The sequence below is a fragment of the Pedobacter cryoconitis genome (assembly GCF_003259615.1).
Classification (GTDB): Bacteria; Bacteroidota; Bacteroidia; order Sphingobacteriales; family Sphingobacteriaceae; genus Pedobacter; species Pedobacter cryoconitis.
Window position 1 is genome coordinate 61,593 of record NZ_QLLR01000001.1, and the last position, 57,671, is coordinate 119,263.

A 57,671-nucleotide genomic window follows, 5' to 3' on the forward strand; every position below is an offset into this window, starting at 1 on the left:
GTTCAAAAAGAGGTAGCCATAAGTTTGACCACCAGACTCAAAAACCTGGTAAGTATATACCGGATCTTCCGAATTGATTAACCGGGAGACTTTGATTGTTCCGTCTTTACCGGCCAGTTCGAGTTCGGCGCTTTGCTGTAAAATGCTGGTGCTGGTCAGCGCAGCAATATTAGCTGCGGATGGTACTGCTCCATTAATCTTTTTAATAATATCTCCGCGAACCAGACCTTTCTCTGCACCTCTGGAACCGGGAACAACCAGGCTGATTACCGTTTGCACCTGCCCGTTACCAGTTTGCAATGTAATCCAGTCAAACCCCAAAGTATGGGCTAAGGACGGCGGGTAGCTTTCCGGAAGATCCGGATTTACGAGCGCAGAGAAACGGTCAGCACCATTTCGAAGACCCTTAAAAAAAGCCGAAGGATCAGTATTCAGGTCAGGTTTCCCTGGTAAACTATTATTCCAGTAATAGTATACTTTCATACTATCCAGCACCCAGGAATTGATGTTTTCCTGACTGCCGGCAGGATAGTCTGGCCGGTCTTCGGTTTTGCGGCAACCAGTAATGGAGAAAAAAAACAAGTATAACAGCAGCGTTTTGATCAACAGAGAGCATGTCTTCATAAAAACGTTTTATATCGGTATGCGGTAAAATTAGCCGCTGCGTATAAAGTTTATATTAAGATAAAAACATATAATACTGCGAAACTCCTATACAATTCTTAGTTAGTAAAACTATCATTATATTAGTCACACTTATTATAGATTATGATCAGAAAAACCAGTATTACAGCCCTTTTCCTTTTATTTTTAAGCACACAGCTTTTTGCACAAAAACTAATTATCGGAACTTATAACCTGCGGAATGACAATAAAGGTGACATCGGCAATTTATGGGCACAAAGAGCCCCGATTGTCGCAAACCTTCTTCGTTTCCACCAATTCGATGTTTTCGGGATTCAGGAAGGGTTTAAAAACCAACTGGACGACATCAACAACGCTTTGCCGGAATATGCACATTACGGACGCGGACGTGATGATGGAAAAGATGGTGGCGAACATTCTTCGGTCTTTTACAGAAAAGATAAATTTAAGCTTCTGAAAAAGGGAGACTTCTGGTTGTCAGAAACCCCTGATCAGCCGGGTTTAGGCTGGGATGCCACTTGTTGTAACCGGATTTGCTCCTGGGTTGAATTACAGGATATAAAAACTGGCAGTAAATTCTATTATTTTAACGCACATTTTGACCACGAAGGAAAAATTGCAAGAGTAGAAAGCAGTAAATTGATCATTCGTAAAATGAAAGAAATCGCAGGAAATGTACCTGCTGTATTTACAGGTGATTTAAATGGCGGACAAGACAGTGAATGGTATTTAACGTTAGCCAAATCCGGCTACCTGAAAGACACTTATAGCCAGGTTAAATATCCTTATGTCAACAATCCTTCTTTCAATGAATTCGGCAAACACCTGGATGGCTTTGAAATTATAGACCATGTACTGGTAACCAAAGACTTTAAAGCAGACAGATGGGGTGTTTTAACTGATTCTTATCAAGGCAAGTATCCCTCAGACCATTTTCCTATCTTAGTAGAGGTAAACTTAAATAATAAACAATGAACAAACCAAACAGAAGAAAATTTATCGGGACAGCTGCTGTTCTTGTTGCAGGAACAGCAGCAGCAACAGCAATGCCTGTGCTAACTGCAAATAACGAAATGAAAAACAAAGAAGAATTACCGGTGGTACATCATGTTTTCTTCTGGTTGAAAAACCCTGCTTCAACAGCAGATCGTGATCAGCTGGTTGCCGGTGTAAAAACACTTTCAGCTATAGAAACAGTCAATAAACTCAAAGTAGGTATTGTAGCCAGTACAGAAAAACGTGAGGTGGTAGATAACAGCTGGGCAGTATCCGAGCTGATTTTCTTTAAAGACCTGGCCGCACAAGCGGTTTACCAGACGCATCCGATACACCTGGAATTCATTAAAAATTGCAGCCACTTATGGGAGAAGGTTATTGTTTATGATGCAGTAGATGCCTGAGCAAGCTCAGGTTATTTAAGCGCAATCCGGTAAGAACATCTCCGATCTCCGGAAACGATATGATCTAACCGGTTAATATTTACCTGTTCTCCCAGAACGAACCTGAATACATTCAATTCTCCAGCACAAAATCCCTGGCAGGAAGTCGCGGCAGCACAAATAGGGCAATGATTTTCGACGAATAAATAGCCTTGCTCGTCTTTACTATATTCAGCCATATAGCCTTCTCTGCTCCTGATCTCTGTAAGTTTAGCAACTCGTCCTTCCAGGTCATCAATAGGATTTAATTCCTGCATATATTTATCCCGGCCAGTTTGTTCGGCTGCATCCATTACACTTTGTAAGGCATTATCGCCTAAAGTATTTTTAATCATATGAATCAGCTTTACCGTAAGTTCAGCATGGGTGTCCGGAAATTTAGCATGCCCTGCGGCTGTTAAACTAAAAAATTGCTTAGGCCTGCCCACTCCGCTGGATTCATTTTCAGCCTGAATTAACCCTTCGTCCGTATACTTTAATAATTGTAACCTTGCGCCTTCTTTTGTCATGCCAAGTTCTTGCGCAATTGCGGAAGCAGTTAAAGCACCACGGGTTTTAAGCAGCATCAGGAATCTGTTTGTCATCATAAATTAATAAAACAAGTGTTTGGTTGTTTTATTCACAAAAGTACTAACTTTGCTGAACTTATTCATATTTTAAATCATAGTTATGTCTTTAAAATTACGCACAATTATAGCCACGCCTTCCTTGAAAAAACAGCCAGTATTTCTTGTTCCGTATTGGAATGTGCTGATGCGAAAGGCTTCCTGATCATTTGCTGTTCTGCAATTGATTTTTCTTAAAAACCTCAATTAAGCAATAAAAGGCCTTCATCGGCCTGTTTATTCTTTCACCCTTAAAAGCAATTTTAAGCGTGCAGGAACTCTTATGCCCAAAATAAAATGAATCTGCCAACACCACAACAACAATAGAAATGGAAGAAATTATTAATAAAGTAGAGCTGAGTGGCATTCACACTCTTGATCTGATTAATTACAAACCCCTCAAACAAGAATACATAGCCTTTGACCTTGTTCCTTATTTATTCCAGGGATACCTGTTAAAGGAAAAGGTATTCAGAGTAGATATGATCCAGATCAACTGGGGTCAGTTTGCCGGGAAAGAAGTGATCCTTTACTGTTCAAATGATGCAATTGTCCCGTATTGGGCTTATGTATATATTACCTCACTGCTCAAACCCTTTAAAGCACAGGTTTACTTTGCTAATCAACAAGACCATACAGAGCTGATCTGGATGGAAAGGGTAAAAAAAATAGACTATAGCGTATTCCATGGTCAAAAAGTGGTGCTCAAAGCGAATACCATAGTCCCCCCCGAAGTTTATGTATGCGCAACAGGCTACCTGATGGATCAGGTACAAAGCCTGATGTGGGGAGAAGCCGGCTCTCCAGTCATGATTTATAAAAAGAAAAAAAACTTATAGAAACCCCCATAATGAAAACAACACTAATTTACTCCTGCCTTTCAGCTTGCCTGATTTTATCTTCCTGCGGAAATTCTAAAAATCCGCAGCAGCGGGAGCACATACAAGAATTCCCTGTGTTATCGATTAAAGCGCAAAAGGCTGATCTTTTTGCAGAATATCCAACCACTTTACAAGGAGAACAAACTGTAGAAATCCGTTCCAAAGTAGATGGTTATATCGAACAGGTTTATGTTGCAGAAGGTACAATTGTAAGTAAAGGACAACCTTTATTTAAAATAGATGCCAACAGCTTCCAGCAGGAAATGAATAATAAAAATGCAGCCGTTCTTGCTGCTGTAGCGAACCTGGAAACTGCCAGCATTCAAACAGAAAGAACAAAAGTACTGGTAGAAAAGAAAATTGTCAATTCCTTTGAGCTCACTTCTGCCAAAAATGTGGAACAGGTGAAAAAGGCGGAACTCAACCAGGCAAAAGCAGATCTGTCGGCAGCGAAGTCCAAGCTTGCCTATACCAACATTGTAAGTCCGATTAATGGAGTGGTAGGAAGCTTACCTTATAAAATAGGCAGTTTAGTGAGCAGTACTTCTGAAACTGCTCTGACTACTATTGCCAATACCAAACAAATCTACGCTTACTTTTCTCTGAGTCAGCAGCAGCTTGGCGCATTCTTAAACCAGTACGACGGTCAGCAGATCAATGAAAAATTCAAGCATATGCCGCAGGTATCTCTGTTGATGCAGGATGGAGAATTGTACAATACAAAAGGTAAAATTGAAACACTGAGCGGCGTATTGAATGCCTCAACGGGGGCTGCAAATTTCAAAGCAGTATTTCCAAATCCGGAAGCTAAATTATGGAGTGGTGCCAGTGCAACCATCAGAATCCCAACTCAGCTGAACGATGCGATTATGGTGCCTAAGTCCACAACTTTTGAGCTGCAGGGCAAGTACTTTGTCTTTAAAGTTGACCAGAAGAACATTGTTCACCATACTGCAATTGACATTATGGAAGCTGTTACCGATAAAAACTATGTAGTAACCAAAGGACTGGCTGCAGGCGACCAGATAGTTACCGAGGGCCTGGGTAATTTAAAAGACGGTATGAAAATCAAACCCAATCCTTCAACCCCGAAATAAGCATAGACATGTTAAAGAAATTTATTGAAAACCCGGTACTGTCTACGGTCATATCGATCATTATAGTCATCCTGGGAATATTAGGATTAGTTTCCTTACCGATTTCCCAATATCCTGATATTGCCCCGCCTACAGTTTCTGTAACCGCTGCTTATCAGGGTGCCAATGCCAATGTGGTGATGAAAAGCGTAATTGTTCCATTAGAGGAGCAGATTAACGGGGTAGAGAACATGACTTACATGACCTCTACTGCAAGTAATAACGGAAGTGCCACGATCACGATCTTCTTTAAACAAGGTACAGATCCTGATCAGGCGGCCATCAACGTACAAAACAGGGTAACCAAGGCGACCAGTCTGTTGCCAGAAGAGGTGATTAAAGCCGGGATTACGACCAGTAAAGAGCTGAGCAGTCAGGCTTATAGTTTTTTACTTTACAGCAGCAATCCCGCCTATGACCAGAAATTCCTTGACAATTACCTGAGGATAAACATCATGCCTCAGATGAAACGGGTAAATGGTGTAGGAAGTACGCAGATTTACGGCATGCAGGAATATTCGATGAGAATCTGGTTAAAACCAGATGCCATGGCTAATCAGGGTTTGATTCCTGATGATATTGTAGCTGCATTGAAGGAACAGAATATTGAAGCTGCGCCCGGTAAACTGGGAGAAAACAGCAATCAATCCGTTCAGTACACTTTGAAATATACGGGACGATTGGCGGAAGTCAAACAATTTGAAGACATTATCCTTCGCAGCGCTAAACAAGGTGGTTTATTACGCCTTAAGGATGTGGCACAAGTAGAATTTGGTGCACAAGATTATACAACTTCTTTGATTACACAGGGAAAAGTTTCTTCTGGGGGCGCGATCAGTCAAACTTCTGGTGCCAATGCCAGGGAGTTGATTATTGCCTGCGAAGACATCTTAAAAGAAGCTTCAAAAGACTTCCCTCCCGGTGTAACTTACCATACCTTCCTGAATGCCAATGACTTCCTGGATGCTTCGATTGAAAAAGTAATCTCTACGTTAGTGGAAGCATTTATCCTGGTTTTTATCGTTGTCTTTATTTTCCTCCAGGATTTAAGGTCAACTTTAATCCCTGCAATTGCAGTACCGGTAGCGATTATCGGAACGTTCTTTTTCCTGAAGCTTTTCGGTTTCACCATCAACCTGCTCACCTTATTCGCTTTAGTACTGGCCATTGGAATTGTGGTCGATGATGCGATTGTAGTCGTCGAAGCGGTACATGCGAAACTGGATCAGGGGGCAAAATCAGCAAAGAAGGCTACTATACATGCCATGAGTGAAATTAGTGGTGCAATTATATCCATCACGCTGATCATGTCGGCAGTTTTCCTGCCTGTGACTTTCATTACAGGTTCTGCAGGAGTATTTTACAAACAATTTGGATTAACCCTTGCAGTAGCGATTGTAATCTCCGCAGTAAATGCTTTGACACTGAGCCCTGCTTTATGTGCTATATTTTTAAAACCACACGGGCCGCAGGATCATACCCGCCCAAAAGGGTTCTTACCTAAATTCTATGCTGGCTTTAATACAGCATTTGAGGCAGTAACTAATAAATATATTGGAGGAGTCCGCTTTTTAATCCGTAGGAAATGGATTTCTATAGCCGGAATTGCGGTGTTTGCAGGGATTTTTTATTTCCTGATCAAGACCACCCCTACCGGATTTGTACCCAATGAAGATAGTGGAGCCATTTTCGGAGACGTAATCCTGCCTCCCGCTTCTACTTTACAACGAACAGAAGAGATCACAAATATGGTGGATAGTATAGCGAGGTCTATACCTGAAGTGGAACTTTCTTCCAGATTGGCAGGAATGGACTTAATCAACGGATTTGGCGGCTCTTATGGTGCCCTGTTTATCCGCTTGAAACCATGGAAAGAACGAAAAGGTAAAAACCAGGATGTAACTAGTATTGTCAACCAGCTGTTTGCAAAAACAGGCCATATTAAAGGTGCTACGGTTATTTTCTTTGCTTCACCGACCTTACAGGGTTTTGGAAACAACAACGGGTTCGAAGTTCAGCTTCAGGATAAAACAGGTGGCAGTTATGCAAATTTCTCAGAAAACATAGGGAAATTTATGACTGCTCTGAATCAGCGTCCGGAAATTATGTATGCAGCAACGCCGTTTAATATTGGCTTCCCTGAATTGGAAGTGAATGTGAATGTGGCTAAATGTAAAGATGCCGGTGTGAATGTGAAAACTGTTCTGAACACGCTTCAAGGTTATTATGGTGGATTGTATGCTTCAGATTTCAACAAGTTCGGTAAGCAATACCGGGTAATGATGCAGTCTCATCCCGATTACAGGGGTAAAGAAGCAGATATTAATAAGGTATTCGTGAGAACTGACAAAGGATTAATGGCTCCGATCACGGAATTCGTAACCCTTAAAAAGACTTATGGCCCTGAGTTTATCAACCGCTTTAACTTGTTTACTTCTACTACAGTAACCGGAACGCCCAATAAAGGTTTCAGTTCCGGAGACGCAATTAAGGCAATTAACGAGGTTGCTGCACAGACTTTAGGCCGTGGTTATTCTCATGAATTCTCCGGACTGACTAAGGAAGAGCTTTCCAGCGGCAGCCAGACCACTTTAATCTTTGCACTTTGTTTGATCTTTATCTACTTCCTGCTCAGTGCACAGTATAAAAGTTATATCCTTCCGCTGGCTGTGTTATTATCTTTACCAATAGGATTGGCAGGTGCATTTATTTTTGCTAAAATTTTCGGAGTAGATAACAATATCTTCCTGCAGATCAGTTTGATTATGCTGATCGGGTTACTGGCTAAGAATGCAATTCTGATCGTTGAATTTGCCCTGATGCACAGATTAAGTGGCAGAAGCATTACCCAATCCGCTATTTATGGTGCAAAAGCAAGGCTAAGACCTATTTTAATGACCTCTTTTGCTTTCATTTTCGGACTGATCCCCTTAATGCTGGCTACAGGTGCGGGCGCGCTGAGCAATAAATCAATCGGAACTGCTGCTGTTGGCGGAATGCTGATCGGCACCGTGTTTGGCGTATTTGTAATCCCTGTATTGTTTATTCTTTTCCAGGCTTTACACGAGAAAATATCAGGGGTTCATCCTCCTAAGCATGCCCCATCACCTCTTCCAGAGATCATTTAACATTATATAAACAGATTAAGATGAAACCAATATATCACTCTTTCCTGATTCCTTTAGTAATCGTTTCAGGCTTATGGAGTTCTTGTAAGGTCACACTACCTTATCAAAAACCTGCCATTTCCAATGCACCAAATTATCGGGATGCAGGTCTTTCGGATACGACAAACATAGCCGGACTGAAATGGTCTGCCATGTTCACCGATACCGTACTCCATCATTTGATTCTACAAGGTTTACAAGCGAATTTTGACTTGAAGATCGCTATTGAGCGCATCAACGAGGCAAAAGCAAACTTAAGAATGAGCAAAGCGGCCTTTTTGCCTGAAGTGAAAACCAATCTTTCAGTGAAGCAGTCTAAACTGGCCTACCCTCAAAGCTTTGGTATCTTTGATAATTCTACACAGTACGATTTCGGTATGACCACAGCGTGGGAAATTGATGTCTGGGGTAAGTTAAGCAGTGCGAAAAAAGCTTCCTTAGCAGACCTTCTAGCCTCTGACGCTACTAAAAGAGCGGTACAAACACAGTTGATTGCCAATATTGCCAATTACTATTATGATTTACTGACGCTGGATGAACAGCTGGCGGTGACACAAAAAACAGCCCTGAACAGAAAGGCTGATGCAGAAGCGATTCAGCTGCTTTTTGAAAGCTCTGTCCTGAACGGGGTCGCAGTGGTACAAAGTGAGGCTAATTATTATGAAGCCGATCTGGCTATTCCTGACATTGAACAGAAGATCAAAGAGACAGAACATGCGTTAAGCGTTTTGCTGGCCAGAGCACCCGGAAAAATCGAAAGGACATCCTTGCATCAGCAAAAGCTGGATTATGATTTAAAGCCTGGTATTCCTGCCCAGTTACTGGCTAACAGGCCAGATGTGCAACAGGCGGAGTATGCTTTCAGAGCGGCATTTGAGCGGACTAATATTGCAAAAACCAATTTCTATCCTGCACTGACCATCACTGCAGCGGGAGGTTTTTCTAGTCTCACGCTTAAAGAATGGATAAACAGCGCCGGCTTATTTGCCAATATTGCGGGTGGTATTACCCAGCCGCTTTTCAACAGGGGCATCAATAAAGCAAAGCTGACAACTGCACAATCGCAGCAAAAACAAGCATTATACAACTTTGAACTGTCTCTTTTAAAAGCCAGTCAGGAAGTCTCTGACGCGTTATCGGTTTATCAGGCTGCCACACAAAAAGCTGGCAAAAGGCAAAAACAGTTAACGGCCCTGACAAAAGCAGTATCCTTTAACAAAGAGTTGCTGAATTATAGTAAGAATACAAATTATACGGATGTATTAACTGCCGAACAGAATCTGCTGACTGCAGAGCTTAAAGGCATTAATGATCAGAGCCAGAAATTACATGCAGTGGTTAATTTATACCGTGCATTAGGTGGTGGGTGGAATTAGGTTGTTCAGACAGCTGCAAAGATTACCTCCGGGTAGTTTTTGCAGTCTGTTTTTTTTAATTGTATTGCTTATCTTTATCCTATGAACACGAATCCGACAAACAACCCTTATTATTCCAGAACGAATGACACCAAACTGGAAGTTTCCAATACGGAATGGAAAAAGATATTGCCTGCTGATCTATACCATGTAGCAAGAGAACAGGGTACTGAACGTGCATTTGCCGGGAAGTATTGGGATAGTGAAGAAATCGGTACTTATTACTGTGCGGTTTGCGGAAATGTCTTGTTTAAATCTGATGCCAAATTTGCCAGCAGCTGCGGATGGCCGAGTTTCTTTGAGACGATTAAACCCAGCAGCGTTATTTATAAAGAAGATATTAGCTATGGCATGCGCAGAGTTGAAGTTATCTGTGGCCGTTGCGATTCACATTTAGGACATATCTTCAACGACGGCCCTGCGCCAACACATCAGAGATTTTGTATGAACTCCGTTTCTCTTGAATTTGAGCCTGATCAGCAATAAGTAAACCTGAGCAGCAATAAAAACCCTGGTCCATAATCAGCTTCATACAGGACACAATCTTGTTACCATTCAAAGGATAAAACCTTTTATGGCTACCTTTAATTTAGATTTATTTTTTATACCAACCCTAAATTAATGAAAGCTATTCAAAAACACTCTTATTTAAAGCATAGCACAAAAGCCTTTGTTATTTCCCTGCTGCTCACGGGAAATATCGGCTATGCACAAACCAAAAACCAGGTTATTGACAACATTGTAAAAGAAGCTACTGAAAACTCACAGTTAGAGAATCTTGCACATGAATTGATGGATGTAGTCGGCCCCCGTTTAGTGGGTTCACCGCAAATGAAACAAGCCAATGACTGGGCAGTAACGAAATATGCAGGCTGGGGAATTACCGCAAAAAATGAGAAATGGGGCGAATGGCGCGGATGGGAAAGAGGAATCTCTCATATTGACATGGTTTATCCCCGTGTAAAATCTTTAGAAGGAATGCAGCTGGCCTGGAGTCCGGGTACTAAAGGAAAATCTGTAGTTGCAGAAACGGTAATCCTTCCGATGCTTGCTGATTCAGTTGCCTTTAAGAACTGGCTGCCAACAGTGAAAGGAAAGTTCGTTTTGCTTTCTATGAACCAGCCTACCGGAAGACCTGATTATAACTGGGCAGAATTTGCTACGCCTGAATCCTTTGAGAAAATGAAGGCCAGCAGAGCTGCACAAACTACTGCATGGCTTGCCAATGTAAAAAAAACAGGCTTAACTTTAAAAACCTTACCTGCCGCATTTGAAAAAGCAGGTGCGCTTGGTGTAGTAACCAGTAACTGGTCAAATGGCTTTGGCGCAAATAAGATATTCGGGGCCAATACCAAAATTATTCCCACTGTAGACATTTCTTTAGAAGATTACGGACAATTGTACAGGCTGACTGAATCTGGAAACAAACCTAAAATCAGTGTTCATGTAGAATCTAAAGAACAAGGTCTTGTTCCGGCTTTCAATACAATTGCTGAAATTAAAGGCACAGAAAAACCTGATGAATATGTGATTTTATCTGCGCATTTCGATTCATGGGATGGTGGAACTGGTGCAACGGATAACGGTACCGGAACAATTACGATGATGGAAGCCGCAAGGATTTTGAAAAAGATGTACCCTAACCCTAAAAGAACCATTTTAATTGGACATTGGGGAAGTGAAGAGCAAGGTTTAAACGGCTCGAGAGCTTTTGTAGAAGATCATCCGGAAATCGTTAAAAATATACAGGTCGTATTTAACCAGGATAATGGTACCGGAAGAGTCGTTAACCTTGCAGGACAAGGCTTCCTGAACTCCTACGATTACCTGGGCCGCTGGTTAACAAACGTACCGGAAAGTATCAAAAAACATATCACCACTAATTTCCCTGGTGCTCCGGGTGGTGGCGGTTCTGATTTTGCATCTTTCGTTGCTGCGGGTGCTCCTGCATTCTCTTTAAGTTCTAACAGCTGGTCTTATGGAACTTATACATGGCATACCAACAGGGATACTTATGATAAGATAGTATTTGATGATGTACGCAATAACGCTACACTGACTGCAATCCTGGCTTATATGGCGAGTGAAGATCCGGTAAAAACATCGAGAGAAAAGGTTGTACTGCCCGTTAATTCCAGAACTGGCGAACCAGGCACCTGGCCTCCGGTTGTAAAACCTACACGAAAAGGTGGAGTAAACTAATTTATAAATACGCTTAAAAAAGAAGCCGGCTCTTGAAAAATCAAGAGCCGGCTTCTTTTTTAATATTATCCTTATGGAATTACCTGCATCAGCGCATCCTACCTGTATATTAAATAATAGCGTTTATGAAAAACCCAATACTAGTTTGCATAGCTCTGGCCTCCACTGTGCTCTACAGTTGCAGTCAGGATAATGGTATAGACAAAAACCCGGAGCAGCCAAAGGCTACTACCTGCTATATGGCTGTAGACGGCAGAGATACAGCAAAGATGGAGCTTAAATCGTTCACCAAAGGAAAAGTAAGCGGAAATCTGGTGATCAATTATTATAAAAAAGATGATAATCACGGAGAGTTTGAGGGCGCATTTAAAGGCGATACCCTATTCGTTATTTATACCTTTAAAATTGGTAAAAACGCTGTCGGCTATAAAAATCCGCTTGCCTTTTTGAAAAAAGACAATAAGCTTATCATGGGTATTGGAAAAATGGAAGGGGTACTGGGCAGAATATATTTCAGGAAAGACATTCCTATAGATTTTGCACAGGGGAGATTTACATATGCTCCTGTAACTTGCAAAAAGGAGCTTAAATAGCTCCTTTTCTTTTATATCTTAACTGGTTTCTGATACCTCAGGGTGAAGAAAATACTTCCGTAAAGGAACAAAACTATCATCCATTTCATAAACCAGCGGAATACCGGTCGGCACTTCATAATTGACAATATCTTCATCAGAAAGCTGATCCAGATATTTGACCAGTCCGCGGAGCGTGTTACCATGGGCAGCAATCAAAATATGTTTTCCGCTTTTAAGGGCTGGTGAGATCTCATTCTGATAATAAGGGATAACCCTTTTCATCATCGTTTCCAGGCTTTCAGTTAAAGGTAAAAGTGATGGATCTATACCTGCATAGCGTAAATCCTGAAAGGGTGAGCGGATATCTTCTGCAGTTAATGCTGGTGGAGGAACTGTAAAACTCCTTCTCCAGGTCAAGACCTGTTCCGCGCTATATTTCGCTATAGTATCTGCTTTGTTAAGTCCCTGAAGCGCACCATAATACCGTTCATTCAATTGCCAAGCTTTGACTTCAGGAATCCAGAGTGAATTCATTTCTTCCAATACAAGATGTAAGGTTTTGATTGCCCTTTTCAGTACAGAGGTATAAGCGATGTCAAAGGTAAAACCTGCTTTGGCGAGTAATTGGCCGGCCTGCAAAGCTTCAGCTCTGCCTTGTTCACTTAAATCGACATCTTCCCAGCCCGTAAACCTGTTTTCAAGGTTCCATTCACTCTGCCCATGCCGGATTAAAACTAGTTTATTCATGAAATTTTATTTATGCTCCTTATAGAACATAAAAAACAAAGCTTTTGTTTAATTCGCCCTGTTTGAATAAATCTCTGAGATTTCCAGGTTCATTTTTTTTATTTCCTGAATCAGCTCGTGCAAAACAGCTACATCAGGATTAGCAGTATCCATAAACTCCAGTTCCTGAAAACCTTTCCCATACAACCCATCTTCCATCAAAAAATCATGGTCAATTTCTTGCTCAATAATCAGCTTGCACAAAAAGAAAAAAGAATTGGCAGTTAAAAAAGGTAATTCTGTAATCGCTACTTCAATACCCTCTTCGATAATCCCTTCTGCATAATTACATAAATCATAATAAAGCGAACAAGCCAGTTCATGAATACGCTCATCTGAATAAAGTTCATCCAGATCTATCCCATGTAACAGACAGAAAGTATCTACCGAAGCATCAATATAGGCTATAGAATCCCGGATAGCTTTAGAAATTTCATCATCCGAAGCCTCCAGAAGCTCAAAATACATGACTGGTGTAACATCACTTTCATCCAGCCCTTTTAAGGCTTTAACTTCATTTTCTACAATAGAAAGATAACCGTATTCCGCAAATTTCATCGTAGAAAAACTCAATATGTGAATCACTATAGGTAAAATATCTTCCTGATTATATTTAGTAACTGCCATATCTAATAATTTAAAGGGAAATCAGCTCAATCTTTTCCCGTGCATTAATCTGTCTACGGCTTCCTTAAACGAGCCTGCCCTGGTTACTTCTCCCGAATTAATGAAGAAGATCTCATCTGCGTTTTCAATCGTATTTAACCGGTGTGCAATCACGACTAAAGTAGTTTCTTTTGGCAAGTTAGCTAAAATCTGCCCAAGTAACTGTTCTGTTATCGTATCAATATTAGCTGTAGCCTCATCCAGAATCAATAGCTCTGGTCTGCGTAAAACTGCCCGCATAAAAGCAATCAGCTGTTTTTGTCCGATACTCAGACTATTTCCACCAGATAAAATTGCCGTATCCAGTCCGTCATCAAAGGTAGCCAGTAATCCTTCTAATTTTGCCTCCTTCAATACATTCAGGAATTGTTCATTGCTGAATTTATGATAACGCGGGTTACTATAAAGAATATTCTCTCGTACTGTTCCTGTAAACAAGAAAGGTTCCTGCAGGATAAAACCTATTTTCTCTGCACGTTCTTCTGCATTGTAAGTACGAATATCTTTACCACTTAACAAGATAGTACCTTCCAGCGGATCATACAAACGCGCCATCAATGACGCAGTAGTAGTTTTACCACCACCTGTTGGCCCTACCAGCGCATAAGTTTTACCGCGCTGCATTGCAAAACTGATATTGTGCAGGATCTCATAACCGCCAGGATAACCAAAATGTACGTTTCTGAATTCCAGGACCGCATCAGTCGGGTTATCTGTATCATCGTAAGAAATAGTCACCAGGTTACTGTTCAGCGATAAAATCTGGCTGATCCTATCCCACCCTGCCAGGGCCAGCTGAAAACTTGTCCATAAAGCTGCAAGCTGACGCAGCGGATTGTAAAAGTTGGTCGCATAAGACAGGTAACTCACCAATAAACCGATCGTGAAATTCCCCTGTGTAATCAGGTAAATACCAAAAGATAATACAGTCAATTGTGCAATCGAACTAAAAAGCCCGAATACGGGTAAAAAGATATTATTGGCCAGACCTGCACCAATTGCAGTTTTATAATTCTTTTGATTAGCCTGATCAAACCGCTTTCTGAAATAATCACGCCTGTTAAAAGCAATGATTACCTTAAAATTATTCAGGCTCTCCTGAATTTCGGCACTCATTGCACCGGTGCTCTTCAGGTTTAACGCATTTTTCTTCTTGATCCAGGGAGAGACTAATTTGGTGAAAATCAGAATAAAAACAGCAGGAACTAAAGCGGCCAGTCCCAGTTCGATATTGATAATCAGCAGGAAAATCCCTGCGCCAATCATAATCACTATATTACTGATAAACTGCATCAGTGCCTGTGAAAAGAACTGGCTAAGCTTATCCGTATCGTTATTGACCCTGGAAATCAGATCTCCCGCTTTATTTTCATTAAAAAAAGCAAGCGGAAGCTGTTGAATCTTATTAAAAATCGTATTCCGCAGCTCGAAAATAATACGCTGTCCCAATCCTCCCATTAACTTCGTCTGAAAATAACTGCTTACAAAAGCAGTCACATACATCGCTAACAGGATACCTGAAAATACCAGTACGCCATGATACTGTTTAGTCAGGATATATTTATCAATCGTGTGCCCGATTAAAAAAGGGCCTAATAAATTCAAAAATGCGTTCAGCAGCACTGCACACAGTGCAATGATCAATGTTTTTCTTTCCTGTTCTACCAGCTTTAACAAGCTCTTTACACCCGACCAGGTAGAACTTTTCGCTTCCCCATCGGGCAAACTGTTCAGGTTATAATTCATAATTGCTTGTACTTTGTTGAGAGTTAAGAATTTGTATATATTCCGGGCTTTTTCGCATCAGTTCTTCATGCGTCCCTTCAGCCAGCAACTCACCCTGCATCAGCAGGATAATCTTTTCATAATGCTGTACCGCCGCAATTTTCTGGGTAACGGAAATTAAAGTAAGCCCGGGATAATTTGCAGTAATATTAGCCAGTATTTTTTGTTCGGTTTGCGGGTCAACCCTTGCCGTAAAATCGTCCAGTAATAATATTTTCGGGTTTAAAGCCAAAGCACGCGCCAGCATAATCCGCTGTTTCTGACCACCTGAAAGGCTCAATCCGCGCTCTGAAACCTTGGTATTTAATCCTTCAGGCATCGCGTCTATAAAGTCTTTCAGCTCTGCAGTCGCAATAGATTTCTCCAGCGACTCATCAGTAACCAGATCACTAAAAGCAATATTTTCACGGATACTCATGTTAAACATAATACTATCCTGAAATACGAACCCTACCTGGGCATGAAAAGCCTCGGATTGATACTCTTCAATGGGTTTACCATCGTATAATACCTTTCCTGAACTCGCATGAATAAGTCCGGTCAGCAGGTAAAGCAACTGAGATTTTCCCGCAGCAGTAGGCCCGATAATTGCAATTTTAGCACCCGGCTCCACTTGGAAAGAAATGTCCTTCAGTGAAGATTTCTCCCCATAAGTGACACTTATTGCTTCTACCTTGATTGCTCCGGTGAGGCCTGTTGTCAGACTCCCGGTTTCCGCAGGATCTTCTGCATTCAGCACCTGGCCGATCCTTCCAAAAGATGCCGTAGCCTGTGCAATCACGTTACTCATAAAACCAATCACCAGGATCGGAAAAATTAATAGGGCAAGATAACTGTTGAAAGCAGCAAAGTCCCCGATGGTCATGCTCCCTTTAATCACATAATGTCCACCTAAAGCAAGAATCGTTAATCCGGCCATATTTGCTGTAAAAACAATGATCGGAATTAACCATGCAAATAACCGGAGAATAGAAATACCAATATTTTTTGCCTGTGTACTCGCATTAAAAAACTTCTCATATTCCAGTTGCTGAGAATTGATAACGCGGATCAGCGCAGCCCCAAGAATACTTTCGTTGATCACTTTGTTTAACCAGTCAATAACTTCTCTGCTCTTTTTAAACAGCACTTTTACTTTACCCAATACAATATAGTAAGCACCACCAATAATTGGAATAATACAAATTGTAGTTAAACCGAGCCTCCAGTTAATACTCAGCAGCAGAACGGTAGCGCCGATAATAATAAAAATAGAGGAAACGATAGAAACAATAGCCTGAGAAATAAACATCTTCACTGAATCTACATCTGAGGTCAGGTTAGTCAGTAATTTCGAAGGATTGGTTTTCTCAATAAAGACAAAACTCTGCTCTGAGATCTTCCTGGTGATCCTGGTCCTCAGATCGCGCGCTACACGTTCGGAAGCATAAGTCTGTACAATTCCCTGTAAATAACTGAATACAAAAATAACCAGGGCAACGGCAGTAAATTCTATAATAATATTCTTATAAGAGAAGTCTCCCGAATTATAGGCATCAATTCCATGACCAACCATCCGGGGAAGCCACAAGTTCAATCCATTGCTGAATAAAGCAAATAGAATGAGCAGGATGACCATCGCTCTATAGGGTTTTAACAGGCTGAATATTCCCGGAGGGCTCTTTTGATCAGTACTGATTTGTTCTTTCATTTTAAAAAATTATTCCTTAAACCTCAATCAATAGTCATTGGTTTATTGAGCTGATGAAGTTATAAATTTTTTACAGGAATAATTTACCGGCAATCGTGTTTTAATCATATTTTAACGGTGAATGAACTGTCCCGACCGGTGAATTAATTAAAACCCCTTGTTATTCTGTATAGGTGTATCAATTTAGTTTGGGCTGTTCTTTTAATCATAAAAAACATTATCTTTAGTTAAATCAACTAATGCTCTCCAGCTCATTTTTTGATTCTGATAAAAAAAGAGTCGCGATGAAAAGAGTGATTGTACAGGATACGGACCTTGACCTGCTTACGATACTGACCTTTCTTTTAGAGGAGGCCAGTTTTGAAGTACTCCCTGTTTCTCACTGTAAAGATGTGGCTTCAAAAATAAACAGCTTTGATCCTCAGCTTATTGTACTTGACTTCAGGCTTTCGGGCGAAGAATGCACCTGTTTATGTGCAGCTATCAAAAAAGACTTTCCCTGTATTCCAATTGTGGCACTGAGTTGTAACCATAACATTCAGAAACAGTATGCGATTTGCGGTTTTGATGACTATGTGGCTAAACCTTTTGACATTGAACACCTGTTATCGGTGATGCGCAAATATTGAGATTAATGCCGGCCTGCCTGCAGTAACCAGATTATTACCAGTTTCTGAACGCTCATCTTATAGTATTTTATGTAAATTCGGCTAAACCATTTATCATAGAAAATGAATAAAATATTCATCATGCCACTTTTGGCTATCATTGCAGTAACCGCATCCTGCGGAAATAACAAGGAGAAATCCGGCGATGAGCAAACAGGTTCCTCTGCAAATCCTTTTACCGAGGCAAGTAAACTTGCTTATCAGACACCAGCATTTGATCAGATTAAAGATGACGATTTTCAGCCTGCCTTAGAACAGGGAATGAAAATTCAGTTAGAAGAAATGCAGAAAATTGCAGATAATCCGGATGCCCCAACTTTTGAAAACACTTTGGTGGCGATGGAAAAAAGCGGGCAGATGTTAACCAGGACAAACAATGTATTCAGTGCTTTAACCAGTGGAAATACGAATCCTAAACTACAAAAAGTACAGGAAGAGATTGCGCCGAAACAAGCAGCTCATCAGGATGCCATTTATCTGAACTCCAAATTATTCAAACGCGTACAGGCAATTTACGATAAACGTGAACAATTGAAACTCGATCCGGAGTCTAAACGCCTGGTTGAGTTCTACGAACAGCAATTTGAACTCGCAGGCGCGAAATTATCTGATGCTGATAAAACCAAACTTAAAAAGCTGAACGAAGAAGAAGCTTCCTTAAGTACGAAATTCTCTAACCTGTTACTGGCAGCCAATAAAGCAGGAGGGATTTTATTTTCAGACAAAGCAGAACTGGCGGGACTTTCATCAGGAGAGCTTGATGCGGCAGCACAAGATGCTAAAGCAAACAAACAGGAAGGCAAATGGTTAATTTCCCTGCAAAACACAACGCAACAGCCTGTTTTAAGATCTTTAACCAACCGTGCAACACGCGAAAAGATATTTAAGGCTTCCTGGAACCGTACAGAAAAACAAGATGCCAATGATACACGCAGCACGATTGTACGTATTGCTAAAATCAGAGCTGACAAAGCTAAACTGCTGGGTTTCCCTGATTATGCAAGCTGGAAATTACAAGACCAGATGGCTAAAACGCCAGCAGCCGTGGATGCCTTTTTTGCCCAGTTAGTTCCTGCTGCAACTGCTAAAGCCAAAGCTGAGGCGGCAGACATTCAAGCGCAGGCAGATCTGGAAAAAGGAGGTTTTAAAATCCAGCCATGGGATTGGGATTATTACGCGGAGAAAGTCAGAAAGCAAAAATATGATCTGGATGAAAACCAGGTTAAACCATACTTTGAATTGAACAAGGTATTAGAGAAAGGTGTTTTCTACGCTGCAAATTTATTGTATGGCATCACTTTCACAGAACGTCATGACCTTCCGGTTTATCAGAAAGATGTCAGAGTATTTGAAGTATTTGACAAAGATAAAACTACAATCGGCCTGTTCTATTGTGATTATTTCAAACGTGATAATAAATCAGGAGGTGCATGGATGTCTAATTTTGTTGGACAGTCTAAATTATTGGGTACTAAACCAGTAATTTATAATGTATGTAATTTCACCAAACCCGCTGAAGGACAACCTGCTTTAATCAGCTTCAGCGATGTAACGACGATGTTCCACGAATTTGGACACGGTTTACATGGTTTATTTGCCAATCAGCAATATCCAGCTATATCAGGTACTAATGTAGCCCGTGATTTTGTAGAGTTCCCTTCTCAATTCAATGAGCATTGGGCATTAAATCCACAAGTCTTTAAAAACTATGCTGTTCATTATAAAACAGGTGAATTAATGCCACAGGTTTTAGTGGATAAAATTAAAAAAGCAGCCACTTTTAACCAGGGATATAACCTGACCGAAATCCTTGCTGCAGCTTCTTTAGACCTGGCATGGCACAAAATACCGGCCAGTGCACCGCTGCAAAACACGGATGAATTTGAAAAGGCTTCTTTACATCAATTGAAACTGGATCTTACTGAAGTTCCACCACGTTACCGGACCAGCTATTTCTCTCATATCTGGGGCGGAGGTTATGGTGCAGGTTATTACGCTTATTTATGGACTGAAATGCTGGATGACGATGCTTATTCATGGTTTGAAGAAAACGGAGGTTTAAACAGAGTAAATGGTCAGCGTTTCCGCGATATGATCTTATCCAAAGGAAATACAGAAGATTATGGAAAGCTGTTCCGCGAATTCAGAGGACATGATCCAAAAATCGGCCCTATGGAGAAAAACCGTGGTCTGACTACGAAATAGAAAGAAATTTCAACTGAACGGGATTAAGTATTAAGCTTAATCCCGTTTTTTTATGAGGTGTTATCAATATTGTTATTATTTTAGCGAGACACACAAATAAAATCAGATGATCCGTATTTACATTTTCTTGCTGACAGCCCTGTGCTTTTTGGGCACCACTGTCATTGCCCAGACCAATTCTCAGAATAGTGGCTGGTTATTCTTGCTTAATAATACTAAAATCAATGAAAAATGGGGAACTCACCTGGATGTTCAGGTCAGATCTGCAGACGATTGGAAAAACGTAAAGAACTTCCTGTTCAGACCGGGGATAACTTATTTTATCAATCCTCAAAATGATGTGACACTGGGTTACTTGTTAAGTGAAACCCACAATCAGGTCGATGATCTTGGCGAACACAAACTCGTTGAGCACCGCATCTGGCAGCAGTACATTCACAAACACAAGATCAGTACAGTGAACGTGAGCCACAGGTTCAGATTAGAACAGCGGTTTGTAGAGAAAGTACGTGATCAGGATGTATTTGCGCAGCGTTTAAGATACTTTGTCCGTTTCCTTATTCCGCTAAAAAAAGAAGCACAGCAGTTTGAAGAAGGGCTCTTTGCAGCGTTGCAAAATGAACTTTTCTTCAATGTTCAGCATAAGAATAAATTGAGTGGTCATTTCTTTGATCAGAACCGGGCTTATGCAGCGCTGGGCTACCGTTTCAGTAAGAAATTCGATCTGGAAGCAGGTTATTTAAATCAGGCTGTAAAAGGGGTAAGTACCAATTCCGTGAACAATGTCATTCAACTGGCAGTATACACCCGGTTTTAATTAAAAAAGCCTGTTTAGATTAAGTTTCATCTAAACAGGCTTTTATCAATGCTGCAGGCAGCAATTAATTTATACAAACTGGCTCAGCAGCAATACCCCGGCCAGTCCGAGTACAGAAACCAGGCTTTCCATCACTGTCCAGGTTTTAAAAGTCTCTTTCAAACTCAGGTTAAAATACTCTTTGAACATCCAGAAACCGGTGTCATTCACATGAGAAAGCATTAAACTTCCCGCCCCTACCGCAAGTACCATTAATTCTGGTGAGGCTCCCGCAGTGATAAAAGGGATAACCATGCCAGAAGCCGTTAACGCAGCCACAGTAGCTGAACCTAAAGTAACCCGCAATAATGCAGCAATCAGCCAGCCCAGAATTAACGGAGAAACATTCAGGTCACCAGTTAATGTTTTCACCTGTTCACCGATTCCGCTGTCTACCAGGATCTGCTTGAAAGCACCGCCCGCAGCTATAATCAGGATAATCATCGCAATACTCTTCACGCCTTCTACACAAGAATCCATGGCTTTTTCCATCGGCATTCGCTGAATAGTAATCGTAATCAAAACGGCCATTGTTAACGCAACTGTTGGATTTGCAATAAAAGTAAGCACATGCTGAATAGCAGGGTTTTGGGTGAGCAGAACGCCAACAGTTCCCACCACAATAAAGAATATCGGGGAAAGTGCAATGATAAAACTTTTCAGTGCAGATGGTAAGTTTTCTTCTCCTTGTAAATCCAGTTTTTGATGTGCCCGATCTCCTTTAGGTAATTTAATAATGGCTCTTGGAAAAAAGATACCAGCGATGATAGCCACAGGAATACTGATGATCAAACCATAAATTAAGATACGGCCAATGTCAGCATGAAAAATACTCGCCAAAGCAACCGGGCCTGGGTGGGGCGGGAGAAAACCATGCGTTATAGAAAGCGCAGCAGCCATCGGTATCCCTACATATAGTTTAGGGAGTTTAGCGGCCGAAGCAATCGTAAACACCAATGGAATCAAAACCACAAAACCAGCATTATAAAATAAGGGGATACCAACCAGGATTCCTGTCAGCAGTACAGCCCATTGTATATTTTGAATACCAAAGATCCGGACCAGCACAAAGACGATTTTCTTTGCTGCACCACTATCCTCAGCCAGTTTACCAACCATCGCCCCCAAAGCAAGTACCATGACCATATCGCCCATTGTACTGCCAATACCTTTGCTCACAGAGTTCATGACCGTTTCTACAGGCAAACCTAACATCAGTCCTGTAGCGACCGCTACAATCAGCAGTGCAAGCATAGGGCTTACTTTCTTAAGGATCAGGATCAGCAGGATAATTATGCCAAAGAGTACGAGTAATAAGTCCATAGTAATTCGGTTAGTCTTGTTCGGTAATAGTTAAAATGAAAGAAGCCGTTTAATTTGATTTTAAACGGCTTCTTAAGATAGTATTTTAGGATTAAACTGTAGGCTTCAATTGAATATAATCTGCCATTACTCTTAAAGTTTCATCTTCTAAGAAATCAAAATTTTCACTCTTTTTGATTTTATCACCCTTTTTAACTGGTGGCAATCCTCTTGTAGCTCTCAATTTATTGGTTTTTTCTAAAGCTTTAACCTCCAGCACTTCCCTTTCTGACTTCAGTTTATTCTCATTCAAAGTAACTGAAGTTTCCAGATTACGTTTTTTCATGTCTGCAATATCCTGAACCAGAATCTTGTAATCCAGCGATTTATCCATCCTTGTTTCATGCAGTTTAGCCAGTTCTGTTCTCAGTGCAGCCAGGTTAGCCACCGGTACAAAATCCGATTTCTGGATCTCATCCCAAGGTAAAGCAGAAGCTTCTGTATCCTCACCTACTTTATCCATTGGATAAAAAGAAGGTAAAGTAATATCCGGCATCACCCCTTTATGCTGTGTACTGCTACCATTTACACGATAAAACTTAGCGATAGTTAAATTGATTTGCCCTAATTGAGGAACTTCAGCTGTTTGAACAGGTTTACCTGTACTATCCAATTTGACTAAGCTAGCTAAACGCTCCAAAATCGAAGGATTAACCAGTTTATTTAAATCAATCGGCTGCTGTACAGTCCCTTTACCATAAGTCTGTGTTCCGATAATCACCCCTCTTCCATAATCTTGTATTGCACCTGCAAAGATCTCAGAAGCAGAAGCAGTTGTACGGTCTACGAGCACTCCAAAAGGCCCACTCCACGCTACACCAGGATTTTCATCACTATCTACTTCAACCTCTCCTTTTTGATCTTTCACCTGAACAACAGGCCCCTGATCAATAAACAAACCAGTAAGGTCAATGGCTTCCAGCAAAGACCCTCCGCCATTACCGCGAAGATCCATCACAATCGCATCCACTTTATCTTTATTTTTCAGGGTATCAATTAATAGTTTAACATCACGTGTTGTGCTTTTATAGTTAGCCTCTTTAGCTATTGCAGCTTTAGAATCTATATAAAACGCAGGCACACTAATGATTCCTACTTTATAAGGTTTGCCATTAGAATGGATGGTTTTCACTTCTTTTTTAGCTGATTGATCTTCCATTACAATCTTCTCCCTGGTGATCTCTATAATCACAGGTTTTGAAGACATATCATGGCCTACAGGGATAATTTTCAACCGGACTACAGTCCCTTTAGGGCCTTTGATTTTTGCAACAGCATTGTCCAGTCTCCAGCCAATAATATCTTCAAATTCACCATCCGCTTGTGCAACTCCAATAATCCGGTCTCCTGCATGCAGTTGTTTACTTTTATAAGCCGGCCCGCCTGGTGTCACTTCTGCAATTTTCAACACATCATTTTCAGATTGCAGATAAGCACCAATCCCTTCTATCGAACGGGACATCTGCTCATTAAACTGACTGGCATTAGATGGATTAAAATAGTTGGTATGCGGGTCTATAGCTCCTGTAAAGGCATCCATCAATACCTGAAACACATCCTGATTATTCAACTTAGAAGATTGTAACTTCAGGTTTTTGTATCTTTTGGTCAATGTTTCCGCATTTTTAGCATCCGAGGTTCCCGCCAGCTTTAAATTAACCAGTTCATATTTAACTTTCTTTTTCCAAATATCATTCAGCGTAGCAATTGAAGTTACCCAGGGCATTTTCTCCCGGTTAAAAACATAGGTATCCTGCTGATTGAAATCATATTTATCTTTAATATGCGCCATCGCATAATCCAGCGTTTCATTATATCTTTTGGAATAAATATTAAAGATATAAAATGGGGCACTCAGATCACCGTCTCTGAAAGAATCGTCCAGTGTTGTCCTGAACTGCTCAAAATCTTTAATATCTGAAGCCAGGAAATAATTACGGTAAGGATCCAGTGCTTTGATATACTTATCCAGTACAATCGAAGAGATAGAATCATTTACTACTATCTTTTTATAATTGTAATTTTCTATCAGTGCAACGACCTGTCTTGCAACCAGGCTTTGCTTTTGATCAGGCATAATATTTGGAATACCCTCAACCACCTGTTGTGGCTTTGGAGTAGCCTGGCAGGCCAGAACGGCTGCAGTAAAAGTTGCCACTAATATTCTTTTTAACATCTCTTTAAATAATTTAAAATCCATCCTTGTAACAATAGCTAAATATAATGCCAGTTTATCACTATCTAACTATAAAATCCTTTTCTATCAAAAAAGGGACAAACGTTTTGGTTTATCCCTTGCTGTTTATCATTAAATGTCATTTATTTTTATTCAACTATAGCTCTGAACATCAGTGCACCTACCGTTAAATTGGTACGTCCGTCAATTAAAATCGCCGAACCATTGGCCTTATTTTCAGTGTATAAATCAAAAGCCAGTTCATCAGCCGTTTTAATAACCACACGTCCTATATCATTTAATTTGAACTCATGAGTTTCCTCTTTTTCTAAAGTATTGATATTTACTTTATGCAGGATTTCTCTGATCTTACACTTGGTCAGCTTACTGTTATGCTGTAAGAAATAAGTAATAGAATCATCCATCGGCTTATTATCCATCCAGCACAGGTCAGCCTCTATCAATTGAGAACGCTGTGGCAGATAACTTGAATTGACCAGTACGTCCCCCCTGCTAATATCAATATTATCTTTCAGGTGTAAAGTAACAGATTGCCCGGCGGTCGCTTCCTGTGGAGTCTGCTCAAAGATTTCAATCCGGTCAATGACAGAACTATTGCCCGAAGGCAGCACAGTTACTTTATCATTCACCTTAAAAGCACCACTCAAAATCCGGCCTGCATAACCTCTGTAATCATGCAGCGCTTCAGTTTGCGGACGAATAACCCATTGCACAGGCATCCTTGCATAATGCAGATCCTGATTTACTGTCACTTCCACCGTTTCCAGAAAATCCAGCAAACTGGTTCCTTTATACCACGGCATATTTTCAGAAGTATGGACAATATTATCCCCTTTTAAAGCACTTACCGGGATAAAAGTAATATCCTGTAAATTCAGCTTCGCGGCCATCTTTTTATAGTTTTCAGTGATCGTATTAAATACTTCTTCACTGTAACCTTCCATATCCATTTTATTGATACAGATCACTACGTGGCTTACCCCAAGTAAGGAAACCAGGTAAGAATGCCTGATGGTCTGCTCTACCACACCATTTCTTGCATCTACCAGGATGATAGCCAGATTAGCTGTCGATGCACCGGTAACCATATTACGGGTATACTGAATATGACCAGGTGTATCTGCAATAATAAACTTCCTTTTCTCAGTCTGAAAGTACTTATAAGCCACATCAATAGTGATCCCCTGTTCTCTTTCTGCCCGCAGCCCATCGGTTAAAATAGCCAGATCAATTGTACCGTCATCGTTTTTGCGGTTCGACTGCTGTAAAGCTTCCAGCTGATCTGCCAGAATAGAACCCGTATCATATAATAATCTGCCGATCAGGGTGCTTTTCCCGTCATCAACACTTCCTGCTGTAAAAAACTTAAGTATATTCATTAAAAGTATCCTCCTTTTTTGCGGTCTTCCATCGCTGCTTCAGACACTTTATCGTCCAGGCGGGCTCCACGTTCACTTATTTTTGATGCGCTGATTTCCTCTATAATATCATCAATCTGATCAGCATCAGACTCAACTGCTGCAGTACAGCTCATATCCCCTACGGTACGGAACCTCACTTTGCGGTGGGTTACAACATCTGCCTCATCCATATTCAGAAAAGGAGATGCAGCCATCAGTTGTCCATTTCTGGTGATACAATCCCTGTTATGCGCAAAATAGATAGACGGTAAACTCATTTTTTCCCTGCGGATATAGTTCCACACGTCCAGCTCCGTCCAGTTACTGATCGGGAATACCCTTACATTTTCTCCTTTATGGATTCTGCCATTATAAATATTCCACAGCTCCGGGCGCTGACGCTTTGGGTCCCACTGACCAAATTCATCCCTTACCGAAAAAATACGTTCTTTAGCTCTCGCTTTTTCCTCATCCCTTCTCGCACCACCAATACAGGCATCAAAACCGTGCTGCGCGATGGTATCCAGTAAAGTCACAGTCTGCAAAGCATTTCTGCTTGCATTTTTACCTTTCTGCTCAATTACTTTACCGTTATCAATTGATTCCTGCACATAACCTACGATGAGCTTTTCGCCTAAACGTTCTACCATTTCATCCCGGTAGTCAATCGTTTCCTGGAAATTATGCCCGGTGTCAATATGTACCAGTGGAAAAGGGAATTTACCTGGACGGAAAGCTTTTTCAGCAAGCCTGACCAGGGTAATAGAATCTTTTCCGCCTGAAAAAAGTAATGCCGGCTTCTCGAACTGCCCCGCTACCTCCCGCAGAATATGAATGGCTTCTGCTTCTAATTCGTCTAAATAATCTAAATTATATTTACTCATGTGTTTCTCGTTATTTTGTGGCGTGCAAACCACATTCCTTCTTTGACTGATCTTCCCACCACCATCTTCCAGCTCTGAAATCCTCACCTTCCTGAACTGCCCTGGTACAGGGAGCGCAACCAATGCTCGGAAATCCTTTGTCATGAAGGGTATTGTATACAATATTATTTTGCTTAATGTAAGCTTTGACTTCTTCCAGGCTCCAATAAAAGATTGGATGAAATTTAATCAGTTGATTTTCTTCGTCCCATTCCAGGTTTGACATGTCTGTACGGTTTAAAGATTGTTCTGCCCTGATCCCGGTTACCCAGCATTGATTCCCTTTGAGTGCCCTTTTTAAAGGCACGATCTTGCGGATCGCACAACACTCTTTTCTATTCTCAACTGATTCATAAAAACTATTTGGCCCCTTTTTAGAAACCATAGCTTCCAGTGCTGCTTCATCCGGATGATAGGCATAAATAGGCTTTTGATAGTTTTCCAGCGTTCTGTTCCATACATAGTATGTTTCAGGGAATAAACGGCCGGTTTCCAGTGTAAACACTTTTATTGGCAGATCATTGGCAAATATCAAATCCGTAATGACCTGATCTTCCCAGCCAAAACTCGTAGAAAAGGTAATCTGTCCCGCAAATTTCTGCGAAAGGAAAGTCAGGGCTTCCACCGGGCCCATGTCTTTAATCTGCACAGCTATTTCTTCCAGGTACGCTTTCATTTTATATAACTTTTATAATAAACATAATAATACTTCTTAAACTCACTGCGATTACGATAATCCCTACTGCAACCATAATGCTCTTAACCGAGATACGGTTAGAAACTTTTGCAGCTATCGGTGCTGCTAATGCACTGCCGATAACCAATCCTGCTACCGCTTCCCAATGTGCAGACTTCAGCATCGTAATAAACGTCAAGGAGCTCATCAGCGCAATAAAGAAACGGGTTAATTTTACTGTTCCCAGGGAGAACCTGGCATTTCTGCCGCCGGCAATCAGACTGGATAAAACAATAGAACCCCATCCGCCGCCGCCTACAGCATCAATAAAACCACCAAAAAGACCTAATAAAGTGATTTTCTTAATCTTTCCGCCAACTCTCTTTCTGGAAATATTGAAGGCCTTGGAAAGAATCACCCCACCAAGTATCAAAGTATATAAGGAGATAAATGGTTTGATATAAGCTCCATAATGCTCCAGAGAAGACAATAAATAAGCTCCTGCCACTGCGCCCAGAATACCCGGAATAATCAGTAATTTAAACAGTTTCCAGTTGATATTACCCATCCGGTAGTGCATCCAGCCAGCAATACCATTACTCAGTACTTCAGATAAATGGACACCCATACTAGCCGAAGCTGGCGGAATCCCCATAGAAAGTGAAAAAGCAGTAGAAGTAACCCCGTAAGACATGCCTATAGCACCATCTACCATTGCAAAAATAAAACCTCCCGCTAAAAACCAGTAAAACATAGGGTTAATCTCCGCTACATAAGCCTGAAACTCCGGTTCCCTTTGCCAGAAAACAGCAATCAGGACAGCAATTGACAATACAATTGTTAACCAGATGAACCATTTAAACTTAGGGTACGAACTTTTCTGAACAGCGGGCTCTGCAGCGTGCTGAACAGCAGGTTCTACAAGTACCGCGCTCACTTCATTCAGCTTCTTTACTTTCGAACTGAAATCTCCCTGTAAAGTATTTCGTAATGAACTCATTTGCTGCAAAGTAATATCCAGTTCGCCCGGTAGGTTATCATTAAACAATTCTTTTAATCTTTTAGCAATGGTTGGTGATTTGCCATTGGTAGAGATTGCAATTTTCAAATCTCCTTTTTTCACGATAGAACCCAGGTAGAAATCACATAAATCAGGCTTATCAGCCACATTAACCAGTAATTTCAATGCGTGGGCATCACGTATTATTTCTTCATTCAGTGCGTTATTATTCGTGGCAGCAATCACAATATCTGCCTGATGCAGGTCGGTCGCTGTATAACTTTTCTTCAAAAGTTTAACTCGCGGCAAGCGTTTAGCCAGTTCATAAGCCTCTTCATTTATCTCTTGCGCAATCACTGTAATTTCTGCCTGTTCACTCTGACCAAGCACGGCATTCAGCTTTTCAAGACCTACAGGCCCTGCTCCGATGATGACCGTATGCAGCTGATTGAGCTTTAAAAAAACAGGAAATAGTTGATTGCCTTTTAGTTCTTCCACAGGTTATAACTCTTCTTTAATGGCTGCAAAAAAATCTTTGATAGGCTGAAATTGAGGATGCAGGGAAACTACTTCACCAAATACTAAAATGGCAGGTGCCCCGATTCCTTTTTCCAGCACAACTTCTTCAATCGTATCGACAATACCAATCGCCAGTTTTTCTTCTTCAGTAGAACCGCTTTGAATTACAGCAACTGGTAAATTTGCTTTCCCCTCTTGCTTGTAAAGCTTGACAATGTCTTTCAATTTGTTCAGCCCCATCAAAACCACGACTGTTGCCTTGGTACGGACAGCTTCATAAAGGTCATTGGATATTGCACCAGAAGCAGTAGATCCTGTCACCACCCAGAAGCTTTCACTTAACCCGCGGTGTGTAACCGGGATCTGCTGTAAACCAGGTACGGAAATGGAACTTGACAATCCCGGAATCATCTGCGCCGGGATACTATAACCTGCTGCAAAATTCAGCTCTTCATAACCACGGCCAAATACAAATGGATCACCACCTTTCAAACGCACTACATGTCCATAATTAATCGCATAGTCCACCATCAGTTTATTGATCGCTTCTTGTGAATAAGAATGTTCACCAGAACGTTTTCCTACATATACTTTGATAGCATCCGCAGCAGCGTATTCCAATACTTTTTCATTCACCAACGCATCATATAAAACCACATCCGCATCTTTTAATGCGTTTGCGCCCTTCATCGTAATCAGTTCCGGATCTCCCGGCCCAGCGCCAACAAGCGTAATTCTTGGCGCTCTGATTTCTCTTTTTGTTCCTGAATTAATTAACATTTACCTGCGCCTCCCTCTTCGCTCTCATTGCTGAATAAAATTGTGTTGCCTGCTCCAGATAAGCTGTAGCAAACTCTTCTGTCGGTTCATTTTTATTAATTTGCAGGACGAGTTCACTAAAAGTTGAAGGTAAAACTACCTCACCCGTCTCTACAAAGTTGGTATCAAACTCTCTGATTACCCCTGTTTGGGTACTGCTGCTGATACTTTTATCCAGTAACAGTGCTTTTGCGGTATTCACAAATACACTATAGGAATGATAAATTGCATCAGACCAGGCTTTGCCTTCAAAAGCCGAACCTGCCCATAACAGCTTCTCTTCTCCTTCGAGTAAAAGTGTAGCCACCAAATCAATCACTACCCCTGCACATTCGCCTACGCCAATTGCAGTGACAAAGGTTTCTTCATGCCCCCAGTCTACAAACTCTTCATCTTTCAAAGCAGTAAGGTCTGCCAGTGGTTTTAATAACTGGTAAAAGTGATCCTTACCTTTAGCATCATAATACTGGTGGAAACTTTCATCTGCGCCAGAATTCGCATCATAGTCATCCAAAACTGTACGCAGGATGGCAGGTGCCCGTTTAGTTGGCGCTTTGATTACACGTTCGGCTACCCGGCCTACGCCATCGCCTACTGTTCCTCCACCTATCATGACCTGCACCGCAGGCACAACTTTTCCGTTTGCTTTGACTGAACTTCCATGAAATCCAATGTGTGCCAGACCATGCTGACCGCATGAATTCATACAGCCGCTTATTTTTATCTTAATATCTTTATCGTAAATCAGATCAGGATATTCTTCCTGAATTACGGCTTCCAGTACCGCTGCAAGAGACATACTGTTCGCAATTCCTAAATTACAAGTATCTGTTCCCGGGCAGGTCGTAATATCACCCACACTATCAAATCCCGGAACTGCAAAATCCAGTTCATTCAGTGCTTTATATAGAGGAATCAGTGCTTCTGCGCTGACAAATTTCAATAACAAGCCCTGATTCTGTGTAATCCTGATTTCATCTGCCACATAAGGACGTATCGCCGCTACAAATAACCTTGTTTTATCAGTTTTGATGTCCCCTACAGGTACTTTGATATATACTCCATAAAAACCATTTTGTTTTTGCGGAAATACGTTGGTATCCAGCCATCTTTTATAATGCGTTTCATCTGCCGGGCGCTCATTTGACAGCGCTGCAGTTTCTGGCAATACAGGCATTGGTACTGTACCCAGGTCAACCTTAAAAGTTTTTGATTTATTAGCAATAACTTCTTCAGCAATTAAGCGCGTTACTTCTTCTAATCCAAGTTTTTGAACCAGATACTTCATTCTTGCTTTATTTCTGTTGGTTCTTTCTCCGTGACGGTCAAAAACCCTTAAAACAGACTCTGCATAAGGAATCAATTGATCTTCAGGAAGAAAATCATGCACTATACTCGCCAGAAAAGGTTGCGCACCTAAACCGCCTGCAAACATGACTTTAAACCCACGCTCGCCTTTTTCATTCAGCTTCGGTATGAAGCCTAAATCATGAATATAACTGAAAGCGGTATCTTTCTCTGTTGCTGAAAAAGAGATCTTGATCTTTCTGCCCATTTCCTGGCAGATAGGGTTCCTTAAAAAATATTTAAATACGGCCTGCGCATAAGGAGAAACATCAAAAAGTTCCTGAGGATTGATCCCTGCATCAGGCGAAGAAGTTACATTTCTAACGGTATTACCACAAGCTTCACGTAAAGTAATATCATCACGCTCCAGTTCTGCCCACAATTCAGGGGTACGATCCAAACTCACATAATGAATTTGAATGTCCTGCCTGGTGGTTAAATGCAGATTTCCACTACCATATTCATCAGAAACATCGGCAATACGCAATAACTGTTTAAAAGTGACTTTTCCGAACGGCAATTTGATACGCACCATTTGTACGCCCGGCTGCCGCTGACCATAAACACCACGCGCAAGCCGAAGACTGCGAAACTTTTCGTCGTGTATTTTTCCTTCACGGAAGGCACGGATCTTTTGTTCAAGATCTATAATATCTTTTTCTACTACCGGGTTCTCCAGCTCCGTTCTAAAACTTTGCATGTCAATAAATCTTGGTTAAGGATTGTTTTGTTTAAAAGACGTTTTCAGGGTCCATTATTTCAAAGATATATATTATACATAGAATTAGTAGTATTTAATGTAAAAAAAGACTAACTATACTCATTCAAAGCACATTAAATGGTTATTTTGATTTTCAAAGGATAAAATAGTTTGGAAGAAAAGAAAAAGCTGCTGTCTTTGTTCAAGAAGACAGCAGCTTAATTTCAAAATGCTCAGGCCAGATTTATTTAATCATTTGCACGACTCTTCCGTTCAGCGAGACAGTTGCACTATCAGATAACAGATAGTTTGTTTTTACAATTTTCGGATCCAGCATAGTTAGTTTACTGTTTCCAGGGACGTTCAAAATAGCACTGTTGATTTTGGTATCCGAAGAGAGTGTAAGTTCTGCGCCTTCACTTGTTTTAGTTCCAACAATTGCATTTAACGTTTGTACTTCCATACGATGCAGATAAACACTCACATAGGATTCAATCTTCAAATCGAGCTGCCCCAGGTGATACCCTTTCAAACTAATCTCGCTTGAACCATACGGATAGCGTTCGCCTTTTTTAGGTTTAAAATTTGAGATTGTTGCAATCGCATTCAAATTTTTGGTAATAATGATAATACGGCCATTGATCCAGGATGATTTCTTTTGCTTACTCGCATCAGATTCGCCTAAGTGAAGTGTATGCTGGCTGGCTTCGAATTTCACATTATCTTTAATGTCCCGCTCAACCCATATACCTTCCTGAACCCCATACTCAACTTGAACATTCGATAATCTTTCAGTTTGTATATTGAGTTTTTCTATTCCATTAAAAGGGGTAAAATCCATTCCATCAAAACGACTTTTATATTCTCCGGTCAAATAAACTGCTTTAAGGGTATAGTTAAAAGCTACTAAAGATCCCAGTACGATCAGGATAGCTGTGATAATTAACATTGTACTTGTCTTCATGGTTGTTCAGGTTTATTATTGGTTTGGATAAAGGTTTCATAGCGTTGTTTAATTTCTTCTATACTGATTTCCAGCAGAGAGATATTTCTAAAAAACTCAGGGAGTTCCTGTCCCAGGAATTTTTCTTTTCTATAGCTTTTCAGTTTTTCTTTTGCTTCAGGAGCCACAAAGAGGCCAATTCCCCGTTTATTGACAATCACTTCTTTGACTTGAAGGAACTCATACGCTCGCATTACTGTGTTCGGGTTTACCTGAAGATCTACTGCCAGTTCCCTTACAGACGGAATCTTTTCAATCCATTTCTCTATCAGTATATTATCTCCGACAAATGCTGCTATTTGCAGATATATGGCTTCGTTTTCTCTAAATTCCATTCTATACTTGTTTTTCTTTCAGTTTAAAAAATGCTGCCGCCCACAATACAATGGATACTGCAAGGAACATCGTAATCAATACTGCAAAAGACTGATCTGTGGGACTTATAAAATAATAGTCGTTTCTTTCCTGGAGGGATACACCAGCAAATATTGGCTGCATACGTGCATTTGTTTTAAAGAAAAAGCTAATTAATGGCACATTAATCAATTGAAGGGCACCCAGCATAATAAAAATGACAAAAGCTGTTTTGATAAAATGCAACTTTTCAAAAAATACCGCTCCAAGGAAAGCTATGGCATGTAGTAAGCCGTAGATCAGAAATGCTATCATAAATTTATTTTTGCCTTCAACCACGCTAAACAATTCATTTTTCACATTCGGGTTCACATTGCCCAAATAGATCACCAGTGAGTCTACAATAAGATAACAGGTAACGAAAATCACTTGAAATATTAAATAAGAATAAACCCATCCAACAAAAAAACGTTCAAAATTAGATACCGGAAGTGTCAATGCCGGGATAGATCTCTTTTTATCGCTGAGGTCAGCAAATACCATACTGGTAAAAATTGTACCTGATAAAAACATAAAAATAAAGAAGTAGGCAAATTGCGCTTTTACGTCTAACGATCCACCACCCAGGTAAGCTGTAAAACCCAGCATTAAAGATAAAATACCAATCAATACTGCAGTTGAGATCAGATAGGCCTTATAATGTTCTCTTGTATGTTTGTTAAGCAACTTAAAAAAGCGCTGAAAACTAAATATATTGTCCATGTGATTTATTTTAAACTGTCGATAATTGATTGGTTACCAGAAATAATGGCATTAAAAAGCATTTCCATATCAACCCTGCCAAATTTTTGTGCGTTATTAATACTAATTGTATTTACGCCGATTGCATTTTCCTCTACATATAATATCCCGGAAGTATTTGCCTGGGCCGCTGTAGTAAACAGCAACTTTTCTGCAATGTTATCCAGCGAATTGTTCAGTACAATTTCTTTTTCATGCAGTACAACTAAGGTATCGATCAGGCTATCCAGATCTCTGACCTGATGGGTAGAAATGATTACACACCTTTCTTCAGTCAGTGCAGAAGCAATTATTTTTCTGAACTGTATTTTAGAAGGAATATCCAATCCATTGGTAGGCTCATCCATAATCAATAAAGCAGTATTAGTTGCCAGACCAAAGCAGATCATTACTTTTTTCTGCTGTCCAAACGATAACTTGTGCAGTTGCTTGTTATCAGGTACATCAAACTGCTTAAGCATTTTATAGAATTGCTCCGTATTAAAATCCGGATAAAAATGTGCTGTACTTTCCATGAACTGTACGGCAGTGAGTGCCGGCATGAAAAGCTCTTCGGGTATAAAAAACAGCTCTTGTAAAAAAGCTGGTAAACGATCAGCAGCATTGTAGTGGTTCAAAGTACAATGACCGGCTAAAGGATAAACGAGTCCGGCTAAGTTTTTCAGTAATGTTGATTTCCCAGCTCCATTTTTTCCGAGCAGTCCATAAATATGGCCAGCTTCCAGTTTCAGGTTGAGGTTCTTGAACAATAATGAGTTTTTACTGTAGCCAAAGGTTAAGTTAGAAATCTCTATCATGGTTGTAGCGTCTAGGTGTATTAGTTATCTAATACACTACAAATTTATTAAAGTATTTAACTTTTGCAACTTTTATTTATAAATATTTATTACCAGGGGACAGGGCAAAAAAAATACCCGGACATCCACCCGGGTATTTCTTTTATCAACTAAACCTTAACTAGAAAATACTAACCAAATATTTTACTGGCACAAACATACCAGCCTTATATAAAGTCAATGTTAAAATTGGATAACCTGTTCGTAATGCTCTTATTTTTATTTAAATTTCGCATCTTTTCATACTATCATAACCATAAATGCTGATTTTAGCTTATATTATTCTTGCCCTGGTAGCACTTTACCTTCTTGTTTATCTTTATAAAAAGAACTTTGCTGTTCAAACACAACGGGAGGAACTCAAGCGGGATTGGGGAAGTGCCAAGAACAGCAGATATATTGATATTGATTTAATAGAAAACTACTTCTTAAATACAATTACTGAATCTTCAGAAAAACTACAGCTGATTTCTGATAAAATAGCAGATGATTTATATATCAATGATGTCTTCAAACTGATCGACAGAACTATATCCAGAGTAGGCCAGCAATTTCTATATGCAAGGCTTAGAACAATTGATAAAGACCAAACAGACCTGATTTTTCTGGATAAATTTTCAGATCTGATTACCGAAGATGAAAAACTGAGACTCGATATACAGGCCACTTTACAAATACTCGAGAAAAACGATTCCTATTACTTCCAGGATCTGATTTATGCAAAGAAAATAGAGGCACCTGCATTTATGCCTATCGTCTATATTCTTTCTGTTCTGAATGTACTTTCCCTGATTGCTGCGATATTCCATCCGGGCTTCCTGCTTGTCTTTTTTGGAATATTTATTATCAATTCCGGAATTCATTACTGGAATAAAAACAAAGTCAGTGTACACACCTCTTCCCTTGGTGAGTTTCTAAAAGCGTTTGATACCGCTAAAAAACTAGATGCTGATGCAAAGATCAATGCACAATTCCCGGAAATAACGAATCTCATTAAAGAACTGACTCCGCTGAAAAGAAAAATGTTTGGCGTAAAGCTGGATAACATGGCTGAAGCGGATACAGTGATGATTGGCTACATGCTGTTCGAGCTGTTAAAGATTGCCTTCAATGTAGAAATTATCCTTTTTTACTCTATTATTGATTCCCTGAGATCTCAAAAAGACCTGCTAAAAAGACTTTTTAAATTCATAGGAACTGTTGATACTGCTATTTCTATTGCTTCGCTAAGACATTCATGGGATGGAGAATATTGCAAGCCGGTATTCAACCAGGAAAATTGCATCCATATCTCAGGTGTTAAACATCCGTTAGTTATAAATTGTGTTCCGAACGATCTTGATCTACAACATAAAAACCTATTGCTAACGGGTTCCAATATGTCTGGTAAAACAACTTTTATCAGATCTGTAGGTGTAAACCTGATTCTTGGTCAAACCTTATTTACCTGCATGGCTAAAGAATTCAGTATGCCTTATTCAAAAATATTCTCTTCTATTACCATTTCAGACAGTTTACTGGAAGAAAAGAGTTATTATTTTGAAGAAATGAGGATTATCAAAAACTTCATTGAAGAATCAGTGAGCGAAGAACCTTGTTTCTTCATCCTGGATGAGATTTTCAAAGGAACCAATACGATAGAGCGGGTTTCGGCTGGAAAAGCGATCCTCTCCTACCTGGCCAAAGGCAATAATATGGTTTTCGTTTCCACCCATGATACCGAGCTTAATGAGTTGCTGAAAACACAATACGAACATTATCATTTCTCTGAAACTATTGCAGAAGAAGAACTGGTCTTTGACCATACCATTAAAAAAGGCCCTTTAAAAACAAGGAATGCAATCAGAATTCTGGAAATTAATAATTATCCGGCAGCTGTGATTGCTGATGCGAATGCTACGGTTGATTTACTGATGAAGGATTAGTTAAATCCTGGATAATTGATTTGAAAGTCTTAATATGAAGACTGTCTCTTGCATTTTCCGGATTCTCTATATAATCTTTGAGCGCTTGTACATATGCTTTACGGAAAGACTCATTCTTAGTATTGGAATTGTACTCGCCCTGTGCTTTATATAATGGCTGTAAATTTTCGGCAATTTTCCTTTTAATCCCATAAGGTGATTCATCCCTCATGATCACAATATTCTTTTCAAAACCAGGGATATATTTAACGACGAAACGCTCTCCGCGGGGCGGAATAATAATTTCATTGCGAATCGGATAGATCGAAGCGGTAGTAGTAGAGAAATCCGTTATGACATCTTTTCCATCCGCAGTTTGAATGACTGCATCATAATCCCAGATCGGGGAATCATTTAAAGTGGAACTGGTTTCCTGCTCCAGTGTAACTACAGCAGATCCCCTCACACCATAATGTGCCAGGAAAGCTGCATTGACGAACTGACCAGTAAAAACATTGGCAAGCGCTAAAATAAAGCTCAGAACTACGTAAAAAATACTTCTGCGCCAAAAAGAAATAGCAATGCCAGTAATCAGTAACACAAAGAATGACCAGGCCCCATGATGCGCAAACAAGTAGAAAAGCATTGATAATATCTTCATAATTAATCTTTTATTCTATATAAAAATAGATTAATATTTCAATATTATCAATGCTGAATTTATTACAAAGCAGGCGCTAAAGGCCAGTCTACAGGAATATCAGTTAAAGCATGCAGGTAATTCGTAATCACTTTGTCACCTATAACCATTACAATATCAACCAGGTTTCCTTCCGTATAACCTGCTGCATAGAATTCTAGTAAAAGCTGTGCATCTGCATGTCCTTTGTTCTCTGTGATACTTTTAACCAAATTCGCCAAAGCTGAAAGTTTTGTATCAAAAGTAATCGCAGCTTTACGGATTTCTAAAATCTGAGCATCAGTAAAGCCATTCATTTTTGCGAAGGCAGTATGGGCGCTCAAACAATATAGACAATCATTGACCTGGCTAACTACTAAATTTATAACCTCACGCTCTTTAGCTCTGATAGAGGTTTTTGCGTTTTGCAGCGTCAGGTAATTTCCTAAAGCATTTTCAGAATGTGCAAATGCAGCATATAGATTTGGAACAAAACCTACCATTTTGTTTAAATTATCAAAAATAGCCTGGTTAGCCGGAGTTACTTCTTCTCTGGTTGGAACTGTGAATGTTTTCATGCGTTTATTTATTAATGTTCTTTTCTTATTGAATACTACAAATATCTGCCTATAAGTGAGCCTGAGCCATAGAGAGACTTCCCGATGATTTGTAATTAATGCCTGAAACATGAATACCTGAAACCAGCAGAATCCAGCCAGTTAAGAAACTAATTTAGCTGCTCTGAAATCTGAAGGAGAAAAGGAAGCATGCTTCTTAAAGAAATTACTGAAATAAGCCGCATCATCAAAACCCAGCTCATAAGCGATTTCTTTCGCAGACTTATCTGTATAAATTAAGAGTCGTTTAGCCTCTAAAACCACCCTTTCCTGAATCACAGCCAAAGGCGATTTATGATTATAAATTGCAAACAGGTTAGCTAATGTCTTTGGCGAGCGACTTAGCAGCTCTGCATAAAATTGCACCTGATGCTGTAAACGAAAATGCTGTTCAACCAGCAGATTATAACGCCTGATTATATCAAGTTTATCATCTGTCAGGTTTTTATCCGTTACATATTGACTTTTGGCGAGCCTGGTAATGATAATGATCAATCTTTTCAGCAACATCTGCAACATCTCCCGCTGGATATTATCTACCGTATTAAATTCTTCAATAAAGATTTCAAAAAGCAAGGTGATCTTTTTCTGCTCCTGTTCATTTAGTCTGACAAACAGATTACCTGTAGATCCGTAAAATAAGAACCCAACACAGCTCACCTCTTTATCGTGGTCAACAATGCAATAGAAATTCCTGTTATACTGCCACGCTACTATTTGTTCAGGCTTTTCAAACTGGAAAGACTGGTTCACCATTAAAGGTAAAATACTCTGCTCAGGAAAGTCATATTTAACCCCATCAATTGTAATCACCTGCTGCGCTCCTTTGTTCCAGGCAATCGTTAGAAATTTATCCGTCCGGTCACGCTGAAAAAAAGAACGGTCAAAACCAGCTTCGTTTATAGTTAAATGGAATTCGCCTTTAGTAACCGGCTCTAAGTGATGGAACTTCATATACAAGTGATTGATAAATTATGTAAATTTAATGCATTCTACTGTCTTTATAAAATATCGCTTATTCAAGCGGATTCCCAAAATCCGTGTATTCATCAGGTCAGCTGACTAGTGGTGAAGGCACAATATTTTCAATAATTTTATAAAGAAATCAATGAAACAAGCTATAAAAATTGCCCTATTAGGCGCAACAGGAAAAGCGGGCCAATACCTGCTTCAGGAATTACTAACTAACGGATACCAGGTAAAATCTCTGATCAGAAAACCAAAGGACTACAAAATATCACATCCTGCATTGGAAATCGTAGCAGGAGACATCAAAGATATGGCAACCACACGCCAGTTAATTGAAGGCTGCGACGTAGTAATCAGTGCAATCGGACAAAATAAAGATGACATACTCATTTCAAGCCTGGCTACTGAAAATATCATCAAAGCTATGCAGGAGTTTAAACTCAGCAGGTATATCTTATTGACAGGCTCCAATCTTGAAGTTCCGGGAGATCAGAAAAGTGCTAAAAATTTAGAAGGCACAGCCTGGATGAAGGCGACTTTTCCTGTGTTTGTGGCAGATAAACAAAAAGCCTATGAAATACTGACCACCAGTTCAATAGACTGGACAATTGTCAGATTGCCCTGGATTGAGAAAACTACAGAAAGACGGGGCCTGGCAGTTGATTTGAAAGATTGTCTGGAAGAACTGATCAGCACAACAGATCTGGCTGATTTCCTGATTTCCCAGATTACAGATACAACTTATGTAAAAAAAGCCCCCTTTGTAGCAAGTAAGCCCAAATTATAAACAAAAAAGGGAGCCTCTGAAGGCTCCCTTAATTTATACAACCTCTACCTTGAAATCTTCAAAAGTTACCGGAAAACTCTCTTTTCCCGGAGCCGCAGCAACCATGCCAATCTGTACTTTTACTCCCGGAGGAAAATAAGCCAGACGAAGCATATCATATTTCTTTTGATCAAATGAATATTTGATCTCTACATAATCCCCTTTTCGCAATAATTTCAACCAAACCGATTCAGGACTATCATGACGTGGTACTACAGACCAGTCTGAAACCTCTCTGGTCACCACTGCACTGATATTCTGAACTCCATCGACATATTCTATCCCCGTTTTGATCCAGTTCTTTTCATCGATCCTGATCATTAATCCAGCCTGGTGGAAAAGCTCCTGATACTGACCTGTAATTTTTACGCTGGCCAGGAAATCACCAGTAAACTCCTGGTAGTAAAAAGGGCCATTATCACGTTTAAAACCATAATGTGTCACTTGCCAGTAATCCGTATCCGGATCTACAGTGAAATTTAAAAGGGCGGCATTTCCATTCCATGTGCCGGGTTGATTGAACCATTTCATAGCTGTAATATAGGAAGAAGCTATTTAATTTAAGCGATAAATTTAAAGATCAGGAATAGCATTTCACGCGTTGCTGCCAGCTTTCAATGAGGCTTCTCAATCCGATCATGATCAAAGACAGCAGGCCAAAACTCATCCCAACCCATGGAGACATCGCTATTCCGCTTGTCGCAATAACCCATCCACTCACAATAGTTCCCACAGAAACTCCAAGATTCCCAAAAGAAGTAGCCAGGCTATTCGCAAACTCTAAGGCATGTGGTGCAGCAGAAATCATATAAGCTGAAGCATTGAGAAAACAAGGAGCATAAAGGAAACCCCAAACCGCAACAACCAAAATAGTCATTCCCGTATTTCCAGCTGAATATTGCAAAGCGAAAGGGATCAATAGTGTCCCTGACAAAAAAGCCGCTGTAGTTAAGGGGCTGCAATGGCTGTTGAAATATAAACTGGCTGCAAGAATGCAGGTAATATACGTACCGTAAGCAGCAACCAGAAAGGAGGTGCAAAAGAGGAAACAATACCGGTAACTAAAAATATCGCAATTGCGGCTACCATAATTTTTTTGCGGTCGAAACCAGAGGCCATTAAAGTCATAAATGGACCAGTTAGTGCAATAACCAGCGCAAATGCACTGAGCAGAATACCTGCTTTATCAATAGTAATCTGATAATGCTCAGCCAGCTGAGGCAATACACCGATTACTCCGAATTCTGTACTGATGATGCCAATCATTCCAAGGCATCCTATATAGGCTGTTTTTTTGTTTATAATCATGACTTATTTGCTTTCTATCAGAGAATAAAACACGTTTGTATTTAATCATCCCGATTTATTTAAATTGAGCTGGCTAAATTAAATGGTAACCCTTACTTTTACAGGCAATACACAAATTGTATGGTACATACAAAAAAGTAAGTAATGGGAAATATCAAGGAGAATTCAACAAATAACTTAAACAGAAAATATATTACAAATGACTGTGACTTAACCTATTCAGTTTGTATGGTTGGTGGAAGATGGAAGTTATTGATTCTTTGTAAACTGGAGCCGGGTAAACTCAGGTTCAGTGAGCTGAAAAGAGAAATCTGCAACATTACCGAGCGTATGCTGACTTTACATTTAAGAGAACTGGAAACTGACGGGATCATTAAGCGCACCGTTTATGCAGAGGTTCCGCCAAGAGTAGAGTACGAATTAACGGCTATAGGTATAGAGCTGATCCCAATTTGGAAACAGCTGAGCCAATGGGGAGCAAAACACAGAGAATTAATGAAAGAAGTATCAGCAGTGTAGAATCTTACATTCCCCTGTCCCGAATCATTTCCCCTAATAGCTGGACTAATTCATCAGACAAATCATCATCAGTAATCCATTTGGTGCCGAGCTCAATATCCTCTTTGGGATAGATCACGCCAAGTACTAGTGGAACCACAACACCATTTACAGTTTCATCATAAGAAACAATATACTGTCCGTTATTTGCTGAAGTAACGGTAACCGTGTGGTGTAAAAACCTGATACTAAATTCGTCCATCTGAATCCAATGAAAAGGCTGATTTCCTGAATAGAAACCAGCCTGTTTTTTGCTTTATCCTTTTAAAATTTTACTCTTTTCCGTGTCAAATTCCTCTTGCGTAAGTATCCCCGCATCGAGTAATTCTTTCAAATCCAGTAAAGCCAGCTTTTTAGCAGCCAGATCATTCACAGGAGCGGCCACAGGTGCATCAGCTTTGATTACAGGAGTTATCACAGTTCCAGAAGCACTGAATTTCATAATCAGCTCTGTAATCTCATTATATCCCTTTATATTAGAATAGTCGATTGCTTTTTGCTCTTTTACATTGACAACTGTAACATCAGCGCCATTCTCCAGCAGGAATTTAGCAATATCTTTCTTGCCATTCGAAGCCGCATAATGTAAAGCAGTATTACCTGATTCATCCTGATAATTTACAGTAGCGTCTTTCTCTACCAGCAATTTCACCATACTCAGTGCACCGCACTTTACAGCCAATTGTAATAAACTCTCTCCGCTGCAAACCTCATTATTCAGATTAAAGTTACTGTCAAGCGCGGTTTCCACTGCACTTTCCACCCAATCCAGGTAAGAATCCATGGCCCCATCTGCTTTGTTAAATGGTCTGGCATAATTGGAATCCAACCCGTTTTCAATAAATAATTTGACAGTTTCCTTCTGATTGTGTGCAACCGCATACCAGATTGGAGACATTCCGGTTTTTGAAGAAATAAAAATATCAGCCCCTCTTTTAACCAGTAATTTCACAATCAGCTGATTATTATCATAACAAGCTACTAATAAAGCGCTCTCACCCGCATCATTGATATGATTGACCTCAGCACCATTATCAATTAATAGTTCTGCCATCTGGCTATTTTTAGCTTTGGCGGCAATCAGTAACACATTATCCCCCAGGTTATTCGTTTTATGAATAGCTGCGCCATGTTCCAAAAGTGTTTTTACAATCTCTCTGTTACTGCAGCCCGCAGCAATCAATAAAGGAGTTTCCGCATCATTATTTTCTAAATCAGCTTCCAATCCAAGATCTAACAGTTTTTTAAGCACATCAATCTGTGCGGTCATGGCTGTAATATGAGAGAAACTATTGCCCTGGTTATCATTGATATTAATCTTAGCTTCTTTCTCAATCAGAAACATTGCGGTTTGCTTTTGTTTCTGAACCAGCGCAAAATAAAGTGGTGTTTCTCCATTATGATCTTCATAATCAATATTGGCTCCTTTATCGGCCAGTATTTTCACAATATCCAGATAACCTCTGTGGGCTGCATAATGCAAAGCCGTACGGCCTTTTTCATCTGTATATTTAACATCCGTTTCATCGGAAGAAAGTAATAACTCCGCTATTTTTCTATTGCCGTTTTCGCAGGCAATCAGGAATGACATTGACATTTGATACGTTAATTATTTTGCTGAATTGGACATTAATAATTGTACTGTTTTTATTTTGATGTTGTTATTGGATGCCAGCATCAAAGGCGTTTCTTCGTTACTGTTGACCAAATTCACATCTGCCCCTGCCCCGATCAGTAATTTTACCTTTTTATAAATATCCTTTGCCTTTTGTTCGTCTAATACGCTATTATATCCGCATACCTTATGCAGGATCGTTTCGCCCAGATCATCCGGTTCATTCACCTCTATTTTTCCTGTTTCCAGTGCTATTTCCAAAGTTTCGAAGGATTTCTCAGCCAACCAGTCGAGACCAGATTTCTGCTGATCATAATGTGGTGCTTTCTGATTAATATCTGCGCCTGCTTCTAAAAGCTTCGGCAAAAAACTGATATAAGAATTATTACTCAGGCGGCTTAAATAAGAAGATAACAGCGTGTTTCCACTCTCATCTACCTGGTCAAAATCGGGCGTAGTATAAGCTGCAAGTTTATCATAAATTTTTTCACTGGACTGGTCTATTACCGCACGTGTAAAAGCCGTTTTCCCTTTTTCATCCTGCACATTTGCATCTGCCCCATTTTCTAAAAGCAAATCCAGATAATCAACCTTATTATTGTTAATAGCCACCATAAGCGGCGTTTCTCTGACTACATTAGCCTTGTTAACATCTAAACCGGCATCAATTAAAACCTCCATATAAGCGATCGCTTTCTCAGGAGCCATCATTCTTTTATTAACGACCTCATAAAGCAGGCTTTGCTCTGCATTATTTGTATAATTCACATCGCAGCCCGCATCAATCAGGCATTGAATGACCTTTACATCCGCACCATTTTCCAGTGCATAACTCAGTAAAGTTACGTCCCCTATCTCGTCATTCAGATTATCCATTTTTCCAAGAAAACCTGATAACCAGGTAATTGATTCCTCATCTGCCGGAAGTTCTCTGGTTATAGTTTCAAAAATTGTATTCCTGAAAGAGTCGTATTCATAAATATCTGTTTCGATAGTTTTATCAGCTACCCAAAGGTCAATGATTTCAAATTCTTTGGCTTTGATGACCTGACTGAATGGAAGAGTGAAATTGGGTTGACTGATTACTTCTTTAGAGATTTTCTCTCCGCCCTGGAGTAAGGATTTCGCTTTTTCAAAGTCTCTGGATTGGATTGCACTTACAATTTCACTTTCGATTCTCATTATATCTGTAGTTTTCTGTTTATAACTATAACTCCAAATACGATTTAATGTTTTACGTAAGCGATAATATATTTTCTTTAATCACTAATCAGCTTAAAGTGTGCCTTTTTATACGTATCCTTTTGCACATGTGCTTTCAGGTTTCTAAACGTTTCCAGTGGTCCTTTGGTCGCAAAAAGATTGATCAGCCACGCTGGTATATTTCCCATAGGATCAACTTCAAGTACATACTCCGCTCTGACTTGATTTTTACTCACCGGGGTAATCGTCCATTTTCCAACTGAATGGCTGATTCTGACAATATTTTTCTTTTCCTGTACATAACCTGGAATACATGGAGAATTTACTGTGATCACTTTAGTCTGAGGGTCCTGCTCGGCCTGTATATGCACTACATAATCGCGGTCTTCTGCTGGCCAGGGAACATCGACCAGCGAATAATAAACCAGATCGAGCGGTGAAACTTGTTTGATCAGCACATTTTCTTTGCTATGGTATACCCATTCGCCACAGGTTTGTATATCCAAAATAGCAGCCAGCAATTGTGAAGAAGCAGCAGGGATAGTACTGACTACTTTAATCGCTTTGATTTTAGAATTTTCAATTGGACGGGTATAAACCTGGATGCCTTCTTTATTAACAGATAAAGTCCATTTTTCCTGGGCTGAGGCTAAATTTAAACCACTAAAAAACAAAACAAAAGTGAGGAACAGGAGGCAGGTATTGTGAGATCTTGACATAAAAAGCTGCGGCATAAAAAAGATAATTTAACCGGGCTGTAAAAATACATAAATCGTATTTATGAGACTATTTTTATATATTTATATAAGTCATCATCACGTAATTATACCACATTTTTGCACTAACCATTTAGATTTCAGTACCTTTGTTCAACTAAAACTAAAAAAACCTCCTCAAAACCATTAGCATCTGAAGAAAAAAACTACCTAATTAATCGTATCAAACATAGCACTTAAACCCCATTCTATGAGAAAATACCTTTTAGGCGGAGCAGGAATAACATTTAGCATCCTTGCCCTGACCATTCTAATTAGCTGGATACCTTGTTCAAACCGGAATTTACCGGACAAAGTTGTTACCCAAGACTCCCTTTACAATTTGCATGTAAACAAAATTTATTATGCAGCCCATCTGGAACAAACAGGTCTTAGTCACCAGGTTTTTGAAAAAGCATTGACAGGATTTTACAATCTTAAAAATGTCGGGAAGGTTTGCAGTGAAAAATCCATTTTAACTATTGCAGATTTCGATCAGAACAGCACAAAAAAGCGGCTCTGGATTATCGATCTTTCCAAAGACTCCCTGCTTTTAAATACCTGGGTAGCACATGGTCAGCGTAGTGGTGATGATTTAGCCACCCGTTTTTCTGATGCCAGGGATTCTTATGAAAGCAGCCTTGGATTTTACGTGACTGGTGAAGTTTACAAAGGTAAACACGGGCGTTCACTGCGTCTGGATGGTATGGATGAAGGTTACAATTCAAATGCCAGGAGCCGTTCAATTGTGGTTCATGGTGCGCCCTATGTTAGTCAGGGAACAATTAACGAGTTAGGAAGACTTGGACGCAGCCAGGGTTGCCCGGCAGTACCCGCAGAACTATCTGACAAAGTGATCAATACTATTGAAGGGAAGACTGTTATTTTCATTAACGGAACGCATCAGGCCTACTTCTCAAAATATCTCGACGCACATCTTGCGGCAAATATTATTGTACCGATGCAAGACAGCAGTGCAATTGCACGTATATAACTAACTTTTTAGTCGAAGATTTAACCAATGGCATGATGCTCAATAATTCTATTGATCATCATGCCTTAATACTGTCATTACATTGTCATCCTACCTTTGGGCAATCCGGATTAATCAACCCATGCTCAAAACGATCAAACACTTTCCTTTATTTTTCTTTTTCCTGGTTCTGCTCTTTATCACCGGGATCAGCTTTTGCATATGCACTTCTAAATTAGATAGTTTTACCAGTCTGAATTTATATCATCCAGCCTGGCTTGATCATTTTTTCTCTTATTATACCCTGATGGGTGATGGAATGATCTGTATGGCCGCTATTGTGCTGTTATTCTTATTCAAAAAGAAGAAAGCTGCGCTCATCCTGTTTGTGGCTTATTTAACTTCAGGTCTGATCGTTCAGCTTTTAAAAAGAATCATCTTCCAACCCAGGCCCTCTCTTTATTTTGACCAGATTTCCTTTCACTATGACCACTTTGTAGATGGAATAGAGCCTTTGCGTTCAGGATCTTTTCCTTCTGGTCATACGGCTTCTGCTTTCGCCATGGCAACAGTTCTTGTGCTTTGCCTGAAAAAGAAGAAAATCAGTTTGCTCTGCCTGCTCACTGCAGTGCTGGTTGGCTATTCCAGGATTTACCTGGGCCAGCATTTTTTACAGGATGTGATTGCTGGCGGTATTACAGGGTGCATTTTTGCCTTGCTTAGCTATTACCTGATTCAGCAAGCCAAACCTTTTAAATCTTTTAAGGCTTTAAAAAGAACACAACCAGCGTATGCACAAACTCCAGAACAGGAATATATACAAACTATACGTTAACCTCTATCAGTTCTCCATAGCTAAACAATGCTATTTTGCTTGATCCTCCCGGCTGCCTGCTCAATTGTATCTGTGTACCTATCCGTTCCTTTAAAGTCTCCACATGCGAAATAATACCTATACTCTTACCATTCGCCTGTAAGTTCTCTAATGCTGTGATTGCAACATCAAGCGTTTCTGCATCCAGCGTACCAAATCCTTCGTCAATAAACAGCGAATTGATTTGCACTTTACGACTTGCCAGATCTGACAGCCCTAAAGCCAGCGAAAGACTGACCAGGAAGCTCTCACCTCCTGAAAGTGTAGACATCGGTCTGATTACATCTGCCTGATACCCATCAATAATCTGTAAATCCAGATCCTTTTCCGGGCTTTTCAGAATGCTGTAGCGATCACTTAACCGCAGTAAATGGCGGTTCGCCAATTCAGTTAATCGTGCTAAAGTAAGTCCTTGCGCAAAGCGGCTGAACTTTTTACCATCAGCAGATCCAATCAAAGCAGCAAGCTTCTGGAAACGGTCCGACTGCTTTTGCTGCTCAGCAATCTGCCCGGCAACTTCACTATGCTTCAATTTCAGCAAATCATCTTCAGCGAGCTGATGCCTTAACCTGACCATCTGCTCTACCAAAATTCTCAATTGCTGACTATATTCTTCCAGCTGAGGACTAATGGCCTCCGTGGTTTCTTCCGTTAATGCTTTTTGTCTTTCAGTTTCCAGATCCTTATCAGCGGCCTGTAAAAGACTTTTGCCCGATGCAATTTTTTGTGCAGCTTCTTTCTGCAATTCATCAGCAGCCTTTGCCTCCTCCTCAGGCAAATACAATTGCTTCAGCTCTGTTAAACTCTGTAATCCATCTAAAGTTAGCTTACCCATTAATTTTTCCAAATGGGTATTAAACAACTCTTTGGTTGATAAATAAGAAACATGCAGTGTAGCTTTCCGGTCTTCAATAATCCGCACCTTTGCCTGCTTCTCTTGTAATACGCGCTGAAAATTCTCAGCTTCTGTCCTATATTTCTTTAAGGCATTCGCCAGTTGTATTCTCTCCTGTACAGGATCTTTTGAACCAAAGAGTTCAATACGGTCTTCCTGCATTTGCTGTAAAACCTTTTCTTGCTCCTTTAATTGTCCCGTCAGCAGCTCAATCTGATCCTTTTTCTCATTCCATACCACAAGGCTACTTTTGAGTTCAGTTTCCAGCTGCCGAAGATCAGGCTGCAGTTGATTCAATTCTCTTTCGGAGGTTTGATAACGCTCAAACCTTTCCTTCATTTCCGAAATAATATTTTCTGCATGCTCTGCCTCAAAAAGAATACCGAACGGCTTTATCAACCCGGCAGCTTTAACAACGACCCCCTTAATTTCCTGCTCAGCAGCATCAAGTTCCCGTGCAATTAAATCCAGTTGTTTTTCAGCAAAACTAATCGTTAACCCCGTTTGCTCAATCTTATTCCGCTGTTGCGATAAAACTTCCTTTTGCGCAGTAACCTGTAACTCCACTGCATTAATTTGCAGCTGCGTATCTTTTACCGCTTTCAATTGAACCCCCAAAGTTTGCTGCTGCAGCCTTTTTCTGTTAATCACAGCCTCAATAATTCCAGGTTTAGCAAGTTCTAAAGGCTTAGGTAACTTCTCATTATTTGTCTTAAACTCTAAAAGACTTTGTGTGATAGCTTCCTGTAAAACCAACAAAGATTTCTCACTGGTCTGCACCTGGTGATCCAGTGTATTCAGCTCCATGAGCTGCTGATTCCAGGTCTTTTTCAGCAAATTAACCTGCTCCAGCTGTTGATTACGCCTGGCTGCCGATTCCGTTAACTTACTGGTATATTTTCCTTCTACAAATGGGTGATGTACCGAGCCGCAAAGCGGACAAGGTTGTTCCGGCTCCAATTGTAAACGATCTGCATCATATTTCTGCACTTTCACTTCCAGCTCATAAATTTGCTGCAAATAGTCCAGTTGGGTTGTGCCCGCTGTATGCTCTGATTCCAAGGCAGTCACAGCCTGCGCTACAGAAACCTTTTGTTTTTGGTAAGTTTCTAAAGCAGCAGTCAAGGCAGTTTGCTCTGCCAAAAGTTTATGGTATTGACCAGACAAGCGCAATTGCTGTTCGGAAGTCTGGATCAGCACCGGTAAAAAACTAAAATCTGCTTCCAGTTCTTCCACAGATTTCCCTGCCAAAGTATGCTGTAGATGCTGCGTAAACTGCGCAATTGCCGTTTGAAACTCAACTAATTTCAATTCCAGTAAACTACTGCTTTTCTCCGCCTCTACCACAATCAGTTTTCCTTTTTCTGCCTGCCCTGTATATTCCAGCCATTGTTTGTGCTTCACAGCTGTACTCGCTTCTAAACTCTTCAGCTGCTGTACCATCTGGTCAAATACAATTACCTGCTTATCCAGCTCACGTTCTTTAGCATTGTCCTTCAGCCATTCTGAAAGTATATTAATCCGCTGTTGCAAAGCCTTCAGCTGCTGCTCCATCCCCAAACGGGCAGCAGTGATGGATTGGAGGCTTAAATGAGCAACCTCAAAAGATTTCCTTGTTTTATCCAGTTCATGCTTAGTCCCCTCAATTAACAAATCTTTCTTAACCACAGTTTCAAAAACCGGTTCTGATTCCGTGATCGTCTGCTCGGTGAATTCAATTTTCTGTTTGGCCTGCTCCAAAGCAGTTTTCATTACGGCTTCTTCCTTAAGCAAATCCGGATGCTCTGCTTCAGCCTGCTGTAAATCATTCTTGATTTTAAGCTGCTGACTCTCTATAGTTGCTAATTCTGCTAATGCAGGACGATGAACCAATGCCGATAAATGCTTTTGAAGCCGAAAGAACCGATTTTCATGCGAAGCGTAGAAAAGCTCATCCGCAGCTAAACTTTGCAATAATTCCACTTTACGGGCTTCCAGTTTCCCAAGCGTATTCAGCCAGTCAATTTTAGCCTTCAATAGAGCTTCCTGCACCTTCAGCTCACTTTCCTGCGTAGAAAGTTCAATCAAACTATCCTGATAAATGGTCCTTTCTTCAGCAGCCAGTAGAACCACATGATCCAGCTGCCCCCTTAACTGATCCAGCTTCGCCCGTTCCTCTTTTGCTTTTTCGTAAGCATCCATAGAAATCTGCGAATAAATACCTGTATCAGTGATCCTTTCCAGCAACTCACTTCTTTCATTCTCATCCGCTTTCAGAAAGCGTGTAAAATCACCCTGCGATAAAATCACAGAACGTAAAAACTGGTTATAATCCAACCCGCATAACCTGACGATCTCATCCCTCACCTCCTGCAAAGGATGCTCGATAATAATGGTACCGCTAACTGCTTCAGCCAGTTCCATCTTTTGCGTTTGCAAAGCACCTTCCGCCTTACCGCGGCTGCGCCTGATGGACCATTTGGCCCTATATAATTTATCCTTGACTTCAAATTCTACTTCCGCAAAAGACTCCCCCGTATGCCGGGTCATAATCTCAAATACATCTTTGGTATGGCGGTGTACCCTTCCATACAAAGCGACTGTAATCGCATCCAGTATTGTTGTTTTTCCCGCCCCCGTAGGCCCGGTAATCGCAAAGATCCCGCTCTCCGTAAAAGGAGGCTGATCAAAACGAATCTCATGCTGCCCTTTCAGGGAATTAAGATTTAAAAATTTGATACTTATAATTTTCATCCCTGATCCTCCTTTTGCGCCATATATTCCAAAACCTCTTTAAAAGTAAACAGCAACTCCGCATGATCCTCTTCCGGATACTCTGCCTCACAGCGCTTTAAAAACACCGTCTGCGGGTCAAGATCCGTCAATGCCATAGCCTCATGTGTTTGTTCGTCCAGATTCTGAACCGCTCTTGTTCTGAGCTGACGGGGAAATAACCGCTCTATGAAAGGCTTATTGACGATCAGCGTATTCAACTGTTCTTCCAGATCAAAAATGAAAGTCTCTGTTTCCACCTGAACCTCTACCCATGCCGGGTACAATGTCCCGGGATCTTCCAGTAAAACCAATTTAGTCTTCACCTTCTCAAAATCCCCTTTTATCCTGATTAGCTTTCGGTAACCAGGCACTTCAACCTCTGCCAGGCTCACTAACTCTCCCCCTTGAAATTCAAGAACAATAACCTGTTTCCTATCATCAGTTTCAGAAAAGCTCAATGGGATCGGCGAGCCCGAATACCGGATATGGTTCATTTGATTGATGACTTGCGGGCGATGGATATGCCCCAACGCGACATAATCAAACTCTACCGGGAACTGATCTCCTCCAACCTGCCCCAGATTACCCACATGGATCTCTTTTTCACTGTCCGAAGTACTCGATCCCGCAGCAAAAAGATGCCCTGTCGCAATTACAGGAATATGCTGAGCCTTATATTCCCCGATATATTCCGTAAAACGGTGGTAATGGTCACAAATTCCCTGTTTGATCCTGGTTTCTCTTTCCTCAGCAGTTTCGCCCGAAACAGAAAGTCTAATATCGCGGTCACGCAGAAAAGGGACGGCGCAAACCACCAATTCCAGTTCACCCGAAGGGCTGTGTATTTCAATAATCTGATCTGTAAATTCTTCAGGGACACCGCCAATAATATGTACATTAAAGTACTTAAGCAGTGTAGATGGGGCATTAAGGGTACTGATAGAGTCGTGATTGCCCCCGATAATGATGACTTCTCTGCAGCTTGTATCCTTAACCCGTCTCAAAAAACCATAATACTGCTCAAAAGCCGTATTAGAGGGGCTACCAGTGTCAAAAACATCACCAGCAATGATTAAAACATCTATTTTTTCGGTCTGTAAAGTCTGTATCAGCCAGTCCAGAAAAGCCTGATGCTCCGCTGTACGTTCACTCTGTTCCAGTCTTTTTCCAAGGTGCCAGTCGGCCGTATGAAGAATTCTCATTGCCTGCTAAATTAAACAATTGCCCAGACAATTGTTTAATTTAGGCAAAGCATGTTCCATTAGTTTTGTGTATTCACTCCATTACCCGGTGCAGCAGAAATCAAACTATCTACTACAAATACACTTACCCCTCTCCAGGGCAATGGACTGATATATTCTTTATAATGCACTTCAATATTAGAACCTGCATTTTTATTCAGTTGTTCAGCAACTTTCGGATCTGTTACCGAGAACATAAACTCATTAGAAGCTATATTTCCCGGGGCCTGAGAACGTATTCCGGTCTGAATAATACGTCCTTCATTTGTCTTGAACATATATCCCTTTTTCACGAAGTAATTCAGCTGACCAGCTTTCACTCCTTCACCAAAAACAAAGAAATATCTATAATAACCAAAGCCGGCCAAAAATAAAACAACTAACAGTATTAATATAGTCCAGAATTTACCTCTTGACTTTTTTTGCGGGGGAGTATTTGTATTTTCCATAGAAGATGTTTTCTATGTCGCTGATCAACAACTGTTCCATAATCAATTTTCGCGGCTTCAACCTGCTCATTATCAATTAAACATACATAATACCATCAAAATATGTCCTGAAAAAGCTATTAAAACAAAAAGGGATACGCTAAAAAACGTATCCCTTTTTAAAATTCTTCTACAATTTATAGATTTATCCAACTTAGCAACCCAAACAGGCTGTCCAACTTAACAACCCAAACAGGCTATCCAACTTAATAACCCAAACAGGCTATCCAACTTAACAACCCAAACAGGCTGTCCAACTTAACAACCCAAACAGGCTATCCAACTTAACAACCCAAACAGGCTATCCAACTTAACAACCCCAACTCAAATGTGGATTCGAAAAAAAACAAGGCACTAAATGTGAGGCATGCGTTCCGAGCCTCTTCGGCGAAGGCAATGTCGCCGAACATTAGTGCCTTGTTTTTTTAGAACTCTCTACTTCCACCCCCCACCTAAAGCCCTGTACAACTCAACCACCGCATTCAACTGCGCAGTCTTTACAGTCGCTAAATCCAACTCACTCTGCAACGCATTACTCTGTGCATTAATCACTTCCAAATAATTCGCCATGCCGCTCTTAAACAACATATTCGCATTACTCAAACCACTCTGCACAGTCCTGACCCGTTTATCAGCAATCGCATACTGTTGTTTCAACTTCTCAATCTTAACCAATTCATCAGAAACCTCACCAACCGCAGTCAAAACCGAAGACCTGAACTGGATCACTGACTTTTCCCGATCAACCAAAGCAACCTCATACTGAGTTCTCAACTGTTTACGCTGAAAAATCGGTTGTGTAATCCCACCAGCAACCACACCAAACAATGAACCTGGAATATTAAACCAGTTACTCGCCTTAAACGAATTCAAACCACCATTTGCAGTAATCACAAGCGAAGGATATAAACCTGCTTTCGCAATTCCAACCTTTGCATTCGCTTTCACTAACTCCAGCTCCGCACTTTTCACATCAGGTCTTAAACTTAACATGCGGGAAGGAATGCCAGTACCCACCTGATCCTGAACACTGATTGAATTTAAAGTTCCGATCCTTGCAATAGTTTTAGGGAAAGCACCCGTCAAAATACTCAAAGCATTCTCCTCCAAAGCGATTCTTTGCTCCAGTTGAGGAACCAGGCCAGCAGCAACCAATTGTTGCGCTTCAGCTTGTTGAATTGCCAGAGAAGTCACCTGCCCGGCATCAAACTGTAACCTGATAATATTTAACGTACTATCATTTAAAGACAAGTTTTTCTTGGCAATTTCCAGTTGGGTATCCAACATGATCAATCTATAAAAACTCTGTGCAATATTTGATACTAACCTGGTTTGAACAGCCTTTTTAACCTCAGCAGACTGCATAAAAGCCGCACCCGCTGCATTTCTCTGATTCGCAATTTTACGCCAGATGTCTGCCTCCCAGCTTAAACCACCAGTTACACTATAATCCTCAATATGTTTAGACTGAGAAAACTGGCCAATCTGTAAGCCATTCAAACTATTGTCAGAAGGACGGCTTGTATTTGCCCCTACTTTAAGATTCAACTCAGGTATATTACCCAATTTCGACTGACTGAATAACAAAGCCGCAGCTTCCATATTTTTCAGTGCAATCTGCATATCGTAATTATTGATAATCGCAGTATCAATCAAATTTCTGATCGTCTGTTCCTTAAAAAAATCTTTATAAGGCAGTGCTGCAATACTCGCCGTGTCCGTTGAAACACTACCCCTGAATTTTTCAGGAGCAGCATTCACTGGTAAGGGAATATCTTTAGATACTTTACAAGCACCCAGCACGAGTACAAGTAAAAGAGCAGTATATATACTTTTATACGGTTTCATATTCATTAATATTAATAGATTCTTCATGTTCTTCTACAACTGTATCCTGAGGTTTGCCCGAAACTTTTTCCTGTAAAAACTGGAAGATCACGAACAAGACAGGAATGATGAACAATCCAAGGATAACCCCTGTAATCATCCCACCAGCAGCACCAATACTAATAGAGTGGTTACCTAAAGCAGAAGGACCAGTTGCACGCATCATCGGGATCAACCCAACCACAAAGGCAAGGGAAGTCATGATAATCGGTCGAAGCCTTAACTTTGCAGCCTCTAAAGCTGAAGAAACCAAAGTATTCCCCGCTCTTCTTCGCTGAACCGCGAACTCCACAATCAGAATCGCATTCTTTGCCAGCAGTCCGATCAGCATGACCAGTGCCACCTGCACATAGATGTTATTTTCAATTCCGGTTAAACCGATTGCAACAAACACACCGAATATACCAGTAGGAATCGATAAAATAACAGCTAATGGCAGGATGTAACTTTCATATTGAGCTGATAAAAGGAAATACACAAACACTAAACACAATCCAAAAATGATCACAGACTGACCACCAGAAGTAATCTCTTCCTTAGTCAAACCAGTAAATTCATAAGAGAAACCTGAAGGTAATTGCTGTGCAGCCACTTCTTCTACCGCTCTGATCGCATCACCAGAACTATAACCTGGTTTAGCCATCGCGTTAATACCAATCGAGTTAAACAAGTTATAACGGGACACTGTTTCCGGGCCATAAACCCTTTGCAATTTCACTAAAGTATTGATCGGCACATTTTCACCCGCTCTGTTTTTCACGAATACATTATCCATTGACGAAGGATCAGCACGGTCGGCAACATCTGCCTGTACCATTACCCTGTAGTACTTTCCAAACCTGTTAAAATCTGAAGCCTGCGCACTCCCAAAATAAGCCTGCATTGTCGTTAACACGTCCCTCACAGATACCCCTAACTGTTCAGCCTTAGCCTCATCCAGCTGAAGTTCCAATTGCGGATAATCAGCTCTGAAAGTCGTAAACGCTACTGCAATCTCCGGACGTTTCATCAGCTCACCGATAAAGTTATAGGCTACCCCACTGAATTTACCAATGTTACCCCCTGTTTTATCCTGTAATACCATATCCAGACCATCAACATTACTGAAACCAGGAACTGTAGGGAAAGTAAACACGAAGAAATTCGCGCCTTTAACACCTGCCAGTTTACCTCTGATTATGTTCATGATCGCATTGATGTCTTTCACTTCTCCACGTTCTGCAGTCGGTTTCAATAACACGAACATCGCACCAGCAGATGGACTGTTTGACTGTGTAAGCAAGTTAAAACCACCCAGTACGTTAAACAATTTGGTGAAAGCTAACGGTCTTAATAAAACCTCTGTTTCTTTCAATACCTGTGTACTTCTTTCCAGCGAAGCACCAGCTGGCAATGACATCGAAACCGCGATGAAGCCCTGATCTTCTGAAGGAATAAATCCTGTAGGCGTTCTTTTCACCATCCATACCGTAGCAAGGATAACGATTAACAAACCGGCTAAACCTACCCATTTAGTACGGATCAGGAATTTCAGGCTGCCTACATATCTGTTGGTCAAAGAATCAAAACTAGTATTGAAACCTTTAAAGAAACGTTGTTTAAAACTAGTTGGAACTGCAGCATCATGACCTTCAGCGTGAGTCTGTTTCAGAAACAGCGCACATAAAGCAGGACTCAATGTTAACGCGTTCACAGCCGAAATTACAATCGCAATAGCCAGTGTAAAAGCAAACTGTCTGTAGAACACACCGGTTGAACCTTCCATGAAACCAACAGGTAAGAACACCGCACTCATTACCAGGGTAATCGAAATAATCGCTCCTGTAATCTCGTGCATCGCCGCAGCTGTTGCCGGTTTTGGCCCCATTTTCTTATGCTCCATTTTCGCATGGACTGCCTCGACGACCACAATCGCATCATCGACCACAATACCAATGGCCAGTACCAGTGCAAATAAGGTTAACAAGTTAATCGAGAAGCCAAAAAGCTTCATGAAAAAGAAGGTACCTAAAATCGCTACCGGAACAGCAATCGCTGGAATTAAGGTAGAACGGAAATCCTGTAAGAAGATAAATACAACAATAAATACCAGGATAAAGGCCTCGATCAAAGTATGAATTACCTGATCAATAGACTGATCCAGAGAAGTTTTAGTACTGTAAACCACATCATAAGCTACGCCTTTAGGAAATTCCTTTTCGGCTTTTTTCATGAATTTAGTGATCGCAATCTGAATCTCATTCGCATTTGATCCACTTAACTGCTGAATTGCAATGTTCAGACCAGCTTTACCATTTACACGGGTTAAATTCGAATACGTATAAGAACCTAACTCTACTCTTGCTACATCTTTCAGACGTAAAAATGAACCATCAGCATTAGAACGGATAATCATGTTCTGATATTCTTCTGGTTTGGTTAATTTACCTTTATATTTCAGTACATATTCAAAAGCATTCTTACTGCTCTCTCCGAATTTACCCGGAGCAGCTTCTAAGTTTTTATCTTTAATAACCGCCATTACTTCATTTGGCGTTAAGTTATAAGTTGCCATTTGCGCAGGGTTTAACCATACACGCATCGAATAATCTCTGCTTCCTCCAAATATGTTCGCCTGGCCTACCCCTTGAATCCTTTTTAATTCAGGAATTAAGTTGATCTGCGCATAATTGGCTAAAAACGTCTGATCATAGCTTTTCTCATTATCGGTGTGTAAATCTACCACCATGATTAAGCTGTTTTGTTGTTTCGCAGTCGTTACCCCAGCCTGCACAACTTCTGCCGGCAGCTGACTTGTAGCTTGTGAAACACGATTTTGTACGTTTACCGCCGCCTGATCCGGATCTGTACCCAGTTTAAAGTAAACTGAGATGACCAGTGAACCATCATTACTCGCTGTTGAGCTCATGTAGCTCATATTCTCTACCCCGTTGATTGATTCTTCCAACGAAGGTGCTACAGAGCGTAATACAGTTTCGGCATTTGCACCGGGATAAAGCGCAGTTACCTGTACAGCAGGAGGCGCAATATCTGGAAATTGCTGTAAAGGCAATTTAGTAAGTCCCAATACCCCCAGAATCACCAATAATATGGAAATAACAGTGGCTAAGACAGGTCTGTCTATAAATTTCTTAAACATGATATGTTAAATTATCTTAATGCAGTTTTAATAGGTTCTTCTTTTAGTTTTTCAGGTTTGATAACTTCGCCTTCTTTTAATTTATCAATACCATCAAAAACAATTTTGTCTCCTGCTTTTACGCCTTCTTTAACCAGGTAATTGATACCTGTAGTTCCAAGGATTGTAATTGGAGTTTTGCTCACTTTATTTCCAGCATCAACAGTGTACACGAACATTTTGTCCTGAACTTCTATGGTAGATGATTGTGGAACAAGAATCGCATCCGGGTGACTGATGCTCAGTCTTAATTTACCAGTATTGCCCGATCTTAACAGTCCCTGAGTGT

At 40.4% G+C, this 57,671-nt stretch carries 51 protein-coding genes (2 of these 51 cut by a window edge); 17 read left to right on the top strand and 34 right to left on the bottom strand.

Features of this window, described 5'->3' with window-relative positions; all coding sequences use genetic code 11:
• Positions 1-624 carry the beginning of a S41 family peptidase gene (locus LY11_RS00255; protein WP_111631738.1) on the bottom strand. The gene continues 744 nt to the left of window position 1, outside the view, so the window shows 624 of its 1,368 coding nt (coding positions 1-624); its start codon is at positions 622-624; its stop codon lies off the left edge, out of view.
• A gap of 144 nt (positions 625-768) precedes the next feature.
• Between LY11_RS00255 and LY11_RS00260 the strand changes: the two genes are divergently transcribed.
• Entirely contained in the window at positions 769-1,620 is an 852-nt protein-coding gene (locus LY11_RS00260) for an endonuclease/exonuclease/phosphatase family protein (RefSeq protein WP_211321458.1), read from the top strand.
• On the top strand, positions 1,617-2,045 hold the full coding sequence (locus tag LY11_RS00265) for a Dabb family protein (protein WP_111631739.1): 429 nt from the start codon (positions 1,617-1,619) through the stop codon (positions 2,043-2,045). Before LY11_RS00260 ends, LY11_RS00265 begins: the two co-directional genes overlap by 4 nt.
• Positions 2,046-2,056: 11 nt before the next feature.
• Here the strand turns inward: LY11_RS00265 and LY11_RS00270 are convergent, their stop codons facing one another.
• On the bottom strand, positions 2,057-2,671 hold the full coding sequence (locus LY11_RS00270) for a helix-turn-helix transcriptional regulator (protein WP_111631740.1): 615 nt from the start codon (positions 2,669-2,671) through the stop codon (positions 2,057-2,059).
• A 347-nt stretch (positions 2,672-3,018) separates the two neighbouring features.
• Here LY11_RS00270 and LY11_RS00280 point away from each other — a divergent pair, with 347 nt between their 5' ends.
• From LY11_RS00280 to LY11_RS00310, 7 genes are all read left to right on the top strand, one after another.
• On the top strand, positions 3,019-3,528 hold the full coding sequence (locus LY11_RS00280) for a DUF2480 family protein (RefSeq protein ID WP_111631742.1): 510 nt from the start codon (positions 3,019-3,021) through the stop codon (positions 3,526-3,528).
• Between the two features lie 11 nt (positions 3,529-3,539).
• On the top strand, positions 3,540-4,667 hold the full coding sequence (locus tag LY11_RS00285; protein WP_111631743.1) for an efflux RND transporter periplasmic adaptor subunit: 1,128 nt from the start codon (positions 3,540-3,542) through the stop codon (positions 4,665-4,667).
• Between the two features lie 8 nt (positions 4,668-4,675).
• Positions 4,676-7,834, top strand: a complete 3,159-nt coding sequence (locus tag LY11_RS00290; RefSeq protein ID WP_111631744.1) for an efflux RND transporter permease subunit — start codon at positions 4,676-4,678, stop codon at positions 7,832-7,834.
• Between the two features lie 20 nt (positions 7,835-7,854).
• Positions 7,855-9,249, top strand: a complete 1,395-nt coding sequence (locus tag LY11_RS00295; protein WP_111631745.1) for a TolC family protein — start codon at positions 7,855-7,857, stop codon at positions 9,247-9,249.
• Between the two features lie 81 nt (positions 9,250-9,330).
• Positions 9,331-9,774: a peptide-methionine (R)-S-oxide reductase MsrB gene (msrB, locus tag LY11_RS00300; RefSeq protein WP_111631746.1), complete on the top strand. Its 444-nt coding sequence runs from the start codon at positions 9,331-9,333 to the stop codon at positions 9,772-9,774.
• A gap of 135 nt (positions 9,775-9,909) precedes the next feature.
• Positions 9,910-11,490, top strand: a complete 1,581-nt coding sequence (locus LY11_RS00305) for a M20/M25/M40 family metallo-hydrolase (protein WP_111631747.1) — start codon at positions 9,910-9,912, stop codon at positions 11,488-11,490.
• 125 nt (positions 11,491-11,615) lie between these two features.
• Positions 11,616-12,083 carry a hypothetical protein gene (locus LY11_RS00310; protein ID WP_111631748.1) on the top strand — a complete coding sequence of 156 codons (468 nt, stop codon included), beginning with the start codon at positions 11,616-11,618 and terminating at the stop codon, positions 12,081-12,083.
• Positions 12,084-12,101: 18 nt separating this feature from the next.
• Here the strand turns inward: LY11_RS00310 and gpmA are convergent, their stop codons facing one another.
• From gpmA to LY11_RS00330, 4 genes are read right to left on the bottom strand one after another with little or no spacing between them, the layout of a single operon-like run.
• Positions 12,102-12,812: a 2,3-diphosphoglycerate-dependent phosphoglycerate mutase gene (gene gpmA, locus LY11_RS00315; protein ID WP_111631749.1), complete on the bottom strand. Its 711-nt coding sequence runs from the start codon at positions 12,810-12,812 to the stop codon at positions 12,102-12,104.
• A 48-nt stretch (positions 12,813-12,860) separates the two neighbouring features.
• Complete coding sequence (locus LY11_RS00320; protein WP_111631750.1) at positions 12,861-13,478, bottom strand: hypothetical protein; 618 nt, start codon at positions 13,476-13,478, stop codon at positions 12,861-12,863.
• 21 nt (positions 13,479-13,499) lie between these two features.
• Positions 13,500-15,263: an ABC transporter ATP-binding protein gene (locus LY11_RS00325; protein WP_111631751.1), complete on the bottom strand. Its 1,764-nt coding sequence runs from the start codon at positions 15,261-15,263 to the stop codon at positions 13,500-13,502.
• Positions 15,253-16,992: an ABC transporter ATP-binding protein gene (locus LY11_RS00330; protein ID WP_111631752.1), complete on the bottom strand. Its 1,740-nt coding sequence runs from the start codon at positions 16,990-16,992 to the stop codon at positions 15,253-15,255. Before LY11_RS00330 ends, LY11_RS00325 begins: the two co-directional genes overlap by 11 nt.
• 284 nt (positions 16,993-17,276) lie before the next feature.
• On the opposite strand from LY11_RS00330, the gene LY11_RS00335 reads away from it, so the two are divergent.
• The 3 genes from LY11_RS00335 (at position 17,277) to LY11_RS00345 (ending at position 20,682) form a co-directional block, all read left to right on the top strand.
• Entirely contained in the window at positions 17,277-17,621 is a 345-nt protein-coding gene (locus LY11_RS00335; RefSeq protein ID WP_170132591.1) for a response regulator, read from the top strand.
• A 102-nt stretch (positions 17,622-17,723) separates the two neighbouring features.
• Entirely contained in the window at positions 17,724-19,865 is a 2,142-nt protein-coding gene (dcp, locus tag LY11_RS00340; RefSeq protein ID WP_111631754.1) for a peptidyl-dipeptidase Dcp, read from the top strand.
• A 106-nt stretch (positions 19,866-19,971) separates the two neighbouring features.
• A complete protein-coding gene (locus LY11_RS00345) occupies positions 19,972-20,682 on the top strand; it encodes a DUF2490 domain-containing protein (RefSeq protein WP_111631755.1) in 711 nt (236 codons plus the stop codon).
• Positions 20,683-20,751: 69 nt separating this feature from the next.
• On the opposite strand, the gene LY11_RS00350 is transcribed toward LY11_RS00345, so the two are convergent.
• The 12 genes from LY11_RS00350 to LY11_RS00405 form a co-directional block, all read right to left on the bottom strand.
• Positions 20,752-22,044 (bottom strand): gluconate:H+ symporter, encoded by a 1,293-nt coding sequence (locus LY11_RS00350; protein ID WP_111631756.1) that lies wholly within the window; start codon positions 22,042-22,044, stop codon positions 20,752-20,754.
• A gap of 91 nt (positions 22,045-22,135) precedes the next feature.
• Positions 22,136-24,259, bottom strand: a complete 2,124-nt coding sequence (locus LY11_RS00355) for a carboxy terminal-processing peptidase (protein WP_245952529.1) — start codon at positions 24,257-24,259, stop codon at positions 22,136-22,138.
• A 149-nt stretch (positions 24,260-24,408) separates the two neighbouring features.
• Complete coding sequence (locus LY11_RS00360) at positions 24,409-25,659, bottom strand: sulfate adenylyltransferase subunit 1 (protein WP_111631758.1); 1,251 nt, start codon at positions 25,657-25,659, stop codon at positions 24,409-24,411.
• Positions 25,659-26,564: a sulfate adenylyltransferase subunit CysD gene (gene cysD / locus LY11_RS00365; protein ID WP_111631759.1), complete on the bottom strand. Its 906-nt coding sequence runs from the start codon at positions 26,562-26,564 to the stop codon at positions 25,659-25,661. Before cysD ends, LY11_RS00360 begins: the two co-directional genes overlap by 1 nt.
• Before the next feature lie 10 nt (positions 26,565-26,574).
• Positions 26,575-27,279, bottom strand: a complete 705-nt coding sequence (locus LY11_RS00370) for a phosphoadenylyl-sulfate reductase (RefSeq protein WP_111631760.1) — start codon at positions 27,277-27,279, stop codon at positions 26,575-26,577.
• Between the two features lies 1 nt (position 27,280).
• A complete protein-coding gene (locus tag LY11_RS00375) occupies positions 27,281-28,777 on the bottom strand; it encodes a TSUP family transporter (protein WP_111631761.1) in 1,497 nt (498 codons plus the stop codon).
• Between the two features lie 3 nt (positions 28,778-28,780).
• Positions 28,781-29,578 carry a uroporphyrinogen-III C-methyltransferase gene (gene cobA, locus LY11_RS00380; RefSeq protein ID WP_111631762.1) on the bottom strand — a complete coding sequence of 266 codons (798 nt, stop codon included), beginning with the start codon at positions 29,576-29,578 and terminating at the stop codon, positions 28,781-28,783.
• Positions 29,568-31,664 carry a nitrite reductase gene (locus tag LY11_RS00385; RefSeq protein WP_111631763.1) on the bottom strand — a complete coding sequence of 699 codons (2,097 nt, stop codon included), beginning with the start codon at positions 31,662-31,664 and terminating at the stop codon, positions 29,568-29,570. Before LY11_RS00385 ends, cobA begins: the two co-directional genes overlap by 11 nt.
• 244 nt (positions 31,665-31,908) lie before the next feature.
• Positions 31,909-32,628, bottom strand: a complete 720-nt coding sequence (locus LY11_RS00390; RefSeq protein ID WP_111631764.1) for a hypothetical protein — start codon at positions 32,626-32,628, stop codon at positions 31,909-31,911.
• Complete coding sequence (locus tag LY11_RS00395; protein ID WP_111631765.1) at positions 32,625-33,002, bottom strand: GntR family transcriptional regulator; 378 nt, start codon at positions 33,000-33,002, stop codon at positions 32,625-32,627. The genes LY11_RS00390 and LY11_RS00395 overlap by 4 nt, the downstream gene beginning before the upstream one ends.
• A 1-nt stretch (position 33,003) precedes the next feature.
• Positions 33,004-33,783 carry a hypothetical protein gene (locus LY11_RS00400; protein ID WP_111631766.1) on the bottom strand — a complete coding sequence of 260 codons (780 nt, stop codon included), beginning with the start codon at positions 33,781-33,783 and terminating at the stop codon, positions 33,004-33,006.
• A 5-nt stretch (positions 33,784-33,788) separates the two neighbouring features.
• Positions 33,789-34,619, bottom strand: coding sequence for an ABC transporter ATP-binding protein (locus LY11_RS00405; RefSeq protein WP_111631767.1), 831 nt, complete (start codon positions 34,617-34,619; stop codon positions 33,789-33,791).
• A gap of 299 nt (positions 34,620-34,918) precedes the next feature.
• On the opposite strand from LY11_RS00405, the gene LY11_RS00410 reads away from it, so the two are divergent.
• Positions 34,919-36,583 carry a MutS-related protein gene (locus LY11_RS00410; RefSeq protein WP_111631768.1) on the top strand — a complete coding sequence of 555 codons (1,665 nt, stop codon included), beginning with the start codon at positions 34,919-34,921 and terminating at the stop codon, positions 36,581-36,583.
• Here LY11_RS00410 and LY11_RS00415 read toward each other — a convergent pair.
• The 3 genes from LY11_RS00415 to LY11_RS00425 form a co-directional block, all read right to left on the bottom strand.
• Complete coding sequence (locus tag LY11_RS00415; RefSeq protein ID WP_146610773.1) at positions 36,555-37,223, bottom strand: hypothetical protein; 669 nt, start codon at positions 37,221-37,223, stop codon at positions 36,555-36,557. The genes LY11_RS00410 and LY11_RS00415 overlap by 29 nt on opposite strands.
• 62 nt (positions 37,224-37,285) lie before the next feature.
• Positions 37,286-37,819 carry a carboxymuconolactone decarboxylase family protein gene (locus LY11_RS00420; RefSeq protein ID WP_111631770.1) on the bottom strand — a complete coding sequence of 178 codons (534 nt, stop codon included), beginning with the start codon at positions 37,817-37,819 and terminating at the stop codon, positions 37,286-37,288.
• A 141-nt stretch (positions 37,820-37,960) separates the two neighbouring features.
• On the bottom strand, positions 37,961-38,812 hold the full coding sequence (locus tag LY11_RS00425) for a helix-turn-helix domain-containing protein (protein ID WP_111631771.1): 852 nt from the start codon (positions 38,810-38,812) through the stop codon (positions 37,961-37,963).
• Positions 38,813-38,966: 154 nt separating this feature from the next.
• Between LY11_RS00425 and LY11_RS00430 the strand changes: the two genes are divergently transcribed.
• Complete coding sequence (locus LY11_RS00430) at positions 38,967-39,614, top strand: NAD(P)-dependent oxidoreductase (protein WP_111631772.1); 648 nt, start codon at positions 38,967-38,969, stop codon at positions 39,612-39,614.
• A gap of 33 nt (positions 39,615-39,647) precedes the next feature.
• Here the strand turns inward: LY11_RS00430 and LY11_RS00435 are convergent, their stop codons facing one another.
• Genes LY11_RS00435 through LY11_RS27015 form a run of 3 tightly spaced genes read right to left on the bottom strand, consistent with a single transcriptional unit; the run spans position 39,648 to position 40,961 of the window.
• The gene (locus tag LY11_RS00435) at positions 39,648-40,184 is read right to left on the bottom strand and encodes a DUF1349 domain-containing protein (RefSeq protein ID WP_211321459.1); all 537 of its coding nucleotides are present in this window, start codon (positions 40,182-40,184) and stop codon (positions 39,648-39,650) included.
• Between the two features lie 49 nt (positions 40,185-40,233).
• Complete coding sequence (locus tag LY11_RS27010) at positions 40,234-40,587, bottom strand: MFS transporter (RefSeq protein WP_245952531.1); 354 nt, start codon at positions 40,585-40,587, stop codon at positions 40,234-40,236.
• Between the two features lie 14 nt (positions 40,588-40,601).
• On the bottom strand, positions 40,602-40,961 hold the full coding sequence (locus LY11_RS27015; RefSeq protein WP_245952533.1) for an MFS transporter: 360 nt from the start codon (positions 40,959-40,961) through the stop codon (positions 40,602-40,604).
• Positions 40,962-41,105: 144 nt separating this feature from the next.
• Between LY11_RS27015 and LY11_RS00445 the strand changes: the two genes are divergently transcribed.
• On the top strand, positions 41,106-41,480 hold the full coding sequence (locus LY11_RS00445; protein WP_111631774.1) for a winged helix-turn-helix transcriptional regulator: 375 nt from the start codon (positions 41,106-41,108) through the stop codon (positions 41,478-41,480).
• 4 nt (positions 41,481-41,484) lie between these two features.
• Here LY11_RS00445 and LY11_RS00450 read toward each other — a convergent pair whose 3' ends face one another.
• The 4 genes from LY11_RS00450 to LY11_RS00465 form a co-directional block, all read right to left on the bottom strand.
• Positions 41,485-41,721, bottom strand: a complete 237-nt coding sequence (locus LY11_RS00450; protein ID WP_111631775.1) for a hypothetical protein — start codon at positions 41,719-41,721, stop codon at positions 41,485-41,487.
• 54 nt (positions 41,722-41,775) lie between these two features.
• Positions 41,776-43,116 carry an ankyrin repeat domain-containing protein gene (locus LY11_RS00455; protein WP_111631776.1) on the bottom strand — a complete coding sequence of 447 codons (1,341 nt, stop codon included), beginning with the start codon at positions 43,114-43,116 and terminating at the stop codon, positions 41,776-41,778.
• A gap of 12 nt (positions 43,117-43,128) precedes the next feature.
• Positions 43,129-44,316: an ankyrin repeat domain-containing protein gene (locus tag LY11_RS00460; RefSeq protein WP_111631777.1), complete on the bottom strand. Its 1,188-nt coding sequence runs from the start codon at positions 44,314-44,316 to the stop codon at positions 43,129-43,131.
• Between the two features lie 77 nt (positions 44,317-44,393).
• A complete protein-coding gene (locus tag LY11_RS00465) occupies positions 44,394-45,056 on the bottom strand; it encodes an START domain-containing protein (RefSeq protein ID WP_111632220.1) in 663 nt (220 codons plus the stop codon).
• Between the two features lie 247 nt (positions 45,057-45,303).
• Between LY11_RS00465 and LY11_RS00470 the strand changes: the two genes are divergently transcribed.
• Together LY11_RS00470 and LY11_RS00475 are read left to right on the top strand one after the other, a co-directional pair.
• Positions 45,304-46,086 carry a murein L,D-transpeptidase catalytic domain family protein gene (locus LY11_RS00470; RefSeq protein WP_111631778.1) on the top strand — a complete coding sequence of 261 codons (783 nt, stop codon included), beginning with the start codon at positions 45,304-45,306 and terminating at the stop codon, positions 46,084-46,086.
• Positions 46,087-46,207: 121 nt separating this feature from the next.
• Positions 46,208-46,900 carry a phosphatase PAP2 family protein gene (locus LY11_RS00475; protein ID WP_111631779.1) on the top strand — a complete coding sequence of 231 codons (693 nt, stop codon included), beginning with the start codon at positions 46,208-46,210 and terminating at the stop codon, positions 46,898-46,900.
• Here the strand turns inward: LY11_RS00475 and LY11_RS00480 are convergent.
• From LY11_RS00480 to LY11_RS00505, 6 genes are all read right to left on the bottom strand, one after another.
• On the bottom strand, positions 46,890-50,567 hold the full coding sequence (locus LY11_RS00480; RefSeq protein WP_111631780.1) for an AAA family ATPase: 3,678 nt from the start codon (positions 50,565-50,567) through the stop codon (positions 46,890-46,892). The genes LY11_RS00475 and LY11_RS00480 overlap by 11 nt on opposite strands.
• On the bottom strand, positions 50,564-51,790 hold the full coding sequence (locus LY11_RS00485; RefSeq protein ID WP_111631781.1) for an exonuclease SbcCD subunit D C-terminal domain-containing protein: 1,227 nt from the start codon (positions 51,788-51,790) through the stop codon (positions 50,564-50,566). Before LY11_RS00485 ends, LY11_RS00480 begins: the two co-directional genes overlap by 4 nt.
• A 59-nt stretch (positions 51,791-51,849) precedes the next feature.
• Positions 51,850-52,278: a hypothetical protein gene (locus LY11_RS00490; protein WP_111631782.1), complete on the bottom strand. Its 429-nt coding sequence runs from the start codon at positions 52,276-52,278 to the stop codon at positions 51,850-51,852.
• 474 nt (positions 52,279-52,752) lie between these two features.
• The gene (locus LY11_RS00495) at positions 52,753-54,165 is read right to left on the bottom strand and encodes a TolC family protein (RefSeq protein ID WP_111632221.1); all 1,413 of its coding nucleotides are present in this window, start codon (positions 54,163-54,165) and stop codon (positions 52,753-52,755) included.
• Positions 54,152-57,343, bottom strand: coding sequence for an efflux RND transporter permease subunit (locus LY11_RS00500; protein ID WP_111631783.1), 3,192 nt, complete (start codon positions 57,341-57,343; stop codon positions 54,152-54,154). Before LY11_RS00500 ends, LY11_RS00495 begins: the two co-directional genes overlap by 14 nt.
• 11 nt (positions 57,344-57,354) lie before the next feature.
• Positions 57,355-57,671 carry the final stretch of an efflux RND transporter periplasmic adaptor subunit gene (locus tag LY11_RS00505; RefSeq protein ID WP_111631784.1) on the bottom strand. It continues 817 nt past the right edge of the window, so 317 of the gene's 1,134 nt are visible here — the last part of the coding sequence; its start codon lies beyond the right edge, outside the window; the stop codon is at positions 57,355-57,357.

What these genes read in the sequence shown, in the direction of transcription:
- LY11_RS00260 (WP_211321458.1), top strand. Translation starts at nt 769, where the DNA reads ATGATCAGAAAAACCAGTATTACAGCCCTTTTCCTTTTATTTTTAAGC.
- LY11_RS00265 (WP_111631739.1), top strand. Translation starts at nt 1,617, where the DNA reads ATGAACAAACCAAACAGAAGAAAATTTATCGGGACAGCTGCTGTTCTT.
- LY11_RS00270 (WP_111631740.1), bottom strand. Translation starts at nt 2,671, where the DNA reads ATGATGACAAACAGATTCCTGATGCTGCTTAAAACCCGTGGTGCTTTA.
- LY11_RS00280 (WP_111631742.1), top strand. Translation starts at nt 3,019, where the DNA reads ATGGAAGAAATTATTAATAAAGTAGAGCTGAGTGGCATTCACACTCTT.
- LY11_RS00285 (WP_111631743.1), top strand. Translation starts at nt 3,540, where the DNA reads ATGAAAACAACACTAATTTACTCCTGCCTTTCAGCTTGCCTGATTTTA.
- LY11_RS00290 (WP_111631744.1), top strand. Translation starts at nt 4,676, where the DNA reads ATGTTAAAGAAATTTATTGAAAACCCGGTACTGTCTACGGTCATATCG.
- LY11_RS00295 (WP_111631745.1), top strand. Translation starts at nt 7,855, where the DNA reads ATGAAACCAATATATCACTCTTTCCTGATTCCTTTAGTAATCGTTTCA.
- msrB (WP_111631746.1), top strand. Translation starts at nt 9,331, where the DNA reads ATGAACACGAATCCGACAAACAACCCTTATTATTCCAGAACGAATGAC.
- LY11_RS00305 (WP_111631747.1), top strand. Translation starts at nt 9,910, where the DNA reads ATGAAAGCTATTCAAAAACACTCTTATTTAAAGCATAGCACAAAAGCC.
- LY11_RS00310 (WP_111631748.1), top strand. Translation starts at nt 11,616, where the DNA reads ATGAAAAACCCAATACTAGTTTGCATAGCTCTGGCCTCCACTGTGCTC.
- gpmA (WP_111631749.1), bottom strand. Translation starts at nt 12,812, where the DNA reads ATGAATAAACTAGTTTTAATCCGGCATGGGCAGAGTGAATGGAACCTT.
- LY11_RS00320 (WP_111631750.1), bottom strand. Translation starts at nt 13,478, where the DNA reads ATGGCAGTTACTAAATATAATCAGGAAGATATTTTACCTATAGTGATT.
- LY11_RS00325 (WP_111631751.1), bottom strand. Translation starts at nt 15,263, where the DNA reads ATGAATTATAACCTGAACAGTTTGCCCGATGGGGAAGCGAAAAGTTCT.
- LY11_RS00330 (WP_111631752.1), bottom strand. Translation starts at nt 16,992, where the DNA reads ATGAAAGAACAAATCAGTACTGATCAAAAGAGCCCTCCGGGAATATTC.
- LY11_RS00335 (WP_170132591.1), top strand. Translation starts at nt 17,277, where the DNA reads ATGAAAAGAGTGATTGTACAGGATACGGACCTTGACCTGCTTACGATA.
- dcp (WP_111631754.1), top strand. Translation starts at nt 17,724, where the DNA reads ATGAATAAAATATTCATCATGCCACTTTTGGCTATCATTGCAGTAACC.
- LY11_RS00345 (WP_111631755.1), top strand. Translation starts at nt 19,972, where the DNA reads ATGATCCGTATTTACATTTTCTTGCTGACAGCCCTGTGCTTTTTGGGC.
- LY11_RS00350 (WP_111631756.1), bottom strand. Translation starts at nt 22,044, where the DNA reads ATGGACTTATTACTCGTACTCTTTGGCATAATTATCCTGCTGATCCTG.
- LY11_RS00355 (WP_245952529.1), bottom strand. Translation starts at nt 24,259, where the DNA reads ATGTTAAAAAGAATATTAGTGGCAACTTTTACTGCAGCCGTTCTGGCC.
- LY11_RS00360 (WP_111631758.1), bottom strand. Translation starts at nt 25,659, where the DNA reads ATGAATATACTTAAGTTTTTTACAGCAGGAAGTGTTGATGACGGGAAA.
- cysD (WP_111631759.1), bottom strand. Translation starts at nt 26,564, where the DNA reads ATGAGTAAATATAATTTAGATTATTTAGACGAATTAGAAGCAGAAGCC.
- LY11_RS00370 (WP_111631760.1), bottom strand. Translation starts at nt 27,279, where the DNA reads ATGAAAGCGTACCTGGAAGAAATAGCTGTGCAGATTAAAGACATGGGC.
- cobA (WP_111631762.1), bottom strand. Translation starts at nt 29,578, where the DNA reads ATGTTAATTAATTCAGGAACAAAAAGAGAAATCAGAGCGCCAAGAATT.
- LY11_RS00385 (WP_111631763.1), bottom strand. Translation starts at nt 31,664, where the DNA reads ATGCAAAGTTTTAGAACGGAGCTGGAGAACCCGGTAGTAGAAAAAGAT.
- LY11_RS00390 (WP_111631764.1), bottom strand. Translation starts at nt 32,628, where the DNA reads ATGAAGACAAGTACAATGTTAATTATCACAGCTATCCTGATCGTACTG.
- LY11_RS00395 (WP_111631765.1), bottom strand. Translation starts at nt 33,002, where the DNA reads ATGGAATTTAGAGAAAACGAAGCCATATATCTGCAAATAGCAGCATTT.
- LY11_RS00400 (WP_111631766.1), bottom strand. Translation starts at nt 33,783, where the DNA reads ATGGACAATATATTTAGTTTTCAGCGCTTTTTTAAGTTGCTTAACAAA.
- LY11_RS00405 (WP_111631767.1), bottom strand. Translation starts at nt 34,619, where the DNA reads ATGATAGAGATTTCTAACTTAACCTTTGGCTACAGTAAAAACTCATTA.
- LY11_RS00410 (WP_111631768.1), top strand. Translation starts at nt 34,919, where the DNA reads ATGCTGATTTTAGCTTATATTATTCTTGCCCTGGTAGCACTTTACCTT.
- LY11_RS00415 (WP_146610773.1), bottom strand. Translation starts at nt 37,223, where the DNA reads ATGAAGATATTATCAATGCTTTTCTACTTGTTTGCGCATCATGGGGCC.
- LY11_RS00420 (WP_111631770.1), bottom strand. Translation starts at nt 37,819, where the DNA reads ATGAAAACATTCACAGTTCCAACCAGAGAAGAAGTAACTCCGGCTAAC.
- LY11_RS00425 (WP_111631771.1), bottom strand. Translation starts at nt 38,812, where the DNA reads ATGAAGTTCCATCACTTAGAGCCGGTTACTAAAGGCGAATTCCATTTA.
- LY11_RS00430 (WP_111631772.1), top strand. Translation starts at nt 38,967, where the DNA reads ATGAAACAAGCTATAAAAATTGCCCTATTAGGCGCAACAGGAAAAGCG.
- LY11_RS00435 (WP_211321459.1), bottom strand. Translation starts at nt 40,184, where the DNA reads ATGAAATGGTTCAATCAACCCGGCACATGGAATGGAAATGCCGCCCTT.
- LY11_RS27015 (WP_245952533.1), bottom strand. Translation starts at nt 40,961, where the DNA reads ATGATTATAAACAAAAAAACAGCCTATATAGGATGCCTTGGAATGATT.
- LY11_RS00445 (WP_111631774.1), top strand. Translation starts at nt 41,106, where the DNA reads ATGGGAAATATCAAGGAGAATTCAACAAATAACTTAAACAGAAAATAT.
- LY11_RS00450 (WP_111631775.1), bottom strand. Translation starts at nt 41,721, where the DNA reads ATGGACGAATTTAGTATCAGGTTTTTACACCACACGGTTACCGTTACT.
- LY11_RS00455 (WP_111631776.1), bottom strand. Translation starts at nt 43,116, where the DNA reads ATGTCAATGTCATTCCTGATTGCCTGCGAAAACGGCAATAGAAAAATA.
- LY11_RS00460 (WP_111631777.1), bottom strand. Translation starts at nt 44,316, where the DNA reads ATGAGAATCGAAAGTGAAATTGTAAGTGCAATCCAATCCAGAGACTTT.
- LY11_RS00465 (WP_111632220.1), bottom strand. Translation starts at nt 45,056, where the DNA reads ATGTCAAGATCTCACAATACCTGCCTCCTGTTCCTCACTTTTGTTTTG.
- LY11_RS00470 (WP_111631778.1), top strand. Translation starts at nt 45,304, where the DNA reads ATGAGAAAATACCTTTTAGGCGGAGCAGGAATAACATTTAGCATCCTT.
- LY11_RS00475 (WP_111631779.1), top strand. Translation starts at nt 46,208, where the DNA reads ATGCTCAAAACGATCAAACACTTTCCTTTATTTTTCTTTTTCCTGGTT.
- LY11_RS00480 (WP_111631780.1), bottom strand. Translation starts at nt 50,567, where the DNA reads ATGAAAATTATAAGTATCAAATTTTTAAATCTTAATTCCCTGAAAGGG.
- LY11_RS00485 (WP_111631781.1), bottom strand. Translation starts at nt 51,790, where the DNA reads ATGAGAATTCTTCATACGGCCGACTGGCACCTTGGAAAAAGACTGGAA.
- LY11_RS00490 (WP_111631782.1), bottom strand. Translation starts at nt 52,278, where the DNA reads ATGGAAAATACAAATACTCCCCCGCAAAAAAAGTCAAGAGGTAAATTC.
- LY11_RS00495 (WP_111632221.1), bottom strand. Translation starts at nt 54,165, where the DNA reads ATGAAACCGTATAAAAGTATATATACTGCTCTTTTACTTGTACTCGTG.
- LY11_RS00500 (WP_111631783.1), bottom strand. Translation starts at nt 57,343, where the DNA reads ATGTTTAAGAAATTTATAGACAGACCTGTCTTAGCCACTGTTATTTCC.